The sequence below is a fragment of the Paludibaculum fermentans genome, assembly GCF_051172195.1.
Lineage (GTDB): Bacteria > Acidobacteriota > Terriglobia > Bryobacterales > Bryobacteraceae > Paludibaculum > Paludibaculum fermentans_A.
On record NZ_JBPJAQ010000001.1, the window covers coordinates 3,275,515 to 3,333,185 of the forward strand.

47 protein-coding genes (2 of these 47 only partly in view) are annotated in these 57,671 nt (G+C 62.5%); 27 read left to right on the plus strand and 20 right to left on the minus strand.

The features are described 5' to 3' along the window. The 5 genes from ACR9Y2_RS13280 to ACR9Y2_RS13300 all read left to right on the plus strand — a co-directional run. Nucleotides 1-2,651 carry the 3' portion of a carboxypeptidase regulatory-like domain-containing protein gene (locus ACR9Y2_RS13280; protein WP_435041801.1) on the plus strand. It extends 799 nt beyond the left edge of the window, so 2,651 of the gene's 3,450 nt are visible here — the last part of the coding sequence; its start codon lies off the left edge, out of view; its stop codon occupies nt 2,649-2,651. A 150-nt stretch (nt 2,652-2,801) separates the two neighbouring features. Further along, nucleotides 2,802-6,254 carry an FG-GAP-like repeat-containing protein gene (locus ACR9Y2_RS13285; RefSeq protein ID WP_435041802.1) on the plus strand — a complete coding sequence of 1,151 codons (3,453 nt, stop codon included), beginning with the start codon at nt 2,802-2,804 and terminating at the stop codon, nt 6,252-6,254. Beyond that, complete coding sequence (locus tag ACR9Y2_RS13290; protein ID WP_435041803.1) at nt 6,251-7,918, plus strand: CRTAC1 family protein; 1,668 nt, start codon at nt 6,251-6,253, stop codon at nt 7,916-7,918. Before ACR9Y2_RS13285 ends, ACR9Y2_RS13290 begins: the two co-directional genes overlap by 4 nt. Nucleotides 7,919-7,979: 61 nt before the next feature. Beyond that, complete coding sequence (locus tag ACR9Y2_RS13295) at nt 7,980-9,095, plus strand: hypothetical protein (protein WP_435041804.1); 1,116 nt, start codon at nt 7,980-7,982, stop codon at nt 9,093-9,095. Nucleotides 9,096-9,099: 4 nt separating this feature from the next. Next, nucleotides 9,100-10,296 carry a hypothetical protein gene (locus ACR9Y2_RS13300; protein ID WP_435041805.1) on the plus strand — a complete coding sequence of 399 codons (1,197 nt, stop codon included), beginning with the start codon at nt 9,100-9,102 and terminating at the stop codon, nt 10,294-10,296. Here ACR9Y2_RS13300 and ACR9Y2_RS13305 read toward each other — a convergent pair. Then, entirely contained in the window at nt 10,293-11,342 is a 1,050-nt protein-coding gene (locus tag ACR9Y2_RS13305) for a winged helix DNA-binding domain-containing protein (protein ID WP_435041806.1), read from the minus strand. The genes ACR9Y2_RS13300 and ACR9Y2_RS13305 overlap by 4 nt on opposite strands. Nucleotides 11,343-11,408: 66 nt before the next feature. Between ACR9Y2_RS13305 and ACR9Y2_RS13310 the strand changes: the two genes are divergently transcribed. After that, a complete protein-coding gene (locus tag ACR9Y2_RS13310) occupies nt 11,409-12,497 on the plus strand; it encodes an SGNH/GDSL hydrolase family protein (RefSeq protein WP_435041808.1) in 1,089 nt (362 codons plus the stop codon). A gap of 2 nt (nt 12,498-12,499) precedes the next feature. Here the strand turns inward: ACR9Y2_RS13310 and ACR9Y2_RS13315 are convergent, their stop codons facing one another. The 5 genes from ACR9Y2_RS13315 to ACR9Y2_RS13335 form a co-directional block, all read right to left on the minus strand. Next, nucleotides 12,500-13,000, minus strand: coding sequence for a hypothetical protein (locus ACR9Y2_RS13315; protein WP_435041809.1), 501 nt, complete (start codon nt 12,998-13,000; stop codon nt 12,500-12,502). Between the two features lie 30 nt (nt 13,001-13,030). Next, nucleotides 13,031-14,593, minus strand: a complete 1,563-nt coding sequence (locus ACR9Y2_RS13320) for a carboxypeptidase-like regulatory domain-containing protein (protein ID WP_435041810.1) — start codon at nt 14,591-14,593, stop codon at nt 13,031-13,033. A 117-nt stretch (nt 14,594-14,710) separates the two neighbouring features. After that, complete coding sequence (locus ACR9Y2_RS13325) at nt 14,711-16,270, minus strand: carboxypeptidase-like regulatory domain-containing protein (RefSeq protein ID WP_435041812.1); 1,560 nt, start codon at nt 16,268-16,270, stop codon at nt 14,711-14,713. 70 nt (nt 16,271-16,340) lie between these two features. Next, nucleotides 16,341-17,756, minus strand: a complete 1,416-nt coding sequence (locus ACR9Y2_RS13330) for a DUF1501 domain-containing protein (protein WP_435041813.1) — start codon at nt 17,754-17,756, stop codon at nt 16,341-16,343. Nucleotides 17,757-17,763: 7 nt separating this feature from the next. Further along, nucleotides 17,764-20,241, minus strand: a complete 2,478-nt coding sequence (locus tag ACR9Y2_RS13335; protein WP_435041814.1) for a PSD1 and planctomycete cytochrome C domain-containing protein — start codon at nt 20,239-20,241, stop codon at nt 17,764-17,766. An 83-nt stretch (nt 20,242-20,324) separates the two neighbouring features. Between ACR9Y2_RS13335 and ACR9Y2_RS13340 the strand changes: the two genes are divergently transcribed. From ACR9Y2_RS13340 to ACR9Y2_RS13365, 6 genes are all read left to right on the plus strand, one after another. Continuing rightward, nucleotides 20,325-21,746: a sugar MFS transporter gene (locus tag ACR9Y2_RS13340; RefSeq protein WP_435041815.1), complete on the plus strand. Its 1,422-nt coding sequence runs from the start codon at nt 20,325-20,327 to the stop codon at nt 21,744-21,746. 124 nt (nt 21,747-21,870) lie between these two features. After that, nucleotides 21,871-22,608, plus strand: a complete 738-nt coding sequence (locus ACR9Y2_RS13345; protein WP_435041816.1) for a YebC/PmpR family DNA-binding transcriptional regulator — start codon at nt 21,871-21,873, stop codon at nt 22,606-22,608. A gap of 30 nt (nt 22,609-22,638) precedes the next feature. Then, a complete protein-coding gene (gene ruvC / locus ACR9Y2_RS13350) occupies nt 22,639-23,124 on the plus strand; it encodes a crossover junction endodeoxyribonuclease RuvC (RefSeq protein WP_435041817.1) in 486 nt (161 codons plus the stop codon). Then, complete coding sequence (locus tag ACR9Y2_RS13355; RefSeq protein ID WP_435041818.1) at nt 23,121-23,771, plus strand: hypothetical protein; 651 nt, start codon at nt 23,121-23,123, stop codon at nt 23,769-23,771. Before ruvC ends, ACR9Y2_RS13355 begins: the two co-directional genes overlap by 4 nt. Next, nucleotides 23,768-25,114 (plus strand): redoxin family protein, encoded by a 1,347-nt coding sequence (locus tag ACR9Y2_RS13360; protein ID WP_435041819.1) that lies wholly within the window; start codon nt 23,768-23,770, stop codon nt 25,112-25,114. Before ACR9Y2_RS13355 ends, ACR9Y2_RS13360 begins: the two co-directional genes overlap by 4 nt. A gap of 14 nt (nt 25,115-25,128) precedes the next feature. Beyond that, on the plus strand, nt 25,129-26,298 hold the full coding sequence (locus tag ACR9Y2_RS13365; RefSeq protein WP_435041820.1) for a phosphopentomutase: 1,170 nt from the start codon (nt 25,129-25,131) through the stop codon (nt 26,296-26,298). 10 nt (nt 26,299-26,308) lie between these two features. Here the strand turns inward: ACR9Y2_RS13365 and ACR9Y2_RS13370 are convergent, their stop codons facing one another. The 5 genes from ACR9Y2_RS13370 to ACR9Y2_RS13390 are packed head-to-tail and all read right to left on the minus strand — an operon-like array spanning nt 26,309 to nt 31,295. Then, a complete protein-coding gene (locus ACR9Y2_RS13370; RefSeq protein ID WP_435041821.1) occupies nt 26,309-27,055 on the minus strand; it encodes a class I SAM-dependent methyltransferase in 747 nt (248 codons plus the stop codon). Next, nucleotides 27,052-28,089 carry an NAD-dependent epimerase/dehydratase family protein gene (locus ACR9Y2_RS13375; protein ID WP_435041823.1) on the minus strand — a complete coding sequence of 346 codons (1,038 nt, stop codon included), beginning with the start codon at nt 28,087-28,089 and terminating at the stop codon, nt 27,052-27,054. The genes ACR9Y2_RS13370 and ACR9Y2_RS13375 overlap by 4 nt, the downstream gene beginning before the upstream one ends. After that, nucleotides 28,086-29,228, minus strand: coding sequence for a DegT/DnrJ/EryC1/StrS family aminotransferase (locus ACR9Y2_RS13380; protein ID WP_435041824.1), 1,143 nt, complete (start codon nt 29,226-29,228; stop codon nt 28,086-28,088). Before ACR9Y2_RS13380 ends, ACR9Y2_RS13375 begins: the two co-directional genes overlap by 4 nt. Before the next feature lie 22 nt (nt 29,229-29,250). Next, nucleotides 29,251-30,066, minus strand: coding sequence for a glycosyltransferase family 2 protein (locus ACR9Y2_RS13385; protein ID WP_435041825.1), 816 nt, complete (start codon nt 30,064-30,066; stop codon nt 29,251-29,253). Further along, a complete protein-coding gene (locus tag ACR9Y2_RS13390; protein ID WP_435041826.1) occupies nt 30,063-31,295 on the minus strand; it encodes a hypothetical protein in 1,233 nt (410 codons plus the stop codon). Before ACR9Y2_RS13390 ends, ACR9Y2_RS13385 begins: the two co-directional genes overlap by 4 nt. A gap of 221 nt (nt 31,296-31,516) precedes the next feature. Between ACR9Y2_RS13390 and ACR9Y2_RS13395 the strand changes: the two genes are divergently transcribed. The 3 genes from ACR9Y2_RS13395 (at nt 31,517) to ACR9Y2_RS13405 (ending at nt 35,320) form a co-directional block, all read left to right on the plus strand. Continuing rightward, nucleotides 31,517-32,947, plus strand: a complete 1,431-nt coding sequence (locus ACR9Y2_RS13395; RefSeq protein WP_435041827.1) for an ATP-binding protein — start codon at nt 31,517-31,519, stop codon at nt 32,945-32,947. 44 nt (nt 32,948-32,991) lie between these two features. Further along, a complete protein-coding gene (locus tag ACR9Y2_RS13400) occupies nt 32,992-33,651 on the plus strand; it encodes a response regulator (RefSeq protein WP_435041828.1) in 660 nt (219 codons plus the stop codon). A 214-nt stretch (nt 33,652-33,865) separates the two neighbouring features. Then, on the plus strand, nt 33,866-35,320 hold the full coding sequence (locus tag ACR9Y2_RS13405; RefSeq protein ID WP_435041830.1) for a hypothetical protein: 1,455 nt from the start codon (nt 33,866-33,868) through the stop codon (nt 35,318-35,320). 46 nt (nt 35,321-35,366) lie between these two features. Here ACR9Y2_RS13405 and ACR9Y2_RS13410 read toward each other — a convergent pair whose 3' ends face one another. After that, the gene (locus tag ACR9Y2_RS13410) at nt 35,367-36,770 is read right to left on the minus strand and encodes a hypothetical protein (protein ID WP_435041831.1); all 1,404 of its coding nucleotides are present in this window, start codon (nt 36,768-36,770) and stop codon (nt 35,367-35,369) included. A gap of 655 nt (nt 36,771-37,425) precedes the next feature. Continuing rightward, complete coding sequence (locus tag ACR9Y2_RS13415) at nt 37,426-37,719, minus strand: hypothetical protein (RefSeq protein ID WP_194453321.1); 294 nt, start codon at nt 37,717-37,719, stop codon at nt 37,426-37,428. A 161-nt stretch (nt 37,720-37,880) separates the two neighbouring features. Here ACR9Y2_RS13415 and ACR9Y2_RS13420 point away from each other — a divergent pair, with 161 nt between their 5' ends. Then, on the plus strand, nt 37,881-40,955 hold the full coding sequence (locus ACR9Y2_RS13420) for a DNA polymerase III subunit alpha (RefSeq protein ID WP_435041832.1): 3,075 nt from the start codon (nt 37,881-37,883) through the stop codon (nt 40,953-40,955). 63 nt (nt 40,956-41,018) lie between these two features. Here the strand turns inward: ACR9Y2_RS13420 and pheA are convergent, their stop codons facing one another. After that, nucleotides 41,019-41,870, minus strand: a complete 852-nt coding sequence (pheA, locus tag ACR9Y2_RS13425) for a prephenate dehydratase (RefSeq protein WP_435041833.1) — start codon at nt 41,868-41,870, stop codon at nt 41,019-41,021. Between the two features lie 224 nt (nt 41,871-42,094). Here pheA and ACR9Y2_RS13430 point away from each other — a divergent pair, with 224 nt between their 5' ends. Further along, a complete protein-coding gene (locus tag ACR9Y2_RS13430; RefSeq protein WP_435041834.1) occupies nt 42,095-42,892 on the plus strand; it encodes a helix-turn-helix domain-containing protein in 798 nt (265 codons plus the stop codon). Here the strand turns inward: ACR9Y2_RS13430 and ACR9Y2_RS13435 are convergent. Further along, entirely contained in the window at nt 42,837-43,286 is a 450-nt protein-coding gene (locus ACR9Y2_RS13435) for a hypothetical protein (RefSeq protein WP_435041835.1), read from the minus strand. The genes ACR9Y2_RS13430 and ACR9Y2_RS13435 overlap by 56 nt on opposite strands. Nucleotides 43,287-43,516: 230 nt before the next feature. Between ACR9Y2_RS13435 and ACR9Y2_RS13440 the strand changes: the two genes are divergently transcribed. From ACR9Y2_RS13440 to ACR9Y2_RS13450, 3 genes are all read left to right on the plus strand, one after another. Next, nucleotides 43,517-43,675 (plus strand): hypothetical protein, encoded by a 159-nt coding sequence (locus tag ACR9Y2_RS13440; RefSeq protein ID WP_435041836.1) that lies wholly within the window; start codon nt 43,517-43,519, stop codon nt 43,673-43,675. Nucleotides 43,676-43,832: 157 nt separating this feature from the next. Then, nucleotides 43,833-44,618, plus strand: a complete 786-nt coding sequence (locus ACR9Y2_RS13445; RefSeq protein WP_435041837.1) for a hypothetical protein — start codon at nt 43,833-43,835, stop codon at nt 44,616-44,618. A 94-nt stretch (nt 44,619-44,712) separates the two neighbouring features. Further along, a complete protein-coding gene (locus ACR9Y2_RS13450) occupies nt 44,713-45,237 on the plus strand; it encodes a hypothetical protein (RefSeq protein WP_435041838.1) in 525 nt (174 codons plus the stop codon). A gap of 241 nt (nt 45,238-45,478) precedes the next feature. Here the strand turns inward: ACR9Y2_RS13450 and ACR9Y2_RS13455 are convergent, their stop codons facing one another. Further along, nucleotides 45,479-46,186 (minus strand): M48 family peptidase, encoded by a 708-nt coding sequence (locus ACR9Y2_RS13455; protein WP_435041839.1) that lies wholly within the window; start codon nt 46,184-46,186, stop codon nt 45,479-45,481. 133 nt (nt 46,187-46,319) lie between these two features. Between ACR9Y2_RS13455 and ACR9Y2_RS13460 the strand changes: the two genes are divergently transcribed. The 3 genes from ACR9Y2_RS13460 (at nt 46,320) to ACR9Y2_RS13470 (ending at nt 51,753) form a co-directional block, all read left to right on the plus strand. Then, nucleotides 46,320-47,309, plus strand: a complete 990-nt coding sequence (locus tag ACR9Y2_RS13460) for a beta-ketoacyl-ACP synthase III (RefSeq protein ID WP_435041840.1) — start codon at nt 46,320-46,322, stop codon at nt 47,307-47,309. 72 nt (nt 47,310-47,381) lie between these two features. After that, nucleotides 47,382-48,188 carry an inositol oxygenase family protein gene (locus tag ACR9Y2_RS13465; RefSeq protein ID WP_435041841.1) on the plus strand — a complete coding sequence of 269 codons (807 nt, stop codon included), beginning with the start codon at nt 47,382-47,384 and terminating at the stop codon, nt 48,186-48,188. A 133-nt stretch (nt 48,189-48,321) separates the two neighbouring features. After that, nucleotides 48,322-51,753 carry a TonB-dependent receptor domain-containing protein gene (locus ACR9Y2_RS13470; protein WP_435041842.1) on the plus strand — a complete coding sequence of 1,144 codons (3,432 nt, stop codon included), beginning with the start codon at nt 48,322-48,324 and terminating at the stop codon, nt 51,751-51,753. 58 nt (nt 51,754-51,811) lie between these two features. On the opposite strand, the gene ACR9Y2_RS13475 is transcribed toward ACR9Y2_RS13470, so the two are convergent. Further along, a complete protein-coding gene (locus ACR9Y2_RS13475; RefSeq protein ID WP_435041843.1) occupies nt 51,812-52,228 on the minus strand; it encodes an ExbD/TolR family protein in 417 nt (138 codons plus the stop codon). Between the two features lie 171 nt (nt 52,229-52,399). Between ACR9Y2_RS13475 and purE the strand changes: the two genes are divergently transcribed. Next, nucleotides 52,400-52,858 carry a 5-(carboxyamino)imidazole ribonucleotide mutase gene (gene purE / locus ACR9Y2_RS13480; protein ID WP_323745372.1) on the plus strand — a complete coding sequence of 153 codons (459 nt, stop codon included), beginning with the start codon at nt 52,400-52,402 and terminating at the stop codon, nt 52,856-52,858. A 148-nt stretch (nt 52,859-53,006) separates the two neighbouring features. Here the strand turns inward: purE and ACR9Y2_RS13485 are convergent, their stop codons facing one another. From ACR9Y2_RS13485 to ACR9Y2_RS13495, 3 genes are all read right to left on the minus strand, one after another. Continuing rightward, nucleotides 53,007-54,047 (minus strand): anion permease, encoded by a 1,041-nt coding sequence (locus tag ACR9Y2_RS13485; RefSeq protein WP_435044862.1) that lies wholly within the window; start codon nt 54,045-54,047, stop codon nt 53,007-53,009. Nucleotides 54,048-54,060: 13 nt separating this feature from the next. Continuing rightward, nucleotides 54,061-54,675, minus strand: a complete 615-nt coding sequence (locus ACR9Y2_RS13490; protein ID WP_435041844.1) for a DUF47 domain-containing protein — start codon at nt 54,673-54,675, stop codon at nt 54,061-54,063. A gap of 120 nt (nt 54,676-54,795) precedes the next feature. Continuing rightward, nucleotides 54,796-55,599 (minus strand): ATP-binding protein, encoded by an 804-nt coding sequence (locus ACR9Y2_RS13495; RefSeq protein WP_435041845.1) that lies wholly within the window; start codon nt 55,597-55,599, stop codon nt 54,796-54,798. 16 nt (nt 55,600-55,615) lie between these two features. On the opposite strand from ACR9Y2_RS13495, the gene ACR9Y2_RS13500 reads away from it, so the two are divergent. The 3 genes from ACR9Y2_RS13500 to bamD all read left to right on the plus strand — a co-directional run. Continuing rightward, nucleotides 55,616-56,731, plus strand: coding sequence for a transcription antitermination factor NusB (locus tag ACR9Y2_RS13500; protein WP_435041846.1), 1,116 nt, complete (start codon nt 55,616-55,618; stop codon nt 56,729-56,731). Nucleotides 56,732-56,793: 62 nt separating this feature from the next. Then, nucleotides 56,794-57,468, plus strand: a complete 675-nt coding sequence (gene rpe / locus ACR9Y2_RS13505; protein WP_435041847.1) for a ribulose-phosphate 3-epimerase — start codon at nt 56,794-56,796, stop codon at nt 57,466-57,468. A gap of 37 nt (nt 57,469-57,505) precedes the next feature. After that, nucleotides 57,506-57,671, plus strand: the start of a protein-coding gene (bamD, locus tag ACR9Y2_RS13510) for an outer membrane protein assembly factor BamD (protein WP_435041848.1). The gene runs 1,118 nt beyond the window's last position; only the first 166 of its 1,284 coding nucleotides appear in the window; it begins with the start codon at nt 57,506-57,508; the stop codon falls past the right edge of the window.

Here is a 57,671-nt window from a genome sequence, read left to right on the forward strand (position 1 = left end):
ACGCGAATCGGTGGGAATACAACAAAGCAGGTAAGGCGCGTGGTCCGTTCAAGCAGAATCAGTATGGCGCGGCGATTGGCGGTCCGATCATCAAGAACAAGCTCTTCATGTTCGGCGACTACCAGGGCACCCGTATCACCTCTTCGGGCGGCAGCATCCAGAGCCTCGGCTACGGTGGTTTCTACACGATTCCCACGGCTGCCATGAAGTCTGGCAATTTTGCCAGCATTCTTGGCGGTTCCGCGGGCACCGACGCCAATGGGAACAACATCCTGACGAACCAGATCTTCGATCCGAAGTCGAACTCGACAGTGAACGGGCAGCTCATCCGCACGCCGTTCACGGGGAACATCATTCCCTCCAGCCGCTTCGATCCCGCGGCTGCGAAGATCATGGCTCTCTATCCGGCCACCAACCAGCCGATCATCGCCGGCAACACGCCGCGCAACGATTACTTCGTGTCGACGGCCGGCAACCAGAACACCGATCAGGGTGACGGCCGTGTCGATTACCGCCTCAGCGACAAGGACAGCCTGTTCGGTTCCTTGAGCTGGTCGAACCTGAACAAGTACAACGAACCCTTCCTACCCGGCGCCCTGGACGGCACCCCGTTCAGCGCCGTGACGGAAGAGGACCTCAGCCGCAACGCGCAAATCAGTTACACGCGTGTGTGGAGCCCCTCCATCGTGTCGGAGACTCGCGTCGGCTTCAGCCGGCTGGTCACCTCCCGCGTGGGTGCAAATCCGGACAAGGACCTCTACAAGGAATTCGGCATCGGCGGCTACAATCCGATGACTGCCCTCAACGGCGGCCTTCCGCAGATGCAGTTCGCGACTGGCGGTTATACCCAGATCGGCGCGAACGACTGGTTGCCTTCGAAGGAATATTCGAACGTTTGGGACTTCATCCAGAACGTTTCGATCCTGAAGGGCCACCACTCGTACAAGTTCGGCGCCGAGTTCCGCCCCATCAAGTTCCCGTTCTTCCAGGTTCCTTATCCTCACGGGGAAATGAACTTCAACCGGAACGAAACGGCGTACCCGTCGGTGGCTGGGTCGCTGAACACGACGACCGGCGACGACATGGCGTCGTTCCTGCTGGGCAACGTCAACAACGGCCGCATCTCGACGAACAATTTCATCTCGTCAGAAAAGCTCGCCTGGGCGTTCTTCGCGCAGGATGACTGGAAGATCAGCCCCAAGCTGACTATCAACATCGGCTTGCGCTACGAGCTGTTCTCGCCGATCGGTGAGAAGTTTGCTCGCCAGTCGAACTTCGTCTACGACAACCTGACCCTTTACATCCCGAAGGGCAAGGATCAGAATGCGCCGCTACCGCCGAACTTCGCCACCGCGTTCCCGAACGTGAAGGTGTCGCGCGGCGAAGTGGACAAATACATGATCCCGTGGGATAAGACGAACCTCGCACCCCGTATTGGTTTCGCTTACAACTGGAAAGACAACACCGTCCTCCGTGGCAGCTACGGCATCTTCTACGGTGGTGAAGAAAACCAGGGCGGCAACCCGAACCGCGGTGAATCCGTCCCCTTCAATCAGTCGACTGACCTTGCCCGCCCCGGCGCCAGCAGCATCTTCGACGTGAATCCGTTCTTCGCGAATGGTTTCAGTGCCGGCTACCCGATCAACGTCTTCTCGCTCGACGCTCCGGTATCATTCCGCGGCGTTGCGAGGAACTTCCGCAGCTCGCTCGTTCACAAGTGGAGTGCGGCGGTCCAGCGTGAAATGCCCTGGCAGACCTCGTTGGAACTCGCCTATGTGGGCAACCACCAGTCGCACCAGTTGTTCCAACCCGACTGGAACGCCTGCCCCAACCTGGGTACGACCGCGGCGATCAGCTGCAACTCCCTGCGTCCCACCCCGTACATCGGCGGTATCTCCGGAACGGCTTCGTTCGGCTTCGGCGACTACCACGGTATGACGGCGAAGTTCGACAAGCGCTACTCCAACGGCCTCGTGCTGATGGCGGCCTATACATACGGCCATGCGCTGGCGAACACCGGCACGACTCTCAGCGGCTCGACTGGCTTCGGGATCCTCGATCCCCGGAATTACTCGAGCAGCTACTCCACCGCGGCCTGGGATCTGCGCCACAACTTCGTGTCGAACTTCAGCTATGAGCTGCCGTTCGGCAAGGGCAAGACCTACGGCTCCAACATGAACAAGGTGGCGAATGCGGTTGTTGGCAACTGGCAGGTCAATGGGATTCTTACCCTGCACACCGGCCAGCCCTTCACACTCAACTACAACGGCTGCCAAGGCCAATGGAATCGCTGCATGCCCGACCTCGTGGCAGGCAAGGATCCCCAGGCTGCCCCGTCCGGCGGACGCAATCCCAGCAAGTGGTTCGACACTTCCGCGGTCGCCAAGGCTGCTCCCCTCACCGGCGGCAACCTGGGCCTGCAGAGCAACACCGGCCCGGCCACGCGTGTGCTGGACTTCTCACTGTTCAAGGACTTCCGGTTCACAGAGCGGCTGAGAATGCAGTTCCGCGCGGAAGGTACCAACGTTGCCAACACGCCGCAGTTCAGCGTGCCTGACAATGCTTTGCAGAACTCCACGTTCGGCCAGGTGACGGCCACCAACGCCGGCTCCGAACGCCATATGCAGTTCTCGCTCCGGTTCCAATTCTGATCCCAGAGGATCACGAAGAACGACCGGCGAGTGTACGATACAAAAGGCCTCACCCTTCGGGGTGGGGCCTTTTCGCGACAGGGGACTGATTGTGCCGAAGATGGATTTGGAGCTGTTCACAGCAAGGCGTGGAAACGGGAGCGAGACCGCGTGAAGCGCAGAGAGTTTTTGGCGGGCCTGGCGGCCGGCGGCTTATTCACCTCCCGCGCGCACGCCTTTGCCCCCTATCCCGTGAAGTTTCGATTGGCCCCGCCCTATGCGCCGGCTCTTTCGTTCGTCGAGGCCGGCTCCGACGAGTTTAGCGGCGAGAAGGCTGCTCTCGAGCTCGAGCACCGCCTCTCAGGCGTCGTTCGCGAGGGATCCCTCTCTTTCTCAAAGAGCTGCCGCGGAGGGTCGCCGGCACCCCGCTCGTACGAGACCATTGCCGAAGGCGTGTCCAAAGGAGTTTTCGGGGCCGAGGAAGGCATCGCCGAAGGCTGGGCCCGATGGCGGGCCTCCCTGGGGGCAGTGCGATCGGCGCGGTTCTATACTCTGCCGGAGAACGTCGCCCGCTTCGACATCCGCGCGCTGCGCGATGGGCGTTTGGAGCACCGCACCGGAGCCTGGCGCGTCGAATGGGACGGCGCCGAAGTGACCCGTCTGGAGCCGCTGGAAGAGACCCTCGTGCGCGGTGACAAGCCCTGGTTCCGAGACGTGACGGGGCATGCGTTCGAGAAGGATCAAGCGTTTCGCGAGCAACTGGCGCGCGGCGTGCCGTACTGGCGAGCCCGGCTGGATCCGGCCTGCGGCCTGGATGTATACGGAGAGAACGGTGTCGCGGTAGCCGATATCGACGGGGATGGACTGGACGAGATCTACGTCTGCCAACCCGGTGGACTGCCCAACCGCCTGTACAAGTGGGATGGGGAACGGCTAAAGGACATCTCGGCCGAAGCCGGACTGGATCTTCTCGACGACACTGCCTGCGCGCTCTTTGTGGACCTCCGCAATAGCGGGCAGCAGGACCTTGTACTGGTGCGCTCAAACCTGCCCATGCTGTTCCTGAATGATGGGCACGGCAAATTCCAATACGCTCCGGATGCATTCCGGTTTGCCACCAAACCGCAGGGCTCGTTCACGAGCGTCGCCGCCGCTGACTTCGATCGGGATGGGCGCCTGGACCTCTACTTCTGCTGCTATGTGTACTACCAGAGCGAAGCGCAGTACCGCTATCCGGTGCCGTATCACGACGCGCAGAACGGCCCTCCGAACTTCCTGTTCCGGAATCGGCTGAACGAGAAGCCCGGCTACTTTGAAGATGTGACAGCCGCCGCTGGCCTGGACCACAACAACAACCGGTTCAGCTTCGCGGCCACATGGTGCGACTACAACGGCGATGGTTGGCCGGACCTCTACGTGACGAATGATTTCGGGCGGAAGAACCTCTACCGCAATGTGGAGGGGCACTTTCGGGACGTGGCCGAAGAGGCAGGCGTTGTCGATCTCGGTCCGGGCATGAGCGCGGCGTGGCTGGACTACGATGGCGATGGCCGCCCGGACCTGCTGGTTTCCAACATGTGGAGCGCCTGCGGCCAGCGTGTCGTCAATGATCCCGCCTTCGGGCCGGTGCAGAAGGATCCAGCGCTGCTGGCAGCCTACCGGCACCACGTGAAAGGCAACTCGCTGTACCGTAACCTGGGTGACGGCCGTTTTGAATATACCGGCGATTCGCAAGGCATCGAGATGTGCCCGTGGTCGTGGTCGTGCGATGGCACGGACGTGGACAACGACGGCACGCCTGAGTTGTATGTGGCCTGCGGGATGGTGAACAACAACGGGTCGACTGACCTGATGAGTTACTTCTACCGGCAGGTGGTGTCGAAGTCGCCCGTGCGCCAAACGGCGGCACCGGCCTATGAGAACGGCTGGAACGCGATCAATCAGCTGATCCGGCAGGACTACTCCTGGGCGGCTCCGGAGCCGAACATGTTCTTCGCGCGGCGGGCGGGACGCTACTACAACTTCTCCGGGGTGAGCGGCCTGGATTTTGCGGAGGACAGCCGCGCTTTCGCCTTCACCGACATCGATGGCGACGGCAATCTGGACGTCATCCTGAAGAGCCGCTGCGGCCCCCAGGTACGCGTGTTGCAGAACGACTGCGGCGCAGGACGGAACAAGCTGGTGCTGGCGCTGCGCGGGACGAAATCGAATCGAGACGCCATTGGCGCGCGAGTCGAGGTCGACGGGCAGGTGAAGTGGATCGCAGCCGGATCGGGCTACCTCTCGCAGCATACAAAGAGGCTTCACTTCGGCCTGTCGCAGCGGCCGCGGGCCGAAAAGGCAACGGTCACCTGGCCGAACGGCGTGCGGCAGGAGCTTGGTTCGTTGGCGGCGGGCTTCCTGTATGAGGTGGAGGAGGGCCGGACGGCGGTTGTTGCCAAGCCGCTGGCCAAGGCATCGGAGTGGCCGAAGGGGCCCGCCGTGGCGGCCGACAACGTGTCGCGGCTGCACTCCACCTGGTTCTGGGAGCCTGTGCCGCTGCCGGAGAAACGCCGCGGTCCTGGCCTATTGGTGGTTCATGCCGGCGAGACGCTGCCCACGATTGACGGCCCGGTGGACCGCCTGGATCTGCGGCAGGCGCCCGCGGAACTGGCCGCGGCCTACTCGATCCTGCGGCGTTATCTGTTCGACTACCGGGTGGAGTTGGAGACTCCGTTGTGGCTGCTGATCGACGGGGAGAGCAAAGTCCGGAAGATCTACGCGGAGCCGCCGCAGGCCAGTGCGTTGCGGGCCGATCTGCAGTCGCTGGGCGGTCCCCTCCCGGAGGCACGCGGCCTGCCGTTCCAGGGTGTCTACACCGGACGGCCCCGGCGCGACTATTACAAATTCGGTGGGGCGCTGCTGCAGGCCGGCTATCCCGAGCAAGCGCTGCCCTATCTCGAGGAGATGCTGAGGCGCACTCCGGACAATCCGAAAGCGCTGCTGGCGGTAGGCCGAATTCACTTGGAAGGAAAGCGTTTCGACCTGGCGCGCGGAGTGCTGCAGCGCGCCGTTGATCTGGATCCCCGGCTGCCGGAAGGCTGGAACGAACTCGGCGGGGTGGAGGCCCAAGGGGGGCGCTGGACTGAGGCCTTGAAGTATTACGAGAAGGCGCTGGCTCTGGCGCCGGACCTGCCCTACGTTCTATTGAATTCGGCCCATGCGCAGGAGGAGTCCGGCCACGGCGCCGAGGCCGAGCGGCTCTTCCGCCGTCTACTGGAATTGGAACCAAATAACCGCGATGCGGCGAATGGCTTGGGCTTGCTGCTGGCCAAACAGGGCAAGACCGAAGAAGCGCGGGGACTATTCGAGAAGGCGATCTCGATCAAGCGCGACGACTCTTCCGCCATCAATAATCTGGGTGTGCTCTATATGAACATCGGGCAGCCGAACGACGCGATCGCGGCCTTCCGCTATGGCATCCAGGTGGCGCCGGATGACGACATGCTCTACCTGAACCTGGCCCGGGTCCATGTGCAGATGGGACAGCGGGACAGCGCTCGTGGCGTGATGCGTGACCTACTGTTGAGGAAGCCGGACAACGCCATGGCGCAAAAGGCGCTGAAGTCCCTGGAGGGGCAGTGAGGCGAACCGCCGCGGTGTTCACCCTGACCCTGGCCGGAGCAATGGCTGCCTGGCTGGCCGCGCCTGCCCACAGCGCGGAGAGCGCCATTCGTTTCTCCCTGCAAACGGCGGGTTTCCCGCTGGAAAGCTGCGAAACAGCGGAGCGCCATGCGCCCGAGACCATGGCCGGCGGCGTGGCCCTGTTCGACTACGACCGCGATGGCGACCTCGACCTGTTCCTCACCAACGGCGCCGACATCAAGACGTTGAAGAAGACTTCGGCGAAGTACTTCAACCGGCTGCTGGCCAACGACGGCAAGGGCCATTTCACCGACGTCACCGAAAAGGCGAAGCTGGCCGGAACCGGTTTCGACAACGGTGCGGCGGTAGGCGACTTCGACAACGACGGCTGGCCCGATCTCTTTGTCGGCGGTGTTCACAAAAATACGCTGTACCGGAATAATGGGGACGGCACCTTCCAGGACGTCACAGCGAAGGCCGGGCTGAATCAGCCGGACAAAGAGTTCGGCCCCCTATGGTCAGTGGGCGGGGCCTGGGTGGATGTGAATAATGACGGGCGCCTGGACCTGGTGGTGGTGAACTATCTGGTGTGGGATGCGGCGACCGAGCCCGTTTGCACCGGCGAAGGCCACCGCGAGTACTGCCATCCCAAGATGTACAAGCGCTCGCCCAACCAGCTCTATCTCAACAACGGCGACGGCACGTTCACCGATGCATCCGCTTCCTCAGGACTGCGAGCGCACCCCGGCAAGGGCATGGGCATCGCGGTGGCCGACTACGACCTGGACGGCCTGATGGACATCTTCGTCGCCAACGACAAGGTGTACAACAGCCTGTTTCACAACAAGGGCAATGGCCGCTTTGAAGAGGTAGCGTTCTCGGCCGGGGTAGCGCTGGTGGACAGCGGCGACTTCATCTCCGGCATGGGCGTCGACTTCAACGATCTGGACAACGACGGGTATCCCGACATCGTGCTGGTGGCGCTGGACGACGAGACCTTTCCGCTCTACCGGAATACGGGCAAGGGCGAGTTCGAAGATGCGACGCGGACCAGTGGCATGGGCCCATTGAGCCTGTCCATGGCGGGCTACTCGCCCACCATCGGAGATTTCGACAACGACGGGCGCAAGGACATCTTCGTGACGCGGGGCCATGTGCAGTCCCTGCAGGCCGCGCCGCGCATTACGGTGGAGCAGCGCAATACGGTGTTCCACAACCTGGGTAAGCTGCGCTTTGAAGCCCTGACGGCGGAAGCCGGGCTGGCGGCGGGTCCGGCGCGGCGTCATCGCGGTTCGGCCATCGGCGACCTGAACGGCGACGGGCGCCTGGATACGGTGGTGTCGGCGTTGGGCGCCGCACCCGAGGTGTGGATGAACGAAAGCCCGGCGGCTGCGCACTGGCTGGAGATCCAGCTCGAAGGGACGAAGAGCAATCGGGACGGCATAGGGGCGCGCCTTCGCGTGGTGACGGCCGGCGGCACGCAGTGGCAACAGGCGTCCACCAGTGCAGGCTATGCGTCTTCCAGCGCCGGCCCGGTGCACTTCGGCCTGGGCGCGGACGCCGCGATTTCGCTGGTCGAGATCCGCTGGCCCTCGGGCCTGACCCAGCAGTGGAAGGACGTTCGCCCGGACCGTGTGTGGAAGGTGAAGGAAGGCGTGCAGTAGGCCTCCATTGTGTGTGCTGGTAGAAGGCAGTAAGCTGAGGACCAACAGGGAGGGAGCACTGATGATGAACCGGCGAACCCTGATTCAGACGCTGATTGCGGCCGTGGCGCAGCGCTTGGCGGCGGCGCCCGCGGCAGCCGTGCCCGCGCGTACAAAGAGGCTGGTGCTGGTGACCATCGGCGGCATCCGCAGGCAGGAGAGCTTCTCGGAAAAAGGCATCGTCAATGTTCCGCGCCTGTTCAACGACCTGCTGCCGCAATCGCTGTTCTACCCCTTCACGGTGAACGAAGGCGTGACGTCGCACTTCAACTCCATCGCCAGCATCCTCACCGGTGTGTGGCAGCATGTGGACGACTGGGGTTCAGAGAAGCCGGCGCACCCGACCATGTTCCACTACCTGAAAGCGGGGCGGCCGGCCGATCCCAACGACTGCTGGGTGGTGACCAGCAACAAGCAGCTCACCGCGAACATCAGCCCGGGCATCAACGTGATCCTCGCCAAGCAGCTTCTCATCGAAGCAGTGGAGCGCATCATCATGGGCCAGAGCTCGCGCAAGACACTGGAGCGCGAACAACTGCTGCAGGAGATGAAGGCGGTGCTCGAGACCGACTACGAGCGCATCGGCTGGGGCGTACCCGCCACCTCGACCTTCCAGGATCCGACGGTGAAGAAGACCTTCGTCGATGCGCTGGCGGGCTTTATTCACGGCCCCACGGCGCCTGTCAGCGGCGATGAGCTCACGCTGACCGTGGGCATGGAAGTGTTGAAGCGCCTGGCGCCGTCGATGCTGATGATGAACTTCTCCGATGTCGAGGTGGCGCACTCGGGTTCCTACTCGCTGCACCTGGGCGGCATCCGCCGGTCGGACATGTTGTGCCACAAGCTGTGGCAGTTCATCCAGGCCAGCCCCGATTTGAAGGAGAATACGACGCTGCTGATCATGAACGAGTTCGGGCGCGATCCGGATGGATCGAGCACCAATGGGTTCTTCAATCACCGGACGGATACCGAGACCTGCCGCATGGCCTGGAGCATGCTGCTGGGCCCGGCCATTCGCAAGCCGCAGGTGGTGGAGCGCGTCGTGCGCCAGATCGACTTCGCGCCGTCGATGGGTTCGTGGATGGGCTTTGAGACCATCAAGGCGGCGGGTGCGCACCTGCCGGAGATTGTTGGTTGATGGCATGGCTGCTCCTGACTACAAAGAGTTGATCTCGCGGTTGCCACGGACGTTCGGTCCGGCGCTGAACGATCAGCTGCACCAGTGGGAGATGTTGTTCCCGGCTGAGCAGCGCCAGTTGAAGGCGCAGATGGACTGGCTGGCCGCCCTGCCGCCGGCCGAGTTCAAGACCCTGTTCGCCGCGGTGGTTCAGGTGGAAGACCGCATGGATCTGCCGAAGTGGCAGCCGGGGTCGACGGGCCTGAGCATCCATGACGTGGGGGTCATGGCCCGGTCGCCGCTGTACCCGCAGTGGCGGCAGCAGGTGGAAAAGGTCTTTGCGCACATCGACGACTCCGTGCAGGCCTCAGGGGTGAACAAGCCGGTGCCGCGGCTGGTGTTCTCCATCCTGCCCTCCGGCCTGCCCAAGCCCGTGGATCCGCTTTGGCCCGAAGTGGCGGAACTGGGCCGCTGGGTGCAGCTCGACCGGCCGTTCCTCAAAGTGGAAGAGGTGCTGGTGCCGGCGGTGGTCAAGCGGAAGATGCCCGCGGGCCTGGAAGCCGATGAGACCACCTGGGTGATCGAGTGCCGCAAATGCCTGTCGGGCGAGGCCGGCGGCGTGACCAGCCTTTCGTGGGATGCGCTGGAGAAGGTACGCCGCGAGTTCCTGAACCGGTTGAACGGCATCAGCCGCGACATCAAGTCGGCCGACCAGACAACCAACGAGCTGAAGCGGATGGACATCCGCAAGCTGCTGGATCCGGCCACCGGAGACAGTCCGCGGTTGCGCGAGTTTCTGCGCGGCATCTTGCTGAGCGGCAACGGGTCGCTGGTTTTCAATAACTCGTTTGTCCAGTGGGCTGCCTCAGAGGCATTGCGCCGGGCCCAACCGCAGGTGCTGTTCGCCGGCTTCGGGCTGCGTCAGAAACTGAAGCCCTTCAGCAGCGTGGTTTTGTTCGAGGACCAGAACCGGTCGAACCCGACCCCGGACCAGGATGATCCCGCCGGCTCGTTGACGGATGCGGCGTTCCTGGCTCAATATGTCTACCTCGCGGCGCGGCGCGTCCCGGCCTATCAGCGTCACACCGTCTCCGTGTTCGCGCTGGAGGATCTGGATCGTGTGCTGGTTGTGGATCCGCGCGGCAAACAAGGCGTGCCGCAGAGCCTGACCGCCGAAGCGCTGACGGCCTGGATGGTGGCGTGGCTCGCGGGCTCGGCTTAGCCGCCCGCCTGGTGGAATCGCTGATAGCGGCGAATCGCCGACTGCAGCGCGGCCGCTTCCCGCGAAGTTAATGCACGATCGGTGCTGGTCATTACCTCGGCTCCGCCGTTGCTGAGCTGATGTCTCCAGCGCCCGATCCTGTGGCCGTCCAGCAATATGAAATGGACGAACTCCGGGCGGTCCAGCGCGCCGAGGCCCAGCACGTCGCGGCTCTCACTGTACGACATGATGTATTCGTCGTAACACTGGACGAGATCGAAGCGTGGTGTTCTTACCTTGGGACGTGGATCCGCCGGAGCCAGCCAGTATGCCCGGCCGTCCGCCTGGAATCGCTCCAGTCCATGCTCCACCGCCTGTAAGCCGCGGCGGGCTTCGGCGAGGGTCAGGCTCGACCAGGTGGCGAAGTCCCTCACCGTGGCCGGGCCGCGCGTCGTGAAGTAGCGGCGGGCGAGTTCAGCCAGGGCTTCGTCCCGGGTGAGCGCCGCGGCGGCCGGCACCCACTCGTCCATCAACGCATATGTATGCTGCTTGCCGCGCATGGCTCCGCTACAGACGAGTTTGCTGAGCTCGGCGTGCATGACGAGATACGCCAGCGGGACACCCGTCGACGGCAGGCCTGCGGCGGCCAGCCTGGCAGAGAGTTCTGTGCGTGGCAGGTGATGGCCGCCCGCGAGCGCCTGGCCGAGTATGGCATTGCTCCGCCTCAGCATCGCTTCCTCGATGCCATGTTCACGCTGGGTGAAGCCATTCAGGAGGCGGATGCGCGGGGCGGTGAGGTCGATCAGCCAGCGGATATCGGCTGGATGCACAAAGTGCCAGGTGGGGCGCAGCAGGTGCGTTCGCAGGATCGCTCCCCGGGCGTAAGCCTGTTGAATGGAAGCGTGCGTGGCGCCGCTGGTCCGCTGGCCAATGGACCACTTGGCATACGCGAACTCCTGCGCCTGTACAGCGGCCAGGCGTTGCAGCAGTGCGCCCGGTTCCGTCCCTGGCTGGCTCCAAAGCGATTGGTTGTGGAGGCGCAACAGCGCGATCTCGTGTGACGTCACTGACTGCCAGGATAGCGGGCCCGGTGTCCGGATATGATGGGGATTCACTGCTGGGAGGATCGTGGAATGGATCGACGCCGATTTACGCTGTTGCTGGGTTCGACGCCTTTGCTGGCGCAGGCTCCGGCCGCGGCTCCGGAACTGGAGTGGCACGACGCGAAGAAACTGCGCGTGGAAGGGCTGGGTTTCAAAGACCAGAAAGCCCCCTACGACCGGTTGCCTGGGCGTGCCGAAGGCGTGGTGCGCCCCGTGGTTTGGGACCTCAGCCGCGACTCGGCTGGCGTGCTCGTCCGCTTCGTGACCAACGCCACCGCGATTCATGCCCGCTGGACCCTGACCAACAAGACCCTCACCTCGCCGAACAGTACGCCTGTCGCCTGCAGCGGCCTGGATCTATACGCGAAGAATGACGCCGGGCGCTGGCACTGGCTCGGCATCGGGCGTCCGACCAAGTTTCCGGAAAACACTGATGCGCTGGCCAGCGGCCTGCCGGCGGGCCCGCGCGAATACATGGTGTACCTGCCCATGCACAACCCGGTGACTTCGGTGGAGATCGGCGTGCCCAAGGGCGGCTCGATGGAGGCCGGCCCGGCGCGTCCGGCGGACCGCAAGCCCATCGTGTTCTATGGGACTTCCATTACACACGGCTTCTCCGCTTCGCGCGCCGGCATGACACATGTCTCGATGCTGGGCCGCCTCTTCGACCGGGAAGTCATCAACCTCGGTTTCTCCGGCAACGGCAAGATGGAACCGGAAGTCACCAAGTTCGTAGCGGAACTCGACCCCGCCGTGTTCGTGCTCGACTGCCTGCCGAACCTCACTGCCAAAGAGGTCCACTCCAATGCGATCCCGTGCGTGAAGATCCTGCGCGAGGCCCATCCCGATACGCCCATCCTGCTGGTGGAAGACCGCAACTATGCGGACAACTTCCTGAACGCCTCACGTCGCGAACGCAACGAGACCAACCACGCCGCCATGCGCGAAGAGTACGCAAAAATGCAGAAGGAGAAGATCCCGCATCTGCACTATCTCAAGGCGGACGACCTGCTGGGCGACGACGGCGAAGCCACCATCGACGGCTCCCACCCAACGGACCTCGGCTTCACGCGCCAGGCGGCGGAGTTCCAGAAGGCGCTAAAGAAGATCCTGAAGTAGCGCTACTTCGTCAGGTACTTGTCCGGGATCGGCGTCTCGGGCCGCTCGGAGTCCCATAGAATCGTCATCACCTTCCAGTCCTTGCCGTCGAAGACAAGCTGGAAGCTGTTGATGCCGCGCGCGAAGGGCTTTTCGCCGGGCGCGCGCCGCGACTCGTAGGTGCTGAAGACATGCGCGATGGAGCCATAGCGTTCCACCTTGCGGCTGACTTCGGTTTCGAAGAAGCCGGCTTTCTCGAAATTGGCGCCGGCCATCTGGACGTAATCCTCGGGCGTCATCACGCGTGGCGTGTTGCCCTCGGCAGTATGTCGTACGGGAATCAGCCGCGCGCCGGCGGTGAACAGCGAGCGGAACTTCGCCCAATCGCGTGTGCCAGCCGGTCCGGAGATGACGGCATAGACAGCTTGGACAGTGGCTTCGAGGGAGTCGCCCTCGGCGGCGGGCAGGGCAGGGGTGGCCAGCGCAAAAGCGGCCAGGAGACAGAGAGTACGTCGGCGAGACATATGGATATGTTAGCCGGGATCGGCCTCCCGTCACTTCCAATCTGGCGAGATGTCGAGATGTTGATACTTACGGCAGAGTTCGCAGTCTTCGTTGGCGGGGGCCGCTTCCAGAGCCAGCCGGATGGGACTCTGTGCGCCAGGAATCAGCGGCGTAATCGCGGAATGGTAGTGTACATTTGCATCCCGGTAGTGGCCGAAGATGGCATACGAACGGCCGGGGGCGCCTACCAGGGTGAACTGCCCGTCTACACCCACCCGGACTCCGTCGATCACCGCCTTGTCCTCCGGCCAGCCTTCCTCCACCAACCATACCTTCACCGCTTCAACGTCACCGTCCGGAGCCTGGACCTCCCCGTGCATGCGCCATTCCGGAGCCGCCGGCGGTAGACGGAATTCCAGATTGTCGAGATCCTGGCCGGGATCGAGATGAATGGTCACGGCTTGATCCTTTGGGGTACCTCCTGAGTAAAAAGTCTCTCCGTAAGGCGAACGGTCGCCCATCCATCTCCGCTTCCGTGGCGGCAAACCGGGATTGATCAATAGCCGGTATTCGCCGGAGATGAGTCGTGGAATCCAAAAGATACCGTCGGCGTGGGTGTATTCCCTGCTGATGTGCCTTGGGTCGAGCGTAGGAGGCACCCCGCGAATTTCCACGAGTTCGCCAGCCACCCCATGGCCGTCTGCGTCGAGTAGCTTTCCACGAATACTGCCCATCGGAATAGCGGAGAAGTTCACACGCTGGCACTGGCCGGGCAGCACGTCGAGCCTAAGAACCCGCTGCCGCTCAGGCAGTTCGCTCAGGCCGGCCTCGACCTGATAGGAGCCAGGCGCTGGCAAGGCCAGTGAATACTCCCCCTGAGCATCTGTCGATGCCTGCCAGGTCTGTTCTCCGGAGCGGATAGTGATGGTGGCCTGGGCCACCGGCTTTGAGGCTCGATAGAAGAGCTCCAAGTCCGATGGCTGCCTCGTAACAAACCCGAACACCGTGGGTGGTGCCGATAGACTCAGGAGATTTCGATACGCATCCAGCTGGTGCGGATCCTTGATTTCCGCGGTCCGTGAACATGAGCCTGTTCTGAGACCACTGGACTTCTGGTCCCTGGAGGCATCAATCAGATACTCGCGTTCCACCTGGAACTTAAAATCGCAACTGCTCGTTCCGAAGGGGATTTCCACCTCGTGCGCCACATCCCCGTGAAATCGCTCCAATACTTGGATGTGCGCCGTTCTGGTTGAAAAGGCGCCTTGAAAATCCAGCTCAAGAGCCACTCCCGACTTCGCCTCGAGCACCCGAAAGGCCTCCGCCGGCAGCAGCTTCCTCAGGGCATCGAGCATTTCCTCATTGGTGAGGGGTTTGCGTGCGCGAAGCTTTGCGCCAGCCGCTGGTGACAGCATGCTGAGCACACGGGTCGTCATCTCCTGATCCGTTCGAGGCTCAATGCGGGTCACCCGGCCGGTGAAGAGAATATCGCTGTCAAAGAAGCCTTCGCAGGCCTTGCGTGGAGTACCCACGCAGAAGCAGCCCCAAGCCATTCCGTTCGCCAGGAGGACAGACGGGAGGAGCATCGCGAACCGCGCAAAGCGGGCAATCATGGGTCGCATCATCTACTTCGACTCGCTTTGCCCTGATTATGTCAGATCTATCCGTAAAACTCTGCGCCAAAGTCCGGCCATTCAGCCCAGCATTCCCGGAATCAGCGCTCCGTCAGCTCACTTTGAATCCTCGGCCGCCCGCAGATGATTATACTTGCGGCAGAGTTCGCAGTCGGTGTCCGGAGCGGTGGATTGCAGCGCGAGCCGCAGGCTGCGCCGGTTCTCGGGCGTGATCTTTACGGGTGTCGAGTAGTAGTGCAGGCTGGCATCGCGGTAGTGGGCGAATACGGAGTACGAGTGCCCTTTGGCGCCCATGAATTGGAACGCCCCATACAGATTCGAAGTGGAGTGAGCAGACGGCTCCTGGTCTGCCCCCAATGCGTCGTCCAGCGACCAGATCGGGATGTCTTCCACGTCAGCCTGGGTTGCGGTGAGCTTGCCCTCAAACCACCAGGGCGGGAGCGCCGAAGGCAGCTGGAACGAGAGGCCATCGAGAGTCTGGCCGGGGTCCAGGTGAATCACGGCGGCTTGCTCTTCTGTGGCAACCCCGGGGTAGTAGATTGGCAGGTCCTCCAGTCGCGCGCCATCCTGGCCGTAGCGGTCGATATTCCCGGGCGAAGCGGTGCGAATCCGGTAGTCTCCGCTACGGAGAAACGGAAACTGGAAAGTGCCATCCTCGTCCATCATTCCCAAATCGCGGCGGCGGGCTTCTGGTGGCAATGATACTGGCACCGCTTCAATCAACCGATTGGCGATTCGGAGGCCATCGGACCCGACGATCCGTCCTCGAATTGAGCCGAAAGGAACGGCCGAAAAGTTGGTGTGACGGCACTGACCTGGCGTCAATTCAAGTGGCCGGACACGCTCCGCCTCCGGCAGTCCGGGAATGTCCGCCGTGACCTCATAAGATCCGGGACCCGGCAGATCCACCGAGTACTGGCCCTTCGCATCCGTGACCGCCTGCCAAACCGTGCCGTTGGCGCGTACCGTGATGCCGATCCCTCGAACGGGTTGCGAGGCGCCGAAGGCCATCTGCAGGTCCTGAGGCTCCTGTGTCACGAAGCCGAATACTGAGGCTGGGGCCGTCTTGCTGATCAGGTTGCGATAGGGAGCCAGTTGCCTCGCTTCATCCTCAATCTCCACAGTGCCGTCGCAGACGCCCGTGCTGAGCGGCTCCGAGCCCTGCTCCTTCCCCGTTTGAATGAGGTATTTCCGGCCTTCCTCGAACTGGACATCACAGGAAGTGACGCCAAACCGGATCTCCACTACGGAGCTTACGTCGCCATGGAAGCGTTCAGTGACGCGGACTCGAGCCGTCCGCACGGTGGTCGCCTCCTCAAATTCGTCAGCGAGTTTGTCTCCACTCATCCTTTTCACGTGCCGGTAAGTGGAAGCGGGCAAGAGTTTCTTCAAGGCGGCCAGCATGGTCTGGTCGTCCAGCCGCGCGTCAGTCCATGCCTTCGCTGCTGCTTCCGGGCCAATGATCGCAGCCAGCCTGAGCCTGAGATCCTCCACGGTGCGCGGCTCGACGCGCTCCACCTGCCCCGCGAAAACCAATTCGCCTTTGGAGAATCCCTCGCACGCCTTACGGTTGGATGGCACGCATTTGCAGGCGCTGGCCAGGGGTGCGAGTAGCACCACAGAGAAAAGCGAGATCGCACATCTCACCAGAAACATCGAGTTGTTTCCTTTTGTACGGCAATAGCCGGCGAAACAACATCATAGCGGTTTCTCTTTTTTGCGAGTGTCAGCCCAGCATTTCCGGAATCACCACCCCGTGCACATCCGTCAGACGCCGGTCGATCCCGTTATGCCGGAACGTCAGCTTCGTATGATCGATCCCCATCGTGTGCAGCAGCGTCGCATGGATGTCGTAACAGTACACCGGCTTGTCCACGGCTTTGTACGACCATTCATCCGTCGCCCCGTAGGTCGTACCGCCCTTGAACCCGCCACCGGCGAACCAGGAGGTAAAGCCGAACGGGTTGTGATCGCGGCCCTTGCTGCCCTGGCTGCACGGCATTCGTCCGAATTCCGTGGTCCAGTAGACGATCGTGTCCTCCAAAAGTCCGCGGGCCTTCAAATCCTTCAACAGGCCGGCCACCGGTTTATCCAAGGCCCGGCCCAATTCGCCGTGATCCTTGGCCAGATTCTCGTGGCTGTCCCAGTTGCGGCGCGGGAAGCCATTGTCCGCTCCGCTCCACACCTGCACGAAACGCACGCCGCGCTCAACCAGCCTGCGCGCCACCAGGCAGCGCTGGCCCATATCCGCCGTAATCGCCTCGTCCAGCCCATACGCATCGCGAGTCGCCTTCGACTCGCCGGAAATGTCGAGCACCGTCGGCGCGCTCAACTGGAGCCGCGCGGCCATCTCGTAGGAGGCGATGCGCGCCTCCAGACGCAAGTCACCGGCCCGCTCTGCCGCATGCATCCTGTTGACCTGGTCCAGCAGGGCCAACCCTTGCCGTTCGCTCTCCTTCGTAATGAACCCCCCGTCCTTAGGCGGACGCAAATCGTGAATCGGTGTAGGCGTGCCTACACGGATCGTCGTCGCCTGGTTCGACGCAGGTAGAAACCCCGACGACCAGTTGGCGGCCCCATTCGGCGGCATGCCGCGCGGATCCGGCAACACCACGAAATCCGGCAGGTTCTCCGCCTCGCTGCCCAGCGCGTAGGAGACCCATGCTCCGGCGCTCGGGAACCCCGGCAGAATGAAGCCCGTATTCTGCATGAAGGTGGCCGGCCCATGCACGTTCGACTTCGACATCATCGACGCCACAAACGCGATGTCGTCGACACAGCTCGCCGTATGTGGCAGCAGGTCGCTCACCCACTTCCCGCACTGGCCGTACTGCTTCCAGCCCCACGGACTCGGCATCACCACGCCAGGGTTGCTCTGGAACAGCTCCACTTTCTCGCCCGGATCCCAGGCTTGGCCGCCCTTGCTGACCAGCAGCGGCTTGTAATCGAAGGTGTCGCACTGGCTCGCCGCACCGGACATGAAGAGCTGGATCACGCGCTTCGCCCGCGCCTTATGGTGCAGCCCGCCGTTCAGCTCAGGCCGCCCCTTGCCGCTGGCCGCTGCCTGGCGCGCCAGCAGCTGCGCCAGCGCGACCCCGCCCAGCCCGCCGCCATGGTTCCACAGAAAAGTTCGACGGTTCATGGGCTCCTCAGTCGACAAACAGGAATTCGTTGGTGTTGAACAGCACGCGGCAGAAGTTGGCCAGCCCCTGCTGCTGGGCATACTGCCCATAGAGTTCCAACTCTCGCTCCGTCGCTTCCCGCCCCAGGGCCAGCCGGATTGCCTCGCGAACCTGCCCGGCCGCATCGGACTCCCGCCCGCGCAGCAGTTCCGCGAAGTGCTCCGACATGCGCAGGACAAAGATGTTGTTCCACGCCGCCAGCGCCTGGATGGCCGTGATCGTGGTCGATCGCTTCGGCGTCAGCACGGAGGGATCCGGGCAGTCCAGCCGCTCCAGGAACGGGTCCGGCACGCTACGCACAATCAGGCGGTAGATACTGCGCCGATAGGCTCCGGGACTGTCCGGATCGAATCGGGCATAGTCGTACACCGGCGAGTGATCGTCCTTGAAGAAGAACATCTGCACCGGCGGCCCGCCCGCCGTGAGATCGATCTTGCCGGAGACCGCGAGCACCGAATCGCGAAATGCCTCGGCATCGAGCCGTGTACGGTTCATGCGCCACAGCAGGCGGTTGTCGGCGTCGACCTTTGCCCCGTCCTCGCGTTGCGCGGACGCCTGCTGATAGGCCGAGCTGGTCACGATCAGCCGATGCAGTTGTTTCAGCGATCCGTGCGCCTCGTCGCGGAACCAAACGGCTAGCCAGTCGAGCATCTCGGGATGCGACGGCTTGGCGCCCATGCGCCCGAAGTCGCTGGCCGTCTCCACAATGCCTGTGCCGAAGTGATACTGCCAGACGCGGTTCACAATCGAGCGCCACGTCAGCATGTTTTCCTGGGCCGTGATCCACTGCGCCAGCGCCGCCCGCCGGCTGCCCTCGTCACCAGGATCCGCCAGATCGAACCGGGCGTTGAGTCCGGACACGCAGGTCAGTCCCGCCGCAAACGCCGGCTTCCCGGGAGCGCGCACATTGCCTCGCCCCAGCACGGTGACCGGACGCGGCTGCAGCGCCGGACGGAACGTGCCGGCCCGTTGGAAATAACTCGCCGGAGCGTACACCAGCCGCGGCTTGGGCAGCGCCTTCAACTGCTCGTCAATCGGCGCGAATTCAGCCTTGACCCTGTCAATCTCAACGTAGGTTTCGGGGCCGACTATCGCGTCCACCAATTGCTTGCGCTTCGCCCGGTCGGCTGTGCGCCGCGTCTCCAATTCCTGCTTCTGCGCGGCCTCAGCCGGCGTCTTGGGTTCGCCCATATGGGTGATTAGCAGGCTTGCGTCCTGGATCGAGCTGTCCAGCGTCTCGATCGCCGGACTCGTGGCGAATTCCACCTTGTCCAGCAGCGGATCCAGCCGCCGCTGAATCGCCTGCTTCTGCCGCAGCAGCGCCTGCCTGCGCTGGAACAACGCTGCGTCGTCGTCGAATGGCCGGTCGGCCCGGTCGACACCCGCAAAGACCGCCTGCAGGTTGTAGTAGTCCTGCTGCGGGATGGGGTCGAACTTGTGGTCGTGACAGCGCGCGCAATGCGCGGTCATCGACGTAAAGGTGGAAATCGTAGTGGCCACCATATCGTCGCGATCCAGCACGCGCGTGAGGTCCTTATCCACCGTGCCTTCGCGCAGTTCCTGATGCCCGACGAAGTCCCAGGGGCCTGCCGCCAGGAAGCCGGTGGCCACCAGCGCCTGGGGATCCGTGGGAAACAAGGCGTCGCCCGCGATCTGCTCCTGCACAAAGCGCGCGTAAGGCTTGTCTTCGTTGAATGCCCGGATCACCCAGTCGCGGTACGGCCAGGCGTTCAGCCGCGGCTTGTCCTTGTCATAGCCGTGCGACTCGCCGTAGTGCATCACGTCGAACCAGTGGCGCGCCCAGCGCTCCCCATACCGCGGCGAGGCCAGCAGCCGGTCGACGACCTTCGCGTACGCATCCGGAGCCTCGTCCCTCACAAACGCGCTGACCTCCGCCGGAGTCGGCGGCAGTCCAATCAGATCCTGGTACACCCGCCGGATCAGCGTGCGGCGGTTGGCGGGTTGCGAAGGGGAAAGCTTGTTCGCCTGCAGCTTTTCCAGGATGAACGCGTCGAGGGGCGTCTGAATCCAGGGATCCTTCACTGCCGGAGGCTGCACGGCCTGCAGCGGCTTCAGCGACCACCAAACCTGCGCCGCGGCAGCACCGGAAGAGTCGTCCTTCGCCCCTTCCTCGATCCAGCGCCGGATGGTGGCGACCTCTGCCGCGCTGAGCGGAGCCCCCGCCTTCGGCATCCGTGGCTTCTCTCCGCTGACCACCTGGAGCAGCAGGCTGGCTTCCGCCTGTGCCGGTTTCACCGCCGGACCCGACACGCCGCCCTGCAGCAGCGAAGCCACCGAAACGGCGGAAAACTTGCCGCTCGCATTGCGCGCGTTGTGGCACATCAGGCAGCGCTCAGCCAGGATCGGTTGGACGTTGCGCTGGTAACTCACCGGCTCGGCAGCATGGACGGAGAGCACCCAGAGGATGAGAAAAGCAGCCCGCATTGGTGAACAGCATATCAACCGCTGCCGTCAAGATGGGGCGCGCAAAGGAGGGGGCGATCGTTGATAGACTCTTTCCAATCGCTATGAGTAATACCAAGAAGAGTATCTTCGTCACCGCCGACGGCCAGAACCTGGTGTTCACGTTTGTCCTGATCAGCTCGCTGTTCCTGCTCTGGGGATTCTGCAACGGGATGATCGATGTCATGGACAAGCACTTCCAGGAAGAGCTGGGCCTGACCAAGTCGCAGTCGGCGTGGGTGCAGTTCGCGCACTATCTTGGCTATTTCCTCATGTCCATCCCGGCCGGCTGGCTGGCCACCAAGCTCGGCTACAAGGGCGGCATCGTGATGGGTCTGTTGATCGTCGCACTGGGCGGTTTCTGGTTCATCCCCGCCACCCACATCAACTCCATGGTCCACGAAGGCCGTGTCTCCGCCAACATGGCATTTGTGGCTTTTTTAACGGGTGTTTGCGTTATCGCTACCGGTCTCACCTTCCTCGAGACCATCGCAAATCCGTACACAACCGTACTCGGTGATCAGCGCTTTGCCGCCACCCGTATCAACCTCGCCCAATCCTGCAACGGCGTCGGCTGGATCTTCGGCCCCATCGTTGGCAGCATGTTCTTTTACGGCAAGGATGCCGCCGGCCGCAGCACCGGCAGCGAGACCCTCTACATCCCGTACATGTACATCGCCTTCTTTGTCATCGTCCTCGCCGTCATCTTCTACTTCTCCAACATCCCCGACATCAAGGGCGAAGACGATTACCATCTCGACGACAGCGCCGCACCCGTCTCCCACTCCATCTGGTCGCACCCCCACTTCGTCATGGCGGTGATCGCCCAGTTCCTCTACGTCGCCGCCCAGGCCGGCATCTTCAGCTTCTTCATCAACTACATGACCGCCGAGCTGCCCGCCATTCCCGCCTCCTGGCCAGATAACCTGGCGGGCATAGGCGCCAGCGTCGGCTTCCTTCGCGACTGGCTCACCGGCTGGTTCGAGCCGAACAAGGCGGGTGTCCTCACCATGAGCAACAAGGGCGCCTCCAACCTCGCCTCCCTCGGCTCCATCTGCTTCCTCATCGGCCGCTTCAGCGGAGCCGGCATTCTCCGCAAGTACTCCGCCCACAAGGTGTTGGGCCTCTACGGAGCCATGAACGTCCTGGCCACCTTCCTGGTCTTCCTGAAACTCGGCTGGATCTCCGTCATCTGCGTCTTCCTCAGCTACTTCTTCATGTCCATCATGTTCCCCACTATCTTTGCCCTGGGCATCTTCGGACTCGGCGCCCGCGCCAAGAAGGCCTCTGCTTTCATCGTCATGGCCATCATGGGCGGAGCCCTTCTGCCCAAGCTCATGGGCTGGGTCGCCGACGAGTGGGACATGTCCCGCGGCTTCATCGTACCGGCCGTCTGCTTCGCCTTCGTCGCCTTCTATGGATACAGCTGGCCCAAGTTCAGCAAGTCGGACTCTCTCAACCGCGCAGTCCCGACAGCTGGACACTGAGCCGGTAGCAGGCGGCTGCGGTGAGGCCATTCCCGGCTAGGCACTCCCGGTCGCATTTGCTATCCTGTCCCTTTGGGCCGTAGTGCGCCCGCATGCAGTCAGTTAAAGAGTCAGAGGTAGAGCAATGTCCGGACACTCAAAGTGGGCGACGATCAAGCACAAGAAGGCCTCGTTGGATGCCAAGCGCGGCAAGATGTTCACACGATTGATCAAAGAAATCGTGATTGCTGCGCGGAGCGGCGGGGACCCCGATAGCAACGCTCGCCTGCGTACCGCGGTGACCGCTGCCAAGGCCGTCTCGATGCCGGCGGAAAACATCAAGCGTGGCATCATGCGCGGCACCGGCGAACTCGAAGGCGGACAGATCGACGAAATCATGTTCGAAGGCTACGGGCCCGGTGGCGCTGCCATCATGGTCTCCACGGCCACCGACAACCGCAACCGCACTGTCAGCGAAATGCGCCACATGTTCTCCAAGCAGGGCGGAAACATGGGCGAAGTTGGCTCAGTGGCGTGGATGTTCGATCGCAAAAGCCAGATCCTCATCGAGAAGGAAAAGGCGACTGAAGACCAGTTGATGGAATTCGCTCTCGACGCGGGCGCCGACGACGTGCGCGACGAAGGCGAAAACTGGGAAATCCTCTCGGCCCCCGAATCGCACCACACGGTGCTGGAAGCCCTGGCCAAGGCCGGCATCCCCACCGTCGAAGCCGAAATCGCCATGATCCCCAAGAATCTCGTGGAAGTCGACGCAAAGCACGCCAACGCCATGATGAAGATCATGGATCTCCTGGAAGAGCACGACGACGTCCAGAACGTTTACACCAACGCTGACTTCGGCGACGAAGAAGCAGAAGGTTAAGCAACGAAACCACGTCCAATTGAGGGGCGCGTGCGCATCCTGGGCATCGACTGCGGCAGCCAATTTACCGGTTACGGCGTCATCGATACGGACGGCACGCGCCATCGCCTCGTCCAGGCCGGCGTCATCCGCACCAACGCCAAAGATCCCTTCAGCGCCCGCCTGCTCACCATCGGTTCGCGCCTGCGCGAAATCGCGGCGGAATTTACTCCGGACGAAGCGGCGGTCGAGGATACCTTCACTTCAGTGAATGTCCGCAGCGCCCTCAAACTCACCCACGTCCGTGGCGTCGCCATGTTCGTCCTGGCCGAAGCGGGCCTGGAAGTCAGCGAATATCCTCCGGCGCAAGTGAAAATGGCCGTCGCCAGCAATGGCCGGGCCGAGAAGGAACAAGTGCAGTGGATGGTCCGCGTGCTCCTGGGGCTCGCGGAACCCATCGCCTCCCTCGACGCGTCTGACGCATTAGCGGTCGCCCTCTGCCATGCCATGCGGCGGCCCGTGAAAGTCGCCTTATGAAACTTCTTCTCCTACTCTGCTTCAGCCTGATCGCGTTCGCGCAGGATGCTCCGCGACTCTTCTACTCCAAGAAATTCCCAGGCAGTAAGCCGGAGTATCAGGAGATCCGGCTCGATCGCACAGGCAAGGCCGAGTATCGCGAAGGACCCGATGAGGACAATCCCATCGTCCTCAAGTTGAAGGAGATGGAGACGGACGAGATCTTCGCCTTCAGCGACAAACTGGGCCACTTTGATCATGAAGTCGAATCCGGCCTCAAGGTGGCGCGCATGGGCGACAAACTCCTGCGCTGGCAGAAGGGCGCTGAAACGCACGAGGTCAAGTTCAACTACTCCGCCGACACCGACGTCCAGGGTATCTACGACTGGTTCGAGCGCATGTGCGAATCGGCCCAGCTCTTCATCGATCTGGAACGCACCGCCCGCTACGACAAATTGGGCGTCAATCAGGCGGTCCTCAAGCTGGAAGCCGCCTGGGACCGCAAACGGATCGTCGGCGTGGACGTCTATCTGCCCCTGCTCGACAAAATTACCAAGAACGAGAGCTACCTGAACATGGCGCGCGAACGGGCTGAACGCCTGGCCGCCACCTTCCGCAATCCACCGCCCCCACCTGCCAAACCGGGCGGGGAAGCGAAGCCTCAATGAAAACACTCTTCCTGCTTGTCCTCTCCACCGCGCTCCTGCTAGGCCAATCAAAGCCCCCAGCGGCCAAGACCCCCTCGTCCAAGAAGGCCGATAAGTCCGAACCCGTCCAGCAGCAGGAACCCAAGGAAAAACCGGCGGACGATCCCGCGGCCAGGGAGAATCAGGAACTCGAACGCTCGCTCGGCGAGTCCGGTGGCAGCGCCATCGAATACACGCGTGCCCTGGAACGCCACCTCAAAAAGTATCCGGATTCCGCGCGCCGCCAGGAGATCATCCGCGTCCTCGCCCAGGCGGCAGTCGAGAACCGCGACAAAGCTCGTCTGGTGCTCTACGGCGTCCCTGCCATCGAGAGCGGAGCCCGCGGCGGCGCCATCCTCGACAACGTCACCCGCACCCTGCTCGATCGCGACGACAAAGAGAGCGCCGAGCGAGCCTTGAAGTACTCCCGCATGCTCATCGAAATGGTGAGCGATCAGCGGAAATCGCAGCTCGAATCCAAAGAGCCCGGCTCTGGCCGGGGCCGCCGCCTCGACGAAACGGAATACGCCCTCACTCGCGCCCAGACCTTCGAGGCGAGAGCCCTCAGCAACCTGGCCCGCTACGACGAAGCCCTCGAGGCCGCAAAGAAGGGCTGGGCAGTCTGCCCGACAGCCGAGAATGCCTTCGAACGCGCCCGCCTGCTCGAAAAGGCCGGCAAGCCGAAAGACGCGCTGGAATCCCTGGCCGAGGCCCTGGCCCTCAACGACGAACGCACCGCACCCACCGATGCCGCCAAGGAAGGAGCCCGCCTGGGCGAACTCTCCAAAAAGGCCTTCGGCGATGAGAACGGCTTCGGCTCCATCATGCTCGCCGCCTACCAGCGTGTCGGCCAGGCCCTGACGGCCCGCCAGGCCCGCCTGAAGCAGTTTGATCCCAATTTCGGAGCCAAAATTCCGTCGGATTTTACCCTCGGCGGTGTCACGGGCGACCCCGTATCCATGACCAGCCTAAAGGGTAAAGTCGTCATCCTCGATTTCTGGGCCACCTGGTGCGGCCCCTGCCGCGCCCAGCACCCGCTCTACGAGCAGGCCAAGCTGCGCTTCAAGGACAATCCGGATGTCATCTTCCTCAACGTCTCCACCGACGAGGATCGCGGCGCCGTGAAACCCTTCCTGGAAGCTCAGAAGTGGAAGGGACAGTTCCTCTACGAGGATGGGCTGGCCGTACTGCTGCGGATCAACTCCATCCCCACCACAGTCATTCTCGACCGCCAGGGCAGCGTGGTCAGCCGCATGAACGGTTACATTGCCGATCGCTTCGTCGACATGCTGAGCGACCGCATCCGCGACGCCCTCGAAAACTAATTTGGAGAATTGATATGGCTTTCCGTCGAGTCGCGTGGATTGTTCTCGATAGCGTCGGAATCGGAGCCATGCCCGACTGGCAGGCTTTCGGAGACGACACGGCCGGTGACACCCTGGGCCACTGCGCCAGCCTGCGGCCGCTCCACCTGCCCAATCTGTGTTCCCTGGGCCTGGCCAATATCCGCCCCTTCGACAACCTCACCGCGGCGCAAGCCCCCCGCGGCTCGTACGGCCGCTGCACGCTGGCCTCCCCCGGCAAGGACACGACTACCGGGCATTGGGAAATGGTGGGCATTCACCTCTCGAAGCCGTTTCCGCTCTATCCCAACGGGTTCCCTGCCGATCTGATGGCCGAGTTCGAACGCCGCATCGGCCGCGGCACGCTGGGCAACTACGCCGCCTCCGGCACCGAAATCATCAAACAACTGGGTGACGAGCATGTCGCCACCGGCAAGCCCATCGTCTACACCTCGGCCGACAGCGTCTTTCAGATCGCGGCGCACGAGGGTGTCATCCCGATCCCCGAGCAGTACCGGATCTGCGAAATCGCACGCGCGCTCCTGACCGGCCCGCACGAAGTGGGACGCGTCATTGCGAGGCCGTTCGAGGGCGTCTCTCCAAACTTCACCCGCACCACCAACCGTCACGACTACGCGGTGCCTCCACCGCAAGGCATGCTGCTGGACCAACTCGCCGCCGGCGGGGTCCCCGTCGTGAGTGTCGGCAAAATCGCCGACATCTTCCTGGGGCGAGGCGTAACGAGGTCCCTCAAGACGAAGACCAATGCCGACGGCATGGCCAAGACATTGGAAGCCTTGGCGTCGATCGAGAGCGGCCTGGTCTTCGTAAACCTGGTCGACTTCGACATGCTCTTCGGCCACCGCAACGATCCCGAGGGCTATTCGAAAGCCCTGGAAACCGTGGACGCCTGGCTCCCGCAACTCGAAGCGGCGCTGGGTCCGGATGACCTGGTAGTGCTCACCGCGGACCATGGCTGCGACCCAACGACGCCGTCAACCGACCACAGCCGCGAATACGTGCCGCTGCTCGCCTACGGTCCAAAAGCGCAAGCGGGCGTCAACCTGGGAACCCGCGGCTCATTGGCGGACATCGGCCAAACGGTAGCGGAGAACTTCGGAACCAGCATCCAGGCGGGCACCAGCTTCCTGTCGTCCATCGCCTGACTGGCCCCCCCTACCGCGGCCGCTCCGCCACCAGCAGCAGGCTCTGCCCCAAGGGTAGCGTGTAGCCCCGCGACAGCCACGCCTTTTCCAGCCGCAGCGCACCCAGCAGCCCCGCATCCAACCAGCCTGGCAGCGCCCCTACCCCGCTTCTCGGCGTACGGTCGAACAACGGTTCCCACACCCGGAATTTGAAGGCCGCCAATGGCAGCGCCAGCAGGTTCAGGTAGGTGCAGCGCAGCGGCCGCCAGCCCGCATCCACCGTCTGCCGCAGCAGTCTTGCCCGCGTGAACCGCTGCTTCTCTTCAATGAAGATCGAATGCCTGCTGCGCAGCCAGTCGAATGCAGCCACCCGCATCACCAGCAGCCCGCCCGGTCTCACCACACGCACGAACTCGCGCAGCGCCTGCTCCTCCGTGCCCGGGGTCAGGTGAATGAGGACATCCAGGGACAACAGCACGTCACAGCAGCCGTCCGGGAAAGGCATGCGTATAATATCGCCCTGCACGCCCTCCACGGCCCGCCGCCGCAGCCACGGCATCGCCGCGGCGTTGGCCTCCAGCCCAATCGTCCGCCATCCATAGCGCCGCGCTACCTCTTCGGCCATGCTGCCGGTGCCGCATCCGGCGTCCAGCGCTCGCTGAATACTGCGCCCGTGGCTCGCACCGTCCAACTCCTGGAACAGGATCCCGCGCATGCCCCGGTACCACCAGAGGCGCTCCTCGGCCGCCGCGATATTCTGGAATTCGGCCGGATTCATCGTCCCGGGGCCGTCTCCCAAAGTGAGCCCGCGCCTGGCAGGTAGGTTTCCCACCGTTCCCGGTAGAACCGCAGCGTCCGCTCAATGCCGGTGGCGAAGTCCGTCCGAGGCTGCCAGCCCAGCAACTGGCGCGCCCTCGACCAGTCGGCCACGTAGCTCCCGATATCGAAGGCTTTGTCCTGCTTCGGGAACTCCAGGAACCGTACCCTCGACTCCGTCCCCGCCGCCCGGGCAATCGCCTCCGCAATCTCGTCCAGCCGCAGCGCCTGCGCGCCCCCGAGATTGAACGACCGGGCCCGCAATACCGGCGCCGCACCGGCCGCCAGAAACGCTTCCACCGCGTCATCCACGAAAATTGGATCCCGCAGTTGATCGCCCGGCCGGTATACGCCCAACTCCTCGCCCAGCAGCGCCCTTCGCAGAAAAACGCCCAGAAAACCCTGTCCCGGTACGTTCAGCGCCATCCGCGGGCCGTATACATTGCTCAATCGCAAAACCACCGCGTCCAACTGCCCCAGCCGCGAATACAGCATGTGGTACATCGTCGCGGCATACTTGTGGATCCCGTTGAAGTCCACCGGATCAATCGGGTGATCCTCGTCCACTGGCAGGCTCAGCGGTACACCGTAAACCTGCCGGGTTCCGGCGTAGACCACGCGGATCCCGGGCCGCATGTGAGCCAGCAGGCCCAGGAATCGAAGCTGGGCCGCGGTGTTCAGTTCGCCATCCCGCTCCGGTTCAGTCATGCTGCGCCCGTGGCTGATTTCACCCGCCAGGTTGAAGACAACCTCGCAATCGTCAATCGCCCCGGCCGTCCCTGCCATTTCTCCGATATCCGTCCGGACGACACGGCAGCACCGCGCGGTGCCCTCCAGATTCTCTGGGTTGCCGCCGCAGCCGGGCACCAGCGCATCCAGGATAGTCACCTCGGCCCCGGCACTCGCCAGCGCGTGCGCCAGATTGCTGCCCAGGAAACCCAGACCGCCCGTCACCACCACCCGCCGTCCCGTATAGAATCCTTGCCAGGAGTTCACGTGTAAAACCTCCGGATCTCCGCCGCCACGCGTTCCGCGTCGCGCGGTCGAATATGGACTCCGATGGGTAGGGATAGAATCTCCCGGCAGGCCCTCTCCGCCACCACCGGCGGAGCCGCGACACGCGCGTCGCGAAAGGCCGGGTGACGGTGCAGGGGGACGGGATAGTGGATGCCGGTCTGTATGCCGGCTGCCAATAAATGCTCTCTCAGTTTCGTCCGCTGCTTGGCCCGGACGACAAACAGGTGGTGGACGGATTCGTCAGACCAGGCCGGTAACCGCAGGCCCGGACAGCCGCGCAGCGCCTCGTAGTAGCGCGCCGCCACGCGCGCCCGGCGCTCGTTGCTCGCCTCCAGGCCCGGCAGCAGCCCGCGCAGATAGCACGCATGCATTTCGTCCAGCCGGCTGTTTCCCGCCGCCATGCCCGCCACCTGCCCGCCCGCCCGGCCCCCGTCGCGCAACAGCCGCACCAGCCTCTCCACCAGGGGAGAACTCGTGGCCACCCCACCGCCATCGCCCAGACAGCCCAGATTCTTCGTCGGATAGAAACTGTAACAGACGTATGGAGAGAAGTCCGTCAATGGGCGGCCCAGGTGCCGCGCTCCGTGCGCCTGGCACGCATCCTGGATCAGCGCCGCGCCCTTGCCGCCCGCCAGCCGCATCAGCGGCTCCAGCCGGCAGGGCCGCCCGTACAGATGCACTGCCGCTACCGCCGTCGTCGACGGACCCCATGCCGCTTCGGCCCCGGCCGAAGTCAGCAGCAGCGAATCTTCGTCCACATCCGCGATGCTCAATCGCCCGCCCGCCGCCAGCACCGCCTGCGCCGTAAACAACGACGTCAACGCCGGCACCACCACCTCGCGCCTCTTCCGGCGCCCCAATGCGCTCCGCAGCGCCAACTCCAGCGCCGCCGTGCCGGTGCCCACTCCAACGCACGACAACGCTCCGGTTGCCGAGGCAAACTCCGATTCGAAGCCGCTCACCTGCGCACCCAGAATGTACTGCCCCGCCGCATGCATCTCCGCCAGCCGCGCGCGAATACCCCCGCCGGCCGCGCGCAGCAGCGGACGCAGGTCTACCATCGGGATCACCGCCGGCGCGCCGCGCTCGGGCTTCCGTTTGACGTTCAGCTTAGCCACGATTTCAAAGAGGAGCCTTGCCTCAGTCCCCTTCCGCCGCGCGCGACGGCTTGAACAGCGCCGGCAACGGCGTCGCCAGCCGCGCCAGCAGCGGCAGGCTCACTCGCGTGGCATGCAGCTTCAGCAACTCCCGGAAGGTATTCAACAATGGCCGGATCCGGAAGAACTGCGACCGCCCGTGCAGCCTCGGATAATGGCCCACCGGCACCACCACCGTCCCAAGCCCGGACGCCTCGGCCAGCATGGCAATCTCGATGCAGATCGTGCCACCATCGGCCCGCAGCCGGTCCGGCGTCACAATGTGCCGGCGAATCAGCCGGAAGTCGCAGTCGATATCCCGCAGCCGGATGCCGAACACCCTTCGCACCACGGCGTTGTAGAACTTCCCAATCCAGATCCGATGAGCCGGATCCTGCCGCTGCCGCTTATACCCGTTCACCAGGCCAATCGTTTCGCCCGCATGGCTCAGCAGGCCGGCCAGCTCCCGCACGTCATACTGCCCGTCTCCATCCGTATAGAACACCCAGGGGTAGCGGGCCGCGGCAAATCCGCTGCGCAGCGCCGCGCCATAGCCGCGGTTCACTTCGTGGGTCACCACCCGCAGCCGTCCGCCCATCTCCTCCTGCAGAGGAGCCAGTGCCTCCAGCGTGCCATCGCGACTGCCGTCGTTCACCACTATGACTTCAAACTCCGCCGTCAGCGGAGCCAATGTCTCATGCGCCGCCCGCACCAGTCCGGCAATCGTCGGCTGGTCGTTATAGGCAGGGAAAAACACAGAGAGGCCGGACCTCAGCACATCGTCCGGCGCTGGTCTTGCATTGGGCAGGGAAGTATTCATGGATGATCCGAATCCGAGTAGGAAAAACTGTGCGCGGGCCCCAACCCCGCGGCATACACCGTTTCAGGGGCACGCCCCAGGGCAATCGCCGCGGCGTGCTGATAGACCCACAGCGGGAAGGGCGCGCGTCCGATTTCGATGGCCTCGCCCTGGTTTCGCGTGGCCCGCAGGAACCGCTCCGTGGCCTCCGCCCGCCGTTCGAATTGGGGCAGCTTCCTGGTCCACAAATTCAGTACGTTGCCCGTGATGAACAACACGCTCGCGGCCGCCGCCGCCAGCCGCGGACGCGGTATCGCCAAGCCGGCCAGCGACTGCACCGCCAGGCCCAGCAGCACCGCCAGCCCGGCCGCCGCCAAGTACGTGTGCCGGCTGGGTACCCGTGTCTGGTAGGTCAGGAATACATACGGCCCCAGCGCGACAATCATCCAGCCCAGTGCGGCCGCGGCCAGGCGTCGCGCCCCCGCGTCGCGGCCAAGCCAGATCAGCGGCAGCGCCACCAGGCCGGCCGGCCACAACAACCGCCAAAGACTCTCCGGCAGCGTGATCCAGAACGGCGCCTGGAACGAAAACGTGCCATCGTTCAGATGCTGATGCACACCGGCCGACTGGAAGATCGCCCAGGCATAATACGCCGTGAACCCCGCCATCACCGCCAGCGGCCACAGGCGGCGCGTGTCCCGTCCCGCGGAAACCAGCCACAACAGGAACAATAGCGGCAGGAAGACCACTCCCGATTCCTTGGAATAGAGCGTCATCGCATAGCCGGCCATCGCCGCGCCTGCCCTCCCGCCTCGCCTCTCCAGCCATCGCAGCCAGCTCAACACGGTCATCGCGCCGAAGGCGAACACCAGCAGTTCATGCTGCGATGCAATCCATACGATCGCCTCCTGATGTCCGGAATGCACGGCAAAGAAGCTGGCTGCCGCCAGTGCCGTTGCCGGCCTGGCCCGTAATGCCGTCACCACCTGGAACAGAAGCAGGACATTGAGGGCGTGCAACGCGAGTCCCGCCGCCAGGTGCGGCCGCTGCGCCAGTCCAAACGCTTCGTCCAATACCCGGGTCAGCACCAGCGATGTGGCCCGGCTTCTGTACAGTACGTCTTCCGCCAGTCGGGGTAGCCCCTCCTGGCTGATATACCGCCGGGCGAAAAACCACTGGCTATAATCGTCCGAGATCAGCGGCAGCCCCAGGAACGGCAGGAACGGTAGAATAGCCCCGCATGCCAGCACTACCCGGACCCATTGCGGAAACCGCCTGGATGACCACGCCTGAACCTCCGCACCTGGTGCAGAATTGATGATTGGACCTTCGTGCAAGCACGCCAGCATATCGAATGACAGGGGTCCTGGCCGTCGCTCTTTGAGATGAACGATTTGAGTCTTTCGGTCAGCGGATCGCAACTTTCGGTCATTTGGTGCGACTTCCTAGACCAGATTGGGGTTTAATTCCGATGGCCCAAGCATCATCAGGCCGTCCGCAATCAGCCGCACAACCGGCCGGTTGGTTCGACACCCTGCTCCGCCTCGACCGGCGTGTACTGCTGGGTGTGTCCATTCCGCTCACTCTGCTGGTGGCCCTTCTTGACTGGCGTACCGGGCCGGATGTCGCCATCGGCGCAGCCTATCTCTTCCCCGTGATGCTGCTCTCCATTGGCGGCACCCGCTGGCAGATCCTCCTGCTCAGCCTCACCTGTGCCGCCGCACGCGGTTTCTTCTCTGTCTGGTACTCGCCCGTCGACTTCTTTCTCCGCTACCTCCTCGCCTTTGCCGCCTACTCCGCCACCGGCTTACTCATCTCCGAGATCCTCAAGCACCACGCAGAGACCCGCCTCCATCTCGATGCCTTGCGCGAACAGAACAGGCTGAGGCAGGAACTGGAAGAACACCTGCGCGAACTGGCCGAAAGCAGCCCGGCGGCCATCTTCACTTCTGATGCCCTGGGCCGAATCCTGACGGCTAACGAAGAAGCGCGCCATCTCTTCGGCTTGCCCCAGGGCGTCAGCCTGCGCGGAGCCTCCGTCGTGCACTTCCTGCCCGTGCTCGAAGGCGCCCTGCGTCTCGACCCCAGCGAGGGGGTTTTCCGCACCAGCACCCAATGCCAGGGCCGGCGCCTGGGCGGCGAACCCTTTTTCGCGCAGGTCTGGTTCTCTCTCTACGCCAATCCCGGCGGACGCCGGTTGGCCGTCATCGCCGTGGACATCTCCGACGACATGCGCGAACGCGAGGATCAGAACCTCCGCCTGCTGGCCAGTCAGAACCGCATCATCGCCGGCGCCGTCTCGCACGAGGTGCGCAACATCTGCGGTGCCATCGCCATGGCTGTCAATAGCCTGAAGGAGTCCGGCGCCCTCAGCGATACCCGCGAGGCGTCCACTCTCGGGGAACTTGTGGCCGGACTCATGCGCATCGCCGCCACGGATCTGGAGATGAAAGCCGAGATTCCTCTCTCCCCGCTCCATCTCGCGGATCTTTTCGATCAGCTCAGGGTGCTGATTGAACCCGCCTGGGCCGACCTCGGCGGCGCCGTTGACTTCCGCCTGGAGCCCGGCTTGCCCCGCGTCCTCGCCAATTCGGCCGCCTTGATTCAGGTCTTCCTGAATCTCGCCAATAACAGCCTGCGCGCGGTCGAACACTGTGATGTGAAACTCCTCACCATCACGGCTTCTCAATCCGGCCCCGAGATTCATATTCGCGTCGCCGACACCGGCAGCGGCCTGCCGCTCCTCCCCCATCTCTTCGAACCCTTCCAGGAGAAGGCCTCCGGCGCCGGCCTCGGCCTGTATGTTTCGCGCGCCGTACTGCGGAATTATGGCGGCGATTTAAAACACGAACCCTCCAGCGAAGGCTGCGTTTTTTGTGTGAAACTTCCAGCCGCTGCTTGACGCCTATTACTATTGCACAAGGAGATTCCATTCCCGTTTCCGGTATGTCCGCCACCCAGACCTCTCCGGCGCCAATCCGGCTCTATCTGATCGACGATCACGCTCTCTTCCGCGAAGGGCTGGTCGCCCTGCTCTCGCAGCAGCCCGACTTCTGCGTGGAAGGCACGTCCGACCGCGTCGCCCCCGCCCTCGAAGCAATCGTTGCTGCCCAGCCCGACCTCGTCCTGCTCGATGTCGATCTCGGTTCTGAGCGGGCCATCGATTTCCTCTACGCCGCCCGCCAGGCCGGAGTGACGGCCCGCGTCCTCGTTGTCACCGCTGGAGTCAGCGACGCCGAAGCCATCGCTCTCATTCGGGAAGGAGTCTCCGGCATCTTCCACAAACACTCCCCACCTCAGGAACTCTGCTCCGTCGTCCGCAAAGTGGCGGCCGGCGACGTCTGCCTGGAGCCTCGCTACCTGAAAAGTCTGTTTCAGACCATTGACAGGAATAGCCTGAACGCTTCACCCACCCTGAACGATCGCGAGCTCGTTGTCGTCCGGCTGCTTCTGCGCGGCCTCGCCAACAAGGAAATCGGCGACCGTATCGGAATGAGCGAAAGCTCCGTGAAATCCATCCTGCGCGGCTTGTTCGATAAACTCGGGGTCCGCACCCGCAGCCAGCTCGTCAAGATCGCCCTGGAACAGTATTCTTCCCTGCTTTGACCCGCTTCCTCCCCGCACCCCCCTGCAGCGCCTTGTCAACCCGCACACCCGCTTTCTCCGCCAGAGCTCGCCGCGCCGCGGCCTGGCGCCGGCAATTGGCCGGAGTTGAGGCGGCGCGCACTGGAAAACAACGGCGGAAGCCCCCGAATGATCCGGGAATTGACGGCTACCTACTCACGGTTTTGTCGGCCGCGAGACCGGATAACATGTCCCTATGAAGGTGCTGGGCTTCCTTTCGTTGGTTTGTGGACTGCTCTGCACTGCGCAGACAATCACGCCGCTGAGTGATCGACTGAACGGATTGTCGTCACCGGCCCTCTCGCCCGATGGGGCGATGCTCGCCTATGACGCTGTGAGCTCCGATTACTCCATCTGGATCGACGTACGGCCCCTCAGTGGTGGAACGGCGGTGCACTTTGCAGGCCGGCAGGACGACGGTGGACCACTGAGCCCTCGCTGGTCTCCCGATGGCCGGCGGATCGCGTTTCTACGCTTCTACTGCCATAACTGCGACCACAAGCTGTTTGTAAAGGATTTCCCGAATGGCCCCGAGAAACTCCTCGGCGCGGTTTGTGGCGGTACGCCCTCCTGGACGCCCGATGGCCGCTTCCTGCTCGCGACGGAGCTGGCAGGCGAAAATGCCGGCTGGGACCCGTGCCGGTTGGTGCTGATTCCACTTGATGGCGGCCCGCGCGTCAGGCTCGCCAAGGACGGCGACGAACTCGCACTGACTACGGATGGGAAGCGCCTGGCCTACGCTGCGGGGAATGTAGTGAAGTCCGTCGAGCTGGACGCCCGCTATCGCTTCGCGAACCGCCCCACCGAGATCGCAAGGGCGCCTCATGCCATTTCGTCGCTCCACTGGTCGGCTGATCAGCGCACCTTGGTGTATCAAGTCTGGGACTACACCAAGGCGGTCGCAGCCGGAGCCGTACGCGTGATACAAACCGGCGCGCGCATCCGGATTTCGCAGATTCTCGCCGATGGCAGCGCGTTGGGCACCGAGGATCGCCCGGCCTCCAGCTTGTGGCGCATTGATCTGAAGGCGGCGCGAGGGGAACCCGAGACGGTCCGCAGCATTCCATGGACGGATCATTATCTGAGCGTTGCTCCCGACGGCCGATGGCTGGCGTTTTCCACCACTCGCAACGGGCCAACACAGATTTGGGTCTCACGCCTGGACGGCAGCGACGCTCGCGTGGTGATCGCCGGAATTCCCCCATTCGATCACTATGGAGACCGAACGCTTGTCGATGGCTTGAGTTGGTCGCCGGACGGAAAATGGATCGCGATGGCGACGCAGCCGGGCATCGGTCACGGCGACTCGCGCGGAAGGATCTTTCTCGTTCCTTCGGCGGGCGGGCGATTGCGGAAACTGACGGACTGCGGATCCGCCTTCAGCGCGCCGCTCTGGACCGCAGACGGTAAGGCACTGCATGTCGTGAGGTATTCGGAAGGCCTGCGGGACAACTATTTTCTAGCTGACATCGCCACTGGCGCGCTAAGTCCGATCGCCGGGGACAGGGTGCCGAAGCCTCCGTCCTTCCCGCTTCCAGCGGACGCTCAGCTGTCACCTGTCTCGCAGAGTGGCGGGTTCCTCTATTACGAAGCGCCCCTCACCTGGGAGCCCCGGCTCGTCAAAGTGGAGAGCCTGCTTTCACCGAAGTAGTGTTGTGAGAGGGCAGCTCGCCAGGGAGCCGCTGCGGTTCACGTCGCTACAGCGCCTTGTGCACCCGGATCCCGGCCTTGTGATCCGGCGCAAACCGCAGTTCCAGGATCCCGCCCGAGTCCGCCTGCGTCTCGAACATCTCTTCGCCGTCGATCTCCACGTCATAGCGCGCCGACGGCTCCAGCCCCACCAGGAAAGCCACCTGCCCCACCGGCTTCGTGCCCTCTTCCGCCGGCGGCAGCCAGCCTGTCTCCATCCGCAGCCCGGCCGACGCAAAGAACACCTTCACCGGACCCAGTTCGACCGGGCCCGGTTTCGCTTCCAGCCGCACCGTCGCCCGCTGCCCCTTCGTGAAGATCTGCGCCTGCCCGTTCCAGAACCCGAACCACGTGGCGTCTTCATCCCAACTGCTGCGCGTCAGCAATTGCCCGCGCGCATGGAACAGGTCCGGCATATATGTAAAACTCAGGCCCGGCTGGTAGGGATTGGCCCACAGCAGTTCATACGTAATCCCGAAGTCGCCGCGCATCAGGAACCGGTCCTGCAGAATCCAGCCCTGCAGGAACTGGTGCGGCTGCGCATTGCCGTCATAGGCGACCAGCGCCATTTCCGCGGCCCGCGAATAAGCAGCCTCCTGCATGCTGGGATCGCCCTTCCCGATATACGCCGGAATCCGGTACTCGTTCTCCGCTGCCGGCCAGGGCTGCGGATAGTAGGAGAGCAATTGTATCGGCGCCAGTTCTTCAAACCACTTGCCCGCCCCTTCGCGGATATCGGTGCGCGTGTTGTCGCGTATGCTGTGCAGGATCTCCATCATTGCGTACAGCTCTTCCCGCTTGGGAAACGGATTCTGCCCCGCCATGAGCTGCGGCATGATCTTGCTCTTCCACCATGTCTCGGCGACATACTTGACGAAGTCCTGCGCGGGCTGCGACTCCAGATCCGCCACCGCCAGCGCCGCGAATAAATGGGACCGGATGGCCAGCGTATCGGTGGGTCGATTCTTGAGGACAGTAGTCAGTTTCCGGGCCACCATCGACGTGCGCGCTTCGTCCATCGACGTCTGGCACCAGTCATACACCAGCGCCATTTGCCGCAGGTCGCGCGGGTCGTTCACGTTGGCCGACTTCAAACTCCATTCGCCCGCCTCGCGGCACGGTTCGATCTTCGCCGTGATCGTCCCCCACAGCGCCAGCGCGAAGCCCGGCTCCGACATCCGCGCCTTGCCGCGCATCAGGCTGTCGAACTGCTGCCAGCGTAAAGATTCGCGTTCTCTTTCCCGTTTCAACAGGCGCAGCCGGCGCTGGTTCAGCAACAGCCGCGGCGGCTCCGTATAAACCTGATAGTCCACATCCTGCGCGAGACCCAGCTCGGAGCTCGCCGTCAGGACAATTAAAGCTGCCAGAACTGGTTTTGCCCAGGTCCGGGACACTTTGGAAAGCTGTGTCACAGTGCCACACCTCGTGGGGCGAGCAACCTCGCCGAAGGGTCCAAATTCCGCCGCGGAGATTGATAACAAAGGGCTTTTTTCTCCAGCATTCGCGGCCACCAGTTTGCTACACTCAACAGTGAATTGATGAACTCTCTTTGAACCTGCCCTCTGCTGCAACAGGCTGACGGGGAGAGCGAACCGGAGTTAGAAACGTCGTGCTTGCGGGAGCCGGTGTTAAAGTTCTCTTCCATTCGTTCGACCGTTTGCAAGTTGCAACAGAGGGTCCTTTTTTTGTAGGACGCAACTCCCGAAAGGCGGCAGGTTTCATCGGCGTAGAATTCCCTCGAGTTCATCCAACGATTTCATCTCCCCATGGGGTAGCGGGTATCGGTAGCGCCAGGATTCGCATGGTGAAGGGTAGTCGAACGCGGCTTCTTCTCCGATGTGAAAGGGAACACAAGTTAGGCGGATCCCAAACTACCGTCGCCGTACCTCAAGCCCAGCCCGGGCTGGCCGTATTGGATTGACTCAATCCGAGTGACTCCTCCCTGAGTCGATCCAATGCGGCTGATTCTCAGTCCAACCTGATCGCGGCGGCAGTGACCGCCGCGACAGGGTGGAAGTGAGAAGTCACTCACTCTCAATCCATCACAAACCTGTCAGTAACACCCCGTCAGTAACAAATAGTGCCGCTGCGCGGCTCTTCTTCCTCATTCGGCAAATACACCGCCTTGCACTTCTCGCAGCGGTACAGCTCCGCCTCAGCCCCGAACTTCTCCTTCAGCTCTTCCCCATAGAAATACCAGCGCTTCAGATGGCCCGCGCACAGCTTGCCCTTCTCGTCCTTCAAACCACAGGCACGAATGCGCGGCGCGCGCTTCATCAGCTTGGTTCCGTCGCTGAGCAGGCCGAGCTCCTGGGCCTGCGGAATGGGCCGGGTCGCCTCGGCGTACTTGGGATTTGCCATAAAGTCCTCGAAGCCGTAATTATGTCACAGCCCGGACATCCGGGTCGTTTTCCTACACTGCTTGGCAGTAGTAGTACAGCCTAGGAGTAGTCTGATGTTCTATTTTTATTCGCCCGCTGGACACGAGCTGTATACTGTAAATGTTTACACTATACCGAGCCATGCCATACGCTGCTCTGCATTGCCATAGCTTCTACTCGATGCTCGATTCGACGCTGCCGCCCGAACTGATTGCTGAAGCGGCGCATGCATCCGGCATGAGCGCCGTGGCGATCACTGACCGCGACACAGTGGCCGGCGCCGTCCTGTTCTATAAGAAGGCACGGTCTTTGGGGCTGCATCCGGTCATCGGCAGCGAAGTGACCCTGCCAGACAAGTCCTCGCTCGTGCTGTTGGTGGAGAACCAGCGGGGCTACTCGAACCTGTGCCAGTTGCTGACGGCCGGGGTGAATGCGGAGACACTGGGCCAGTTTCAGGAGGGGCTCATCTGCCTGGCAGGACCGCGCAGCGCACCCGCCCAGGCGCTTCGCGGGAACCGGCCGGTGGATCAGCCGCTGCGGCAACTGCTTGATATCTATGGCCGGAACCTGGCCCTGGAGATCTCGCCGCACAATGAGGACGACCTGCGGATCGCCCGCCTGTTCTCTGACCTTTCCCGCAAACACCGCATTGCGCTGACAACCTCTGTCGACGTGCACTACGCGAATCCGGACGAGCGGCTGCGCTACGACATCCTGCAAAGCATGCGTACGCTGACGCTTTTGAATCAAGGGCATGCGGAGAAATTGCCGCCGGGCCGCCACCACTGGCATACCGAGGAGGACATCACCCGGTATTTCGGAGCCCTGCCGCAAGCAATTGAAAACACAGTGCGTATTGCCGAGCGCTGCCGCTTCGACTTCGAGCTGGGTGATATCCGCTTCCCAAAATTCCCGTGCGATCAGCCGGTGGCGCTGCTGCGGTCGAAGCTGGAGCGGGGGCTGCTGCGGCGCTATGGGGCGGAGCCGGAAGCCCAGGTGCACGAGCGGCTGGAACGTGAGATGGCGATCATCGAGGACGTCGGCTATGCCGAATACTTTCTTGTCTTTGCCGACATCGTTGAGTGGTGCGCGACGAAGAACATTGCCACCCTGGCGCGCGGCAGCGCGGCCGGCAGCCTGGTCTGCTACCTGCTAGGCATCTCGAACGTCTGCCCGTTCCGCTTCGGCCTCTGCTTTGAACGGTTCCTCAACCGCGAGCGGATGCAGTTCGCCAAGTTGGCCGACATCGACCTGGACCTGCCCTGGGATCGGCGGGACGAAGTAATCCAGTATGTCTTTGAACGATATGGGCGCGAACACGTCGCCATGATCGGAGCGGTCCATACGTTCCAGGGCCGCTCCGCCGTGGCCGATATCGCCAAAGTCTACGGTATTCCGGAGCGTGAAGTGCGCCGTTTTACCGCGCATTTGCCCTGGCATAGCGGCGACACGGCCGAGGCTGCCCGCCAGACACCCGAGTGTCGCGACCTGCCCCTCGACCAGGAACCGTACAAGACCGTACTGGCCATGGCCGGCAGCTTCGACGGCATCCCCCGCCACTTCTCGATGCACCCCTGCGGCCTGGTGATCAGCGGCGATCGCATCACGGATCGCATCCCCCTGTTCGAGTCGGCCAAGGGGCTGATGACCACGCACTATGCCATGGATGACGTTGAGGAATTAGGGCTGTTGAAACTGGACCTGCTGGGGCAGGCTGGGCTGACCGTGCTGCACGACACGCTCGTGAACATGGAGGAGAACGGTCAGCCCAAGCCCGATCTGGAGGGACTCGATTGGACGGACGGCGAAACCTGGGAGGCCATCGCCACAGGTAAAGCCCGTGGTGTCTTTCACATAGAGTCGCCAGCCATGACCAGCCTGCTGGTGATGACCAACTGCCGCGACATCGACTGCCTGACGGCGGTGGAATCGATCATCCGGCCGGGCGCCGCAAACGAAGGAAAGAAAAGGGCTTATGCGCGGCGGCATCAGGGGCTGGAGCCGGTGACCTATGCCCACCCGTCGCTGGAGCCGCTGCTGCACGACACCTACGGCCTGATGGCGTTCGAGGAGCATATCTTATTGGTAGCAAACGGGTTTGCCGGTATGCCGTGGGGCCGGGCCGACCTGCTGCGCCGCGCCCTGGTAAAGAACAAAGACCGTGAGCGCATCGAATCGTTGGGCCGCGAATTCAGGGAGGCCGCCCAGGCACTGGGCCGTACGGCCGAAGAGACAGAACGGGTTTGGGAGCTGCTGCACGACTTCGCCGGCTATATGTTCAACAAGGCCCATTCGGCCGCGTATGCGGTGGAAGCGTTCACGGGCGCGTGGCTGAAGACCCGTTACCCGGTAGAGTTTCTGGCGGCGGTGCTGTCGTCGCGGCGCGGCTTCTATTCGCCGCTGCTGTATGTGATGGAGGCGCTGCGCAACGGCGCCAAGTTCCTGCTGCCCGACCTGCATCTCTCTGATCCACATCGATTTCTGGTGAAGGACAACACGATCCGGCTACCCATCGACCAGGTGCGCGGTTTGGGATCGGCGGCGCTGGACCGGATTACCGGGCGGCGGCCGTTTGAGGACATCGGCGACTTCTTTCGGGCCGTAAAGCCAAACCGGGCCGAGTGGCTGTCGCTGTTGAAGGCCGGGGCGCTGGACGTGTTTCAGGAGCCTCGGGGCCGTATTTTCTGGCGCTTACAGCGGTTGGAGGCATCGTCCCAGGTGGACCGGAAGCCGATGATCGAGCCGGACCTGCCGGAGTCGTTCGATGCCACGCCGGAGTCGCGGGCGCGTTGGGAGCACGAGACTTTGGGATTTCCGGTGAGCATCCATCCGCTGGACTACTTCGCGCCGGGGCTGAACTGGGACCGGTTCCAATCGGCGTCGGAGCTGGCGGCGCACCAGCACAGCCTGTACGGGAAAGAGGTGCGGGCGGCCGGCCTGGTGGTGGCGGATCGCCACCATCCGACGGAGAACGGCACCATGAAGTTCCTGACGCTGGCCGATTGGACGGGTTTTGTGGAGGTTTCGCTGTTTGCGCAGGTGTACCGCAATTACGGTCATTTGACGGTGCAGCCGGTGGTGGCGGTGGAGGCCACAATGGACCCGTTCGACAACCGTAAAGGCTTTGCGCTCAACGGTCAACGGGTGCTGAGGCCAGAGACGGTACAGACCCGGATTGTAGCCGGTGTTCCGGGCCGCCGGCCGAACGGTTCCTAGGCTTAAACAACAGGTGTCGTTTAGGGCTTGTGGCGGACCGGTACACTAAACAACACTTGTCGTTTAGGCGCGATAGCAGCCGAGAACGCGCAACAGGTCGGCCAGTTCCTGCAGGTGGCCGAGGGCCTTCTTGACGCGTTCTTCCTCAACGCTGCCGAGGAAGTCGACATAGAAGAGGTATTCCCAGGGTTTTCCGCGCAAGGGGCGGGATTCGATTTTAGTGAGCGACAGATCGCGGAGGGCAAAGGCGCTCAAAGCCTTGAAGAGCGAGCCGGGCTGATTCCTGGTGGAGAAAACGAGCGAGGTTTTCCAGCCTTTTTTGGTGGGTTCCTCCAGCTTCAATTCGGGCTGATCGGAGCGGCGCAGTAGGAAAAAGCGAGTGAAGTTCTGGCGATCGTCCTCGATGGAGCGTTTGAGGATGTGGGCTCCATAGATAGTGGCCGAGACGGCGGAGGCGATAGCGGCGGCATCCTTAAGTCCGTCTTCCATCACCATTTTGACGCTGCCGGCGGTGTCATAGAACGGCACGCGTTCCATTTGCGGGTTAGCGGCGAGGAAATGAAGGCACTGGTTGAGTGCGACCGGGTGTGAGAAGGTGCGGCGAATGTCCTTGAAGCGGACGCCGGGGGGCGCGATCAGGTTATGAACAATGCGGACACTGGTCTCGGCGACAATTCTGTGATCGAAGTGCAAAAGGTGGTCGTAGTTCTCGTGAACTGAGCCGTGGAGAGTATTCTCGATGGGGATCACGGCGGCGTCTACCTTGCCATCCCGCAGAGTCTGAAAGACTTCGTCGAAGCGCTGGCAGGGCCGGACGAGGACATCGGGGCCGAGCAGACGCATGGCGGCCTCCTGGCTGAAAGCGCCGAGTTCGCCTTGGAACGCAGCCTGAAACGGTTTGGTTTTAGGAGGCATAGGAGTCAGGGATGAGAGAATGAGTACTACGGGTGCATCTGACGACTGCGAAATTCATTGATGCGGCTTGCAACTGTTCTGAATTCAGAACAGAATCGAATAGGAGATCCGCAGGCGATGCCGGTCCCCTCTCAGTATGTTACTGCAAGAAAAGTAGTTGACCTTGTCTACAGTAACACCACCGAGCGATCTGAAGAGAGTCTCAAGGCGCCCCCGATCATAACATGGACGATCCAGGTCAAAAGCTAAAGCGTGCGCGGGAGCGCCTGGGGCTGCGCTATCGGGATGTTGAGGAGTTCAGCCAGCAGATTGCGGACCGCCGCAAGAACAGCGAATTCGGCATCCTGTTGAGCCGGCTCTCGGACATTGAGAACCGCGGCGTGGTGCCGAGCATCTTCAAGCTGTACTCATTGTGCGCAATTTACCGGCTGGACCTGGCGGAGGTGGTGCGGTGGTACGGGGTTGAGGTGAGCCAGCTGGCGGTGGACGCGGCGGCGCTGAGTCCGGAGAAGTCGCACCTGATCGGGCTGGGGCGTGAGAAGTTCGGTTCGATTCAATCGGGGGACATCCAGGTACCGTTGTCGTTGGATCCGGGGCTGGACCTGTCGAAGACAACGTTTCTGACCCGTTTCATCCAGAGTTGGGGTGTACTGCCTTTGATGCTGGTGGCGGGCCTGGACCTGAAGAATCACCGGTACGCCTACATTGGCACGGATGACTGGTTTATGTATCCGATGCTGCTGCCGGGTAGCCTGCTGCTCTTGGACGAGAGCCGTAAGAAGATCGCGACTGGACCGTGGGCGGGCATGGTTGACCGGCCGGTGTATTTCCTGGAATACCGGGAAGGCTGGATGTGCGGATGGTGCAGCCTGGTGGACGATACGCTGATTGTGCAGCCGCACCCGGCGTCAGGGTGTGCGCCGGTTGTGTTCCAGTATCCCTCCGAAGTGGACGTAATCGGGCAGGTTACCGGGGTCGCGAATCGGCTGGACGGCGGCCCGCCGAGGCGTACTCGTTCTTGAGCGATTCGAGCAAGATCTCGAGGTCCTCGAGAAACAGCATTTTTTCCGGATCTGAAGCTGCGGCTGGGGAGAGGTTGCGGTAAGGCGCGAGGCGGGACCAGCTCTCGACGAGGGTCCGGCGATCGGTGGGCAAGCCGCACAGATAGAGGTCCAGGTCGGCCTTCTGCTGTTCGAGATTCAATTTCAGCCACTCGCGAAAACTGACCAGGTGGCTTTCGCGCATCGCCAGATCGGCCTGATCCTCACCGAAGAGGACGCTGAGGCCGTGGTGCTCATAGCGGCCGCTGTCTGAATTGCGCAACGTGGACAAGTAGACCAGCCGGCCATAAATGGTCGGGAGCTGTGACAGCGTTCTGCGCCACAGGTCTTCGGCTGGCCGCCGTCCAGTTTCCATCCTGCCTTCGCTAGTCAATCCACTACGCTCGAACTCCATCTTATTCAGAATCGATATCCAGTCGTCAATTGATTTTTCGCACGAGGCGGAAGCGAGGGCGGCTGGAGCGCCATCTCCAGCGGAAGAGGCGCTTGTTCCGATTTCCGAAAATGTAAACCAAAAGATCAGGATAGCGCCAAACCCTGGGTACGCTTTGTTCGGAAACACTTTTCCTCCCAAAGGAACTCAAGATGAAACGCCTTCTCCTCCTCGTTCTCTTCCTTCTACCGGTGGTGGGAACCGCCGATTCCGTCCGCAAGAGTGACCCGATCCCCGGCTGTTACCCGGCGTGCCCGATTGGGCCGGAACTCACGACGAATGCCGTAGCGCCAACGGGACATTCCCTCTAGTTCGGTGTCCGGGCGGAGCGGCCGGAACCGGTGCTCCGCCCGGAGCCAGATCCAGGCACGGCTGAACGCCGCGCCAACTGCATGGTTTTGCGTCATCCCAGGCAAGGGCATTTGATATTCTGGACTTCGTAGATGCCCGGCGCAGGTGGCGTGCTGAATGGTGAAAATCCTCCCGCTCGAACAATTCTTCTGGTACGCCAACATGGTGCTGAAGGTGGTGCTGTTGTGGAGGTTGTTCGCCATTGGGCTGGCTCCGCGGTACAAGGCGTTGTGCGTGGCGATGATCCTGGCGACGGCGCGCACGCTGGTGTTGCTTCCGCTGAACGTTAACTCGCTGCCGTACGCGTATGTGTACCTGCTATCCCAGCCCCTGCTGCTGCTGGCCTACATCTTCGTCGCATTGGAGATCTATGGCCAGGTGTTCGAGACCTACCAGGGCATTTCCTTTCTGGGCCGCGGCTTTCTGGTAGCCGCATTCGCGGTGAGCACGGGCGCCTCGTTGTGGCTTCACGTGACCGAGTTCGGTGTGCAATCCAGTCCCCAGAAGATCCTGAGCCTCTACCTGGCGGGTGAGAGCGCACTATACATGATGCTGCTGGTTTTCCTGGTGGCGCTGGGGTTGTTTCTCTTCTGGTATCCGGTGCCGTTGAGGAAGAACCTGCTGCACTACATCCTGGTATTTTCTGTTTTCTTCGCCGCCAGTTCCTTCGGAATATACATGGGGCGCCAGGCGCCGGGCGGAATGGGCGCGCGGCTGGGCAGCACATTGCGGATGGGGATCGACACGGCCTGCCTGTGCTGCTGGGTATTTCTCTTCCGGCGCGATTGGGAAGAGAAGTCGACTGGCGTGGCATTTGCGGTGAGCGGCGCGCATCAGGTGCAGGTATTACAGCGGTTAGAGTCGATGAATCAGGCAATTCTGAGCGTCAGGAAATCCGCCTGATTAGTGAAAAATTTCGTTAATATCGAAACATTCTGATTGCCCTTGGGGTGGATCGGGAGTACGATGGTGCGAATCGTATCGAGCTGGAGAATCCATGTCACCCGTTGTCATCACCATTCTGGGCTCTGCTGCATTCATCCTTGTCCTCGGGTGGATTTACCGCCACATCTCGGTTGCCCGTTCTGGCGACGGAGTCAGTGAGCAATGGTGGCAGGAGTTTTCGCCTGAGCGGTACGCTCCGATGACGCGGCTGCTGGCGAAGGAAGATTTCGAGTTTGTGCAGCAGTTGGCCGGTTACCAGCCGGGGCTGGAGAAACGGCTTCGCGCCCGCCGGATTGCGGTTTTCTCCTCTTATCTCTTAGGGATGCGGCAGGACTTTGACCGGCTGCACTCGGTTGGACAGGCGCTGCTGATCTCGGGCCACCACACCCCGGGCCTGCAGGACAAGCTGTTCCGGTTGCGGCTGGAGTTCCTCCGCTCGTGGTGGATGGTGCGGGCCGAGCTCGCATTGTACCGGTTGGGTATCGGCGCAGTGGATCCGGCCAGGCTGGTCCAGACCTTCCAGGGCGCGGCAAAGCTGTTCGTTCCGGAACCCCAGTTTGCACCTACCGCCGCCTAGGGACCTTTGGCGGGGGTCCAACGTTAGCCAGGCTGATACCTGATATCCGGGCACGCCGTTGGGTTGTCCAAATCTTCTCTACCCAAATTGAGTCAAGTGGGCGCTGCCCGCGGTCGCGGACCCTAGGTAAATGCCTAGGTCTTTTCCCTCGGCAGTTTCTCGTATAGCGGAGGATTGGCGGCGTATTGCCGGCCCAGTATCAGGCGTGTATCCACGCGCCAGCGGGACTGCGAACCGGCCGTCAGAGCTGTTTCAGGATTGCTTTCGCTTCCTTCAGCCCGTCGAACTGCTTCTCGTCCAGATGGAACTCACGTGAGTGGACGCAGCGCCGGGAGCCTTTGTGTTCAACGGGGTACTTGAGGTGGAGCATCTCGTGATAGAGGACATACTCCACGGCCAAGCTGGGGACCTGCTCCTGATCGAGGATACGGCTGAGGATGATGGCATTGTGGACGGAGTCGAAGTGACCCAGCAGCCAGCGGGAGGGTTTGCGGCTCCAGCCCAGCTGTGGTTTTTGCATCCAGCCGCCGAAGTATTTCAGATTTATGGCGTCGAAAAGCGGATCTAAATCGTGGTGATCACCGCGCGGTCCTGAGACATACTTGCGGCCGCGGAGTTGACGCACGACCTGGTGGGTGCGGCGGACATCGCGCCGGTTCATATAGCGGCGGTAGTGGAGCAGCCAGTGCTGGGGGACCTGGCGGCGGAAGAGTTTGGAGATGAGGATCCAGGCCAGGGCTTCGCGGACGGTGCCGGGCGCGGCGGCGAGGAGCTCGCTGAGGCGCACTTCCAGTTCATCGCCCTTCAAATGGATTTTGCCCATGGTATTGACGTAGGGCCGGACGATGCAAATCACTGTCCCCACGGACTTTCCGCGCGCTACATCGGAGTAGACGCGGGCAAAGATCTGCTCGGTGGATTCGGTAGGATAATCGCCCAGGACTTGCATCCCTCTTCTGAATAGCATATCAATGGAGTTTTGCGTCTGATTCACACAACTTTATCCGGAACCGGTCGCCACGTCGCCGGCCGCGGAGCCTTGGCTCTGCCAGCCCGGCGGCAATGCTCGGACGGGAGGCATTTTGCGGAACGTTAAGATTAGTGCGGTTGGCGCGTGGGTGCCGCCGCGCGTACTCACCAATGCAGACCTGGAGAAGATGGTCGATACCACGAATGAGTGGATTCTGGAGCGAACCGGAATTCGGGAACGGCATATTGCCGATCCTGAGATCGCCACGTCGGACATGGCGCTGAACGCGGCGCGTATCGCGCTGGAAGAGCGTGGAACGACGGCGGAGGATGTGGATGCGATCATCCTGTGCACGGTGACGCCGGACCACATGTTTCCGTCCACGGCCTGCATTGTGCAGCACAAGCTTGGGGCGAAGCACGCCTGGGGTTTCGACCTGGTGGCGGCGTGTTCCAGCTTTGTTTACGGGTTGACCACCGCCGCCCACCTGGTGGGCAGTGGATCCCACAAGAAGGTGCTGGTGATCGGCTCGGACACGATGAGCCGGATTATCGATTACAAGGACCGCTCGACGTGTGTGTTGTTCGGTGACGGCGCGGGCGCGTTCTTGATTGAGCCCGGGGAAGAGGGCGGCCCGGGGTTCATCGGATTCCGCAACGAATTGGATGGATCGGGCGGGGAAGCGCTCAGGATGCCTGCTGGCGGCTCCAGAATGCCCCCTTCGCACGAGACGATCGACAAGCGGCTCCATTTTGTCCACCAGGAAGGGCAGGCGGTGTTCAAGTTCGCCGTGCGCCGGATGGGTGAGATCAGTTCCGAGCTTCTGGCGGCCCACAACCTGAAGCCCAGCGATGTGAAGCTGATGATTCCGCACCAGGCAAACCGCCGGATCATCCTGGCGTGCGCAGACCGCCTGGGGATTCCGCACGACAAAGTGCTGATCAACATCGAGCGCTACGGGAATACCACCTCGGGGACGATTCCGATCGCCACGCGGGAGGCGATTGACACGGGGCGGCTGGAGAAGGGCGACCTTGTTCTGTTTGCGGCTGTGGGTGCGGGCTTCACCGTGGGCGCCAATCTGTGGCGCTGGGCAATCTGACGCTGAACGTATAGGTTGGCTTACAACCGGGCGCCCCTCCTGATATGCTGAAAACAGTCAGGAGGGGATGCCATGTCGACACTCGCCACGCGGTATCAGGAAGGCCGAAAGACCGAAGAGTACCGTCAATACGACGACGCCACGCCACCAGTGGTGCGTGAGTTTTACCGGCTCAACCACACCAACCAGACAGTCGCATTCAATCAGCAGATGCGCCGTAAGTGGTTGAATCTCGACCACGCTGAGATGAGTGTGTGGGACCTGATGGTGGAGCTGAACAAGCTGGTGGACGATTCAGATCCCGACACCGACCTCTCCCAGATTGAACACAACCTGCAGACGGCGGAAGCCATTCGGGCGGATGGGCATCCACGCTGGTTCCAACTGACCGGGCTGATCCACGACCTTGGCAAAGTCCTATGGCTGTGGGGCGAGCCGCAGTGGGCGGTGGTGGGCGACACGTTCCCGGTGGGCTGCGCGTGGTCGAACAAGATCGTCTTCCCGGAGTACTTTGAAGCCAATGCCGATGCGGCGGTGCCGGAGTACCAGACGCGGCTGGGCGTGTATTCCGAAAACTGCGGGTTGGACAAGGTGAACCTCTCTTTCGGCCACGACGAGTATCTCTACCACGTCGTGAAGAACTACATGCCGGAAGAGGCGCTGTACATGATCCGGTATCACTCCTGCTACCCAATCCACAGGGAGAGGGAGTACGAATACCTGATGAATGAGCACGATAAGGCCATGTTCGACTGGGTGCGGAAGTTCAACCCATACGATCTGTACTCCAAGGGCAATACCAAGCCTGACGCAGAAAAGCTGACCCCCTACTACCAGGAACTGATCGCGGAATACTTCCCGGCGAAGATCCGGTGGTAGGAATCTCCCTTGATTTAGTTTCTTTCATGGAATAGAAATATTCTATTCACGGCTGGTCAATGCTCCGTTGCTATCCTCGCCGCTGAGTCGTTCGCCTGAGGGGTGGACGAACGTAACCAAGGGAGTAAGCAACATGGGAAATCGCAACCACTGGCTGCGCGCGCTTGTTGTGTGTTCGGTGCTATCGGCCTCGTCGATGGCACAGTCCACGTTCGGCGTGATACTGGGGACGATTACGGACGTATCGGGAGCGGCGGTGGCCGGAGCCGTCGTCCGCATCACGAATACGGATGAAAACACCGTCCGCGAAGTCACCAGTAACGACAGCGGGTTATTTGAAGCAGTGAATTCGAAGCCGGGCCATTACAAGTTGCAGGCCTCGGCGAAGGGCTTTCAGTTATCCACCGCGTCCGAGTTGACGCTGACGTCCCGCCAGACGCTGCGTGTCGATATGGCACTCAAGGTGGGCGATGTGAGTGAAGTGGTGAACGTGGAAGGGTCGACCGGCGTCATCACGACCGACACGCAGATGGTGGCCACGGCGATCAATGCAGAGAAGCTGGCGACGCTGCCGGGCAATGTGCGCGCGGCGGACAGCACGAGTCCGTACAACCTGATTGCACTGCTGCCGGGCGTGCAGTCCGACAACAGCGGCAATTTCACGATCCAGGGCAATCTGCCTTCGCAGACGCAGTATTCGGTGGATGGCATCTCGACGACACAGGTGACGGGCAACGGGCCGTCGCGGAAGAGCTTCACGTCGATGGAGATGATCGCCGAGATCAAGGTGCAGGGCGTGGGCAATACGGCCGAGTATGGCCAGTCCGGCGACGTCACAACGATCTCGAAGAGCGGCACGAACGACTTCCATGGCGCGGCCTTCTGGTATCACCAGAACCGCGCGCTGGACGCGAACCGCTATGGCGCGATCACGAAGCCGCAGAAGGTCGCGAACGATGTGGGGGGCAGCGGCGGTGGTCCGGTGACGATTCCGCGGCTTTACAACGGCAAGAACAAGACGTTCTTCTTCGCTGATTTCGAGCGCTTCACCTTCCCGCGCGGGGCGACGATCCAGAACCGCGTGCCGACGGAAGCGGTGCGCAACGGCGATTTCCGCAATGAAGGCGTAACGGTGTACGACCCGTTGACGAGCCAGCCGTTCGCCAACAATGTGATTCCCGCAGCGCGTATCAGCGATGTGTCGAAGAAGGTGCTCTCGCTGTACCCGCTGCCGAACGCGGGCGACCTGACGAAGATCCACGATGCCAACTTCATCGCCAACCGGGACAACAGCTACAACTCGAACCAGTACGACATCCGGGTGGACCACTACCTGACGTCGAAGCAGTCGGTTTACGCGCGCTGGACATGGCTCAAGACGACCACCAACACGCCGAAGCCACTGGCTTTGCCTTCCGGCACAGCGGACGAGAACAGCAAGATGTTCGTGGTCTCGCACAATTACACGCTGAAGGCGAATCTGCTGAACGAGTTCCGTTTCGGGTTCTCGCTGTTCGACAACGCCAACGCGATGCCCTTCGACGGGCCGGGGTTCACCAACTCGCTGGGTTTGAAGGGCCTGGGGCCGACGTTCCCGTACAACGGCCTGCCGGACATCGATATCAGCGGCCAGATGCAGTCGCTGGACGTGGACCGCGTGGACAGTTTCGGGAAGTCGCACACCTTCCAGTACACAGACAACCTGACCTGGATCAAAGGCCGGCACACGATGAAGTTCGGCGGCGACATCCGGCACATGCGGGCCGGGTCCGCGCTGGGGTTCATTGGCGGCGACAACTACGGCAACTTCGCGTTTGACGGCACGTTCTCGCAGAGCGCGATCGGCGATTTTCTGCTGGGGGTGCCGGTGGGCACGGCGTTCGCGATTGTAAAGAACGACAATGACGGGCGAACGAACCACTATGCGGTGTATGCGCAGGACAGCTACCGGGTGAGCCCGAAGCTGACGCTGGAGTTCGGGCTGCGGTATGAGTATCACCCGTCGTACCAGGACTCGGGCGGCAATATCGGCAACTTCGACCCGAGTGTGCCGAAGTCAGGCCGGGTGGTGTATCCGACGGGGACGGAAGCAAACCTGGCTCCGGGGTACCTGGCGTCGTTCAACGCGTGTCCGGCGTTTAACAGCACAACGGGTCCGTCGGCGAACGGGGCTCCGTGTACGCCGGTGTTCTCGGCGTCAGCGGCGGGTCTTCCGGAAGGTTTGCGGTATGTGCCCAAGCTGCGGTTCCTGCCGCGCTTTGGCTTCGCCTACCGGCCGTTTACGAACGGCAAGACGGTGATCCGCGGCGGCGCCGGCTTGTACAACGTCGTCGTGCTGGGCAGCGTGTTCTACTCGCTGACCGGGACGCTGCAGTCGGATGCGCGGCAGTTCCTGAATCCGGACCTGCAGGGCAAGCCGACGTTTGCCTGGCCGAACATCAACGCGGGCGGCAGCGGCATTGTCAGCGACTCGTTCGGGAACGCGTATTTCGGTACGGCGAACTCGATCGACTTCAAGGATCCGAAGTCGTACCAGTGGAACTTCTCGGTGGACCGGGAGATTGCGCGGTCGACTGGGTTGCGGGTGTCGTATATCGGCCAGCGGACCTTGTCGCTGGTGTGGGCTCCGGACCTGAACCAGTCGTATTACTCGAAGCAGTTCTATGCGGCGCAGCCCCTGAGCCAGCGGCCGTTCCCGAACTGGGGCGTTGTGAATACGCGGGCCACGGGCGCGAGCGCCATTTACCATGCCGGCCAGGTGGAGCTAAACCATCACCTGAGCAGCACGCTGCAGCTGAATTCGACGTACACGTTTGCGAGCAACCTGGCGGACAACCAGGGGCCGAGTGCCACCGGTTTCGCCGGGGAGACGGGCGGCGGGCGTGATATGGACACGTACAACCGGGCGTCCTCGTATGGGCCGGTGTACGCGACGCGGCGGCACCGTTGGATTACGACGGCGGTGTACGAGCTGCCGTTTGGCCGTGGGCGGGCGTATGGCTCGCACATGAGCAAGGGTGTGGATGCGGTGATCGGCGGATGGCGGCTGAGCTCGAGCTTCCTGGCGCAGAGCGGGCCGTACATGACGCCGACGTTCAGCGGCGGTGATCCTTCGGGTACAGGCTCGGGCCGCATTGGCCGGACGCAGCATCCGGACCGGGTGGGCGACGGCAACCTGTCGAATCCGACTCGGGACAAGTGGGCCGATATCGGGGCGTTTGCGTGCCCCGGCTCGCCGAACTGGCAGGCGACGAAGCCGTGCCGGACGGGCATCAGCCCGACGTCGGACCCGGCTCCGATTGGGCGGTATGGGAACTCGGGGGTGGGCATCATCCACGGGCCCAGCACCATCAACCTGTCGGCCGGACTGGCGAAGACGGTGAACCTGACGGAGCGGTTCAAGCTGAAGGTGGAGGGTACGTTCACCAACGTGCTGAACCACACCAATCTGGCTGATCCGAATCTGTCGATCGACAGCAGCAGCTTCGGCCGGATCACGGCCGCGCGGCCCTATGATTTCGGCGGCAGCCGGAATGGGCAGGTGAGCGCGCGGATCGAGTTCTAGAAGCAGTTGTCAGCTTGAGGACGGGAGGGGCCGGTGATTGCCGGCCCTTTTTCGCGTTTCAGCGTCCGGAGTCGAGGCGCGCCGTGAGGAGGCCGACGTGGTCGATGGAGGCGCCCTTGGCGATGTCTACGACCTGGGCGACGTACTGGAATTCAGTATCGGCGGCGGCCTGGACGAAGACGACGCGTTCGGCGCGGGTTTTGAAGATGTCGAGGAGGCGGGCTCCGAGGTCGGCGAGGCGGATGGGTTCGGTGTTGATGCGGAGGCCGGAATCGCCCGAGAGCTGAATGACGACGGAGCGGTCGGCCGGGCGGTTGACGTGCGGGTCTACGCCGGGCTGGGGCAGGGCGGCGGAGAGGCCCAGGGTCCTGGGCGGAGTGATCACCATGAAGATGATCAGGAGCACGAGGAGAATGTCGATGAGGGGCGTGACATTCAGTTCAGCTCCGCGGGCACTGCTGTTGGTGAAGGCCATGATGCCTGGATAGACACCGCGTGCGGGCGGGATTGTTCCTGACTCATTTGCGGGCTGCGCGCGGCGCAAAGCTATCGGATAATGGAGAAGAGGGCCTCGCGCCCCCACCCCGTTCCTGACCACAACCAAGACAACACCACTATGAGCAGCACTCCACTTGTATCCGTAATTATGGGCAGTAAGTCCGACTGGGAGACGATGAAGCACGCCTGCGATACGCTGGCGCAGTTTGGGATCGCGCACGATAAGCGGGTCTGTTCGGCGCACCGGACTCCGGAGGCGGCCACCGAGTTTGCACGCACCGCGAAAGAGCGCGGCGTGAAGATCATCATTGCGGCGGCGGGCGGAGCGGCCCACCTGGCCGGCGTCGTGGCGGCGCACACTCCGCTGCCGGTGTTAGGCGTTCCGATGAAGGGCTGGGCGCTGGACGGCCTGGATTCGCTGCTGTCGACGGTTCAGATGCCGGGTGGCATCCCGGTGGCTACGTTTGCGATCGGCAAGGCTGGGGCGATCAACGCGGCGCTATTCGCGGTGGCGACGCTGGGGCTGGCGGATGCGGGCCTGGCGGCGAAGCTGGACGAGTTCCGGGCGTCGCAGACGGAGAAGATTCTGGCCGAGACGTTGCCGTAAGAGAGCTTTCAGCGATCAGCGATCAGCCTTCAGCTTGCGCGGCTGGGGCTGATCGACGGCGCGAATGGTTTTCGTTTGCGCTGGCAGCCGGTGCATACATTCGGAGCTGATCGCTGATCGCTGATCGCTGATAGCCGATAGCTGATAGCTACTGCTTGCCCGAGACCATGTGGATGAAGGCGAAGGCCAGTCCACCGACGGCGGCGGAGAGCGGGAGGGTGAGGATCCAGGCCCAGAGGATATTCTTGGCCAGGCCCCAGCGGACCGCCTTCATGCGCTGGATGGAGCCGACTCCGGCGATGGCGCCGGTGATGACGTGGGTGGTGGAGACAGGGATCTTCAGGTAAGTGGGAAAGAGAATCGCGATGGCGCCGGCGGTTTCCGCGCAGAAGCCGCCGCGCGGCTTGAGGCGAGTCAACTTGCCGCCCATGGTGTGGACGATGCGCCAGCCGCCGCTCATGGTGCCCAGGGCGATGGCTGAGAAGGCTGCCAGGACGACCCACCACTGGATGTGGAAGGTCTTGATATATCCGGCGGTGAGCAGCACTCCGGTGATGATGCCGATGGTCTTCTGTGCGTCGTTGGAGCCGTGGGAGTAGCTGAAGAGGCCTGAGGAGACCAACTGCAGGCGGCGGAACCAGCGGTCCATCTTCTTCGGCGAAGAGTGCCGGAACATCCAATAGATGGCCACCATGAGGGCGTAGCCCAGGACGAGGCCGAGCAGGGGGGCCACGACGATAAACGTCATGGTGGTGATCCAGCCGGAGACCACGATGGCTTCCATGCAGTGGTCAAAGCCCTGCGTGAGTCCGACCTTCACCATGGCCGCGCCCGCATAGCCGCCGATGAGGGCGTGCGATGAACTGGACGGGATGCCGTAGTACCAGGTGAAGAGGTTCCAGAAGATGGCGCCGATGAGGCCGGCGAGCAGGACGTACTCGGAGACTACTTCCATCTTGACCATGCCCTGGCCGACGGTTTTGGCGACGCCGGCCTCGTCCCAGAAGAGCAGGGGGATGGCGGCGGTGAAATTAAAAAAGGCCGCCCAGAGGACGGCCTGAAAAGGTGTAAGAACGCGGGTGGCCACGACCGTAGCCACGGAATTGGCGGCATCGTGGAAGCCGTTGATGTAGTCGAAAATCAGGGCGACTACCACGATCAGCGTCACCAGTATCAGAGTTGAGTCGATCGCCACCGTGGTGCTACCCGTTCTTGACGATGACGTTCTGCAGAGCGTCGGCGACGTCTTCGCAGTAGTCGGTGGTCATTTCGAGGAACTCGTAAATCTCTTTCTGCTTGATGAGGGAGAAGGGATCCTTCTCCTTGTCGAACAGGTCGGCGATGGCGGCGCGCACGATGTGGTCCGCGGTATCCTCCAGCCTGTTGATCTCGATGCAGTGGTCGAGCAGGGGCTTCTCGGCGTTGAGGGCCTCGAAGGCCTTTTCCAGCATGAGGGCGCAACCCTCGATCACGCGGCAGACTTCGATCATGGCCTGCGGGATGGGGTCGATTTTATAAGCCACCAGGCGGTGCACCGAATCCTCGATGCCGTCCAGCACGTCGTCCATGTGGGAACCGAGGGAGTGGATGTCCTCGGGATCCAAAGGCGTAATAAACGTCTGATTCAGGCGGGTGAAGATCTCGTGGATGATTTCATCGCCCTTCTGTTCCAGGCGAGCAATGGCGACTTCGGCCTCGCGCAGCGCGCTGGGCCCTTTTTCGGCGGCCTGGCGAAGCACCTGGGATGCCTGTGCGATCAGCCGTGCCTGTTCAACAAAATAGTGGAAGAATTTTTCTTCGCGAGGAAGAAGCCTCATACAGCCTCAATGCAAACTCATCCGGCTTGGGGGGAGGGTCGACCGGTAAGGCCTATCTCCAGTTCAGGCGGAAACCAGATTATCTCAGAGGGAGCGGGGGCCGGGTCAACTTATGCAGGGTTACGATTTGGTGAATACTTCGTCCTGCAGGACCGGCAGGAGGCTGGATTCGGCCTCGTCCGTGGCGTTGTCCAGGTCCAGGTAGCGGAGGTCTAACAGGCGGCTGGGATTGATGTTTCCCATTGCGGAAAGAAGGGTGTGCTTTAGATGCGGGTAGTCTTTCTCCAGGTCCGCAAAGATATCACGAATCGAGCGCCGCACGGTGCCTGTTTTTAGAGAGCAGCCGCAGGGGATGACGGGGGCCCCGGTTTCGCCGGCGAAAGCGCGGGTGAGGTCCTCAGTGACGTAAACGAGCGGGCGGATGAGCCGGAAGTCCTTTTTGCTGGAGTAAGTTACGGGGGGCAGCGCGCTGATGCGGCCGGTGAACATGGCGTTGCGCAGGAACGACTCGCAGAAATCGTCGGCGGTGTGGCCGAAGGCGATAACATTTGCGCCCAGTTCGCGGCCGATCTGGTAGACGGCGCGGCGCCGGAAGCGGCTGCAGACGTCGCAGCCGTGCTCAGGCTGTTCCGTGATCAGTCGGACGGAGGGGCCGTCGACGCGCAGCGTCCAATCGACTCCGCGGCTGGTGAGGTATTCGCGGAAGGGCTCGATGGGTTTGAGGAACTTGCCCTGGTCGATGGTGAACGCGCACACGGAAAAATTGATGGGGGCGCGATCGCGCAGCAGGAGGAGGGCTTCGAGCAGGGTGAGCGAGTCTTTACCGCCGGAGAAGCCGACGGCGACGCGATCGCCTTCCCGGATCATCTTGAACCGGGTGATGGCTTCGCCGACTTTACGGAGGATGACTTTCTGGAGTTCCAAATCCCTATTATAAAGTGTGACCCCTGCGCGCCGTATTGCTTTTGAGATCCTCGGCGCGGTGGACAGAGGGGGATTTGCCGCCGATCTGTTGGATGAGCGCATCGTGCGCCTGGACGCCCGCGACGCGGGGTTGGTCACTCAGATTGTATTTGGCGTCCTCCGCCGCCGCGCTCAACTGGACTATCTGATCACCCAGGCTGCTTCGCGGCCGGTGTCGAAAATGGACTCTTCCGTCGTGCGCGCGCTGCGCATGGGTGTGTTCCAACTGCGCTTTTTGTCGAAGATCCCACCGCACGCGGCCGTAGGCGAGAGCGTGGACCTGGTCAAGATGGCAGGCAAGCAGTCGGCCGCGGGCTTTGCCAATGCCGTGCTGCGGCGCTTGCCGGAGTTGCCGGCAGAGTGGCCGTCGGATGAAGTCCGGTACTCCCTGCCGGAGTGGCTGTGGGCGCGTTGGCGGAAGAACCTGGGCGGGGCGGCGGCTGCTCTGGCGGCCGAGGCGGCGCTGCACGAACCGGAGACATGGCTGCGGACGGCGGCGGGAGAGACGCTGGCGGGGGACAGCCTGGAGAGGCCTTTGCCGGAAGGGGCCAGGGTGATGGACGTAGGGTCGCAGTCGATTGTCCCGCTGCTGCAACTCCAGGCAGGCCAGCGGTTTCTGGATTTGTGCGCGGCTCCGGGGAACAAGACGCTGCAGGCGATGGAGACTCCGGTCCAGGTGGTGGCCTGCGATTCCAGCGCATCGCGGCTGAAGGCGTTTATGGCGCAGTGTCCACGGGTTCAACTTGATGCGGAGAAGGCGCTGCCGTTTGGGCGGGTGTTCGACCGGATCCTGGTGGATGCCCCGTGTTCGGGGACGGGGACGCTGGCGCGGAATCCGGAGATCCGCTGGCGGCTGGCTCCGGAGGAGATTACGCGGCAGGCGGAGCGGCAGATCCGTATACTGCGCAATGCTTTAGCGTGCCTGCGGCCGGGCGGGCGCCTGGTCTACTCCACCTGTTCATTGGAACCGGAAGAAAACAAAGAAGTGGTTAACCGGGTGGCGGCGGCGCGCGTCCAACGCGTGGTACAGAGACTGCCGGGCCGGGATCCAGGTGATGGTTTCTTCGCTGCGGTCCTGGTACAGCCGGAGTAGCGATGGCCACTTGGTACGCGCGCAGTTGCCGCACGAAAGGTTAAGATGGAGGGATCCATCCGATGATCGAAATCCTGCCGTCCCTTCTGGCTGCGGACTTCGCTCGCCTTGGCGAACAGATCGCCCAGGTGACCGAAGCGGGGGTGAATTTTCTTCATTTCGATGTGATGGATGGGCATTTCGTGCCCAACATCTCGTTTGGTGTGCCGGTGCTGCAGTCGCTGCGGAAGAGCACGAAGCTTGCTATCGACGTGCACCTAATGATTGAAGATGCAGATACTTACGCGCCGATGTTTGTTGCGGCCGGTGCGGACTGCGTGTCGGTCCACCAGGAAGCGTGCCCGCATCTGGACAGAACGATCCGGATGATTCAAAGCGAAGGGGCTCGCGCCGGGGTGGTGTTGAATCCGGCGACTCCGCTGGTGACAGTGGAGCATGTATTGCCGCTGGTGGATTATGTCCTACTAATGAGTGTGAATCCCGGCTTTGGGGGGCAATCGTTCATCCCCTACGTTCTGGAGAAGGTTCGCGCGCTGCGTGAACAACGCGGACGGTTGGGATTGGGTTTTTCCATTGAGATTGACGGAGGTGTCTCAGTGGACAATGTAGGTAGGGTCGCCGAAGCAGGTGTGGACTGGGTAGTTGCCGGTTCCAGTGTTTTTGGTGCTCCGAATCCGGCCCATGCCGTTACTGCCATGCGGCAGGCGGCGATGGAAGCCGTGGCCCGCAGGGTGTGATTCCCTCCGGAACCCCGCAAATAAGGTGATGCGACTGATGATCTTCTCCAGGAACCGCTCGGCGCAATGGATCGCCGCCGTACTCGTCTGCTTGTTTGCCGTGTTTGGCGCAGGCTGCCGTGGGAAGAAGTACGAAAATCCGATCACGAAGGACACCGAGCAACCCGATAAGGTTTTGTTCGACAAGGCCGTGAAGGACATTG

What these genes read in the sequence shown, in the direction of transcription:
- ACR9Y2_RS13490 (WP_435041844.1), bottom strand. Translation starts at nt 54,675, where the DNA reads ATGAGGCTTCTTCCTCGCGAAGAAAAATTCTTCCACTATTTTGTTGAA.
- ACR9Y2_RS13295 (WP_435041804.1), top strand. Translation starts at nt 7,980, where the DNA reads ATGATGAACCGGCGAACCCTGATTCAGACGCTGATTGCGGCCGTGGCG.
- purE (WP_323745372.1), top strand. Translation starts at nt 52,400, where the DNA reads ATGGGCAGTAAGTCCGACTGGGAGACGATGAAGCACGCCTGCGATACG.
- ACR9Y2_RS13365 (WP_435041820.1), top strand. Translation starts at nt 25,129, where the DNA reads ATGGCTTTCCGTCGAGTCGCGTGGATTGTTCTCGATAGCGTCGGAATC.
- ACR9Y2_RS13325 (WP_435041812.1), bottom strand. Translation starts at nt 16,270, where the DNA reads ATGTTTCTGGTGAGATGTGCGATCTCGCTTTTCTCTGTGGTGCTACTC.
- ACR9Y2_RS13370 (WP_435041821.1), bottom strand. Translation starts at nt 27,055, where the DNA reads ATGAATCCGGCCGAATTCCAGAATATCGCGGCGGCCGAGGAGCGCCTC.
- ACR9Y2_RS13470 (WP_435041842.1), top strand. Translation starts at nt 48,322, where the DNA reads ATGGGAAATCGCAACCACTGGCTGCGCGCGCTTGTTGTGTGTTCGGTG.
- rpe (WP_435041847.1), top strand. Translation starts at nt 56,794, where the DNA reads ATGATCGAAATCCTGCCGTCCCTTCTGGCTGCGGACTTCGCTCGCCTT.
- ACR9Y2_RS13405 (WP_435041830.1), top strand. Translation starts at nt 33,866, where the DNA reads ATGAAGGTGCTGGGCTTCCTTTCGTTGGTTTGTGGACTGCTCTGCACT.
- ACR9Y2_RS13420 (WP_435041832.1), top strand. Translation starts at nt 37,881, where the DNA reads ATGCCATACGCTGCTCTGCATTGCCATAGCTTCTACTCGATGCTCGAT.
- ACR9Y2_RS13450 (WP_435041838.1), top strand. Translation starts at nt 44,713, where the DNA reads ATGTCACCCGTTGTCATCACCATTCTGGGCTCTGCTGCATTCATCCTT.
- ACR9Y2_RS13445 (WP_435041837.1), top strand. Translation starts at nt 43,833, where the DNA reads ATGGTGAAAATCCTCCCGCTCGAACAATTCTTCTGGTACGCCAACATG.
- ACR9Y2_RS13310 (WP_435041808.1), top strand. Translation starts at nt 11,409, where the DNA reads ATGGATCGACGCCGATTTACGCTGTTGCTGGGTTCGACGCCTTTGCTG.
- ACR9Y2_RS13415 (WP_194453321.1), bottom strand. Translation starts at nt 37,719, where the DNA reads ATGGCAAATCCCAAGTACGCCGAGGCGACCCGGCCCATTCCGCAGGCC.
- ACR9Y2_RS13315 (WP_435041809.1), bottom strand. Translation starts at nt 13,000, where the DNA reads ATGTCTCGCCGACGTACTCTCTGTCTCCTGGCCGCTTTTGCGCTGGCC.
- ACR9Y2_RS13465 (WP_435041841.1), top strand. Translation starts at nt 47,382, where the DNA reads ATGTCGACACTCGCCACGCGGTATCAGGAAGGCCGAAAGACCGAAGAG.
- ACR9Y2_RS13300 (WP_435041805.1), top strand. Translation starts at nt 9,100, where the DNA reads ATGGCTGCTCCTGACTACAAAGAGTTGATCTCGCGGTTGCCACGGACG.
- ACR9Y2_RS13360 (WP_435041819.1), top strand. Translation starts at nt 23,768, where the DNA reads ATGAAAACACTCTTCCTGCTTGTCCTCTCCACCGCGCTCCTGCTAGGC.
- ACR9Y2_RS13440 (WP_435041836.1), top strand. Translation starts at nt 43,517, where the DNA reads ATGAAACGCCTTCTCCTCCTCGTTCTCTTCCTTCTACCGGTGGTGGGA.
- ACR9Y2_RS13385 (WP_435041825.1), bottom strand. Translation starts at nt 30,066, where the DNA reads ATGAATACTTCCCTGCCCAATGCAAGACCAGCGCCGGACGATGTGCTG.
- ACR9Y2_RS13355 (WP_435041818.1), top strand. Translation starts at nt 23,121, where the DNA reads ATGAAACTTCTTCTCCTACTCTGCTTCAGCCTGATCGCGTTCGCGCAG.
- pheA (WP_435041833.1), bottom strand. Translation starts at nt 41,870, where the DNA reads ATGCCTCCTAAAACCAAACCGTTTCAGGCTGCGTTCCAAGGCGAACTC.
- ACR9Y2_RS13320 (WP_435041810.1), bottom strand. Translation starts at nt 14,593, where the DNA reads ATGATTGCCCGCTTTGCGCGGTTCGCGATGCTCCTCCCGTCTGTCCTC.
- ACR9Y2_RS13455 (WP_435041839.1), bottom strand. Translation starts at nt 46,186, where the DNA reads ATGCAAGTCCTGGGCGATTATCCTACCGAATCCACCGAGCAGATCTTT.
- ACR9Y2_RS13330 (WP_435041813.1), bottom strand. Translation starts at nt 17,756, where the DNA reads ATGAACCGTCGAACTTTTCTGTGGAACCATGGCGGCGGGCTGGGCGGG.
- ACR9Y2_RS13435 (WP_435041835.1), bottom strand. Translation starts at nt 43,286, where the DNA reads ATGGAAACTGGACGGCGGCCAGCCGAAGACCTGTGGCGCAGAACGCTG.
- ACR9Y2_RS13400 (WP_435041828.1), top strand. Translation starts at nt 32,992, where the DNA reads ATGTCCGCCACCCAGACCTCTCCGGCGCCAATCCGGCTCTATCTGATC.
- ACR9Y2_RS13335 (WP_435041814.1), bottom strand. Translation starts at nt 20,241, where the DNA reads ATGCGGGCTGCTTTTCTCATCCTCTGGGTGCTCTCCGTCCATGCTGCC.
- ACR9Y2_RS13345 (WP_435041816.1), top strand. Translation starts at nt 21,871, where the DNA reads ATGTCCGGACACTCAAAGTGGGCGACGATCAAGCACAAGAAGGCCTCG.
- ACR9Y2_RS13475 (WP_435041843.1), bottom strand. Translation starts at nt 52,228, where the DNA reads ATGGCCTTCACCAACAGCAGTGCCCGCGGAGCTGAACTGAATGTCACG.
- ACR9Y2_RS13395 (WP_435041827.1), top strand. Translation starts at nt 31,517, where the DNA reads ATGGCCCAAGCATCATCAGGCCGTCCGCAATCAGCCGCACAACCGGCC.
- ACR9Y2_RS13340 (WP_435041815.1), top strand. Translation starts at nt 20,325, where the DNA reads ATGAGTAATACCAAGAAGAGTATCTTCGTCACCGCCGACGGCCAGAAC.
- ACR9Y2_RS13430 (WP_435041834.1), top strand. Translation starts at nt 42,095, where the DNA reads ATGGACGATCCAGGTCAAAAGCTAAAGCGTGCGCGGGAGCGCCTGGGG.